The sequence below is a fragment of the Izhakiella capsodis genome, from assembly GCF_900115045.1.
GTDB lineage: Bacteria > Pseudomonadota > Gammaproteobacteria > Enterobacterales > Enterobacteriaceae > Izhakiella > Izhakiella capsodis.
This window is the reverse complement of sequence record NZ_FOVC01000002.1, coordinates 1-57,671: the sequence shown is the minus strand read 5'-3', so window position 1 is coordinate 57,671 and position 57,671 is coordinate 1. Positions and strand designations below refer to the sequence as shown.

The following is a 57,671-nucleotide window of genomic DNA, read 5'->3' as shown; positions in this document are numbered from 1 at the left end:
TAAACAGCGTGGATTTTCCTGCGTTGGTATAACCAACCAAAGAAACCGTCGCGATATCCGCTTTATTACGAGACTGGCGCCCCTGCTCACGCTGCTTCTCAACGCGTTCCAGACGCGACATAATCTGGCTGATGCGGTTACGCAGCAGACGACGGTCGGTTTCCAACTGTGTTTCCCCTGGCCCACGCAGGCCAATCCCCCCTTTCTGACGCTCAAGGTGAGTCCAGCCGCGCACCAGACGGGTGGCAAGGTGGCGTAGTTGCGCCAGCTCAACCTGCAATTTCCCCTCGTGGGTTCGGGCTCGTTGCGCAAAAATATCCAGTATCAAACCGGTACGATCAATAACCCGACATTCACACAACCGTTCCAGATTGCGCTCCTGGCCAGGCGTAAGTGCATGATTGAATAGCACGACGCTGGCGCCCGTTGCTTTCACCGCGTCAGCAATCTCTTCGGCTTTACCTTCGCCAACAAAATATTTGGGATGTGGTGCTTTGCGACTGCCTGTTACAACCTGCAGTGCTTCAACTCCCGCAGAAGAAGCCAGGGTTTCAAACTCCTGCAGATCTTCCATATCCTTATCTTGCGAGAAAAAGATGTGTACCAGTACGGCCTGCTCACCGGCATCATAACGGTCGAACAAACTAAAACCTCTCTAAAACATAACGTCGCGACCCATTGACCATACTGCATCAACTCAGATTTGGAACGCCTTATGAACAAAAGGTGTTTAATACAAACAGTCGCCACTGGCTTGCGCTAAATAAAAGCAAAGCCAAAAAACTTTGGCCAAATGGGGAACTCAACGTCTGATGTCCCCCGTCGCATCCTGAATATTTAATTACAGCACTGCACACCAGTGTGTATCTCAAGAGAGATGCAAGGTATTACTTCGCTGTAAATTGACGGATAGCTGAATAATTTACCCGCGATTATTCAGTGTCATCGCCATCCTGCTGTGGCTGTGCAGCCCCAGCCTGTTGATTATTACTACCATGATGATAGGTATTGCTACCACCACCTACATTATTGCTGTGGTGGGAAACCGGGCGGGACGGAACCACGGTAGATATAGCATGCTTATAAACCATCTGACTGACTGTGTTTTTTAACAAAATTACAAACTGATCAAATGACTCAATCTGACCTTGCAGTTTGATACCATTGACCAAATAAATAGAAACCGGAACACGTTCGCGACGCAATGCGTTCAAAAACGGGTCTTGTAATGATTGCCCCTTAGCCATTCTATATTTTCCTTATGTGCTTGTTGTTTATAACTTTGAAACTCGAAAGCTCTAAATACTACGTAAAAAATTTGCGCAAACTAGCCTACTAATTTTACACAATCATCAGTGCTTCGCACTAAGAACCTGAAGTACCTGCTCAAGTGCAGCCTCGGGTCGATCGCTATCCAACCAATGAACCCCATCCCAACCACGCAGCCAGGTCATCTGTCGCTTGGCAAGTTGGCGGGTTGCGCAAATTCCCCGATAAACCATATCATCATAGTCAGTCTCGCCTTGCAGATATGACCACATCTGACGATAACCAACACAACGAATGGAAGGCATGTCCTTATGTAAATCTCTTCTGGCAAAAAGAGCCCGGACCTCAGCCTCAAATCCTGACGCTAACATCTGCTGGAAGCGCTGTGCAATGCGTTGATGTAACAATTCACGATTTGCCGGCGCGATCGCAAACTGCGTCACATCATAGGGCAGCGCTTCTCCGGATGTTTTTATCAGTTCGGTTAGAGTTTTACCCGAAATAAAAAAAACTTCCAGTGCTCGCGAGAGTCTCTGAGGATCATTCGGATGAATACGATTGCCCGCCACAGGATCCACTGCCAGTAATTGACGATGCAGATAGTCCCACCCTTTTTCGTCTGCCGTATGTTCAATTTTTTGGCGTACTTCAGGATTGGCCGGGGGCAACGGCGATAATCCTTCCAGCAATGCTTTATAATAAAGCATTGTGCCGCCAACGAGCAGTGGTATACGTCCCTGCTGAGTAATTTCGCTCATCGCACTCAGCGCGTCACGGCGAAACTCTGCCGCTGAATAGGCCTGAGCCGGGTCACGAATATCCAACAAGCGATGGGGAGCCAGAGCTAACTCTTCCGCTGGGGGCTTGGCAGTGCCAATGTCCATATCCCGATAAATTAGCGCAGAGTCAACGCTAATTAATTCAACCGGAAGGTGTTGGCGCAGCCTGATGGCCAACGCCGTTTTACCAGAAGCCGTTGGCCCCATCAAAAATATAGCCTTTGGTCGGCCAGCCAGGGTTTTTTCAGTCATACTTCAGAGCGTTAATCGCCGTTTCAATATCGATCGGTTGTATTAATCCAGCGGGCGGTGACTTCACCAGCTGCGGACAGATCCTTTCAACTTCCGTCAGCAGCGTAATCACCTGCGAATGGTTCCATTCCTGTGATTCATTTGCCGTATGGCATGCAAGCCACCGCGCTGTCTGATCCGTCTTAACCTCTGGCCGATTGGCAAGATAGCCTAGCAGGTCGGGAATCAAGATTTGTAAGTTTTGGTTACGTAAAGGTAAAGGCACGCCGCGCAGAGTCACATGGTGCCCATCATTCATCAGGTCCAGACCGAAATTTTGTAACAGCGCCGAATTCTGCTCAACAATATTTCGCTCCGCTTTATCGAGCTTCAAACGCACCGGAATCAGCAGCGGTTGCGCTTTAAGCGCCCCATTCGCTGGATCGAGCTGCTTCTCCTTCAGCCAGCGACTGGCAGCGGCGAGGCTCATCAGACGCAGCCCATCGTTATGCTCCAGCAACGCCCATGAACCGGAGAGGACGGTGAGCAACCGACCAAAACTTTGGTTATGCCCCTGCAACGGAGCGTCTGCCTCAGGTTCGCGCTCGGCGCGCATCGTCGGTGAACGCAATGGCTCACGCACAGATGACGGCGCTGCCTGCAGTAGTTCTTGGTAAACCGCCCCTTCTCGCTTGTGATAGCCATCCTGCTGGAGCGTCCAGCATGACTGGCGGCCTGTCACCGCACCGGCATCAAGTGATGGTGCGACAGGTGTTGCAAAATGATTACCGCCAGCCGACGCCCGGTTAGTTGGCTGCCAACGGGTATTCAGCAACACGCCAACATCATCCTGCTCCTGTACCGGCAGCGTCGGGCTGGCACTTTCGTGAATAACGCTCACTACGCCCTGATAGATGAAATCATGCACCAGCCGCGACTGATGAAAACGCACCTCATGCTTGGCGGGATGAACATTGACGTCCACCTGGTGAGGATCTATCTCCAGATAAAGCACATAGGCAGGCTGATGATCAGCGCCGAGCTTATCCTGATAGGCCTGGCGGATGGCATGGTTAATCAAGCGATCGCGCATCATGCGGCCGTTTACGTAGCAATATTGCAATTCGGTTACCGCTCGCGCACCAGCAGGATCGGCAACCCAGCCGCGCAGATTGAGATCACAATGCTGCCACTCAACCGTTAGCGCACGGCTAAGGAAAGGCGAGCCGCATATAGCCCTCAATCGCCGCTCATGCTGATTGGGATCGGTGACAGCGCGATATTGACGTACAAGCTTGCCATTATGAGTCAGCGAGATTGCGACATCAAAGCGCGCAAGTGCGATACGTCGTACCACCTCATCGATATGAGCAAACTCAGTTTTTTCGGTACGCATAAACTTACGCCTTGCGGGCGTATTGAAGAACAAATCCAACACTTCTAAGGTCGTACCTGCCGGATGCGCTGCTGGCTTAACCGTAACCACCATTTCCCGACCTTCAGCATAGGCAGACCAGGCTTCGCGTTGATCCTGCGTGCGGGAAGTCAACGTCAGGCGGGAAACTGAACTGATACTGGCCAGCGCCTCTCCCCGAAAGCCCAGACTGACGATGGCTTCGAGATCATCAAGGGAGCTAATTTTACTGGTTGCATGGCGTGCCAGCGCCATAGTCAATTCTTCTTTGTCGATACCACTGCCATTATCCCGAATGCGAATGAGCTTAGCCCCTCCCTTTTCAATATCGATATCAATCCGGGTAGCGCCAGCATCCAGGCTGTTTTCGACCAGTTCTTTTACCACCGATGCGGGACGTTCTACCACTTCCCCGGCGGCAATCTGATTAGCGAGCTGCGGCGGTAAAACCTGAATTGGCATAGGTGTTCCTTGAAAGCCTGAAAAACAGAAAAACAGAAAAACAGTTGTAAACGTAATGCTGCCGCGTCATAAGTCTGGCGATATTATCGGGAGTAGTCTGCAGTCAGCACCGCTTGCCCGAACGCATTTTCATGAACCGACGGGGCGATCTTAGATCGCTATTGCGCTATCAGGAAGCGGGAATTTTTAGCGTCTGCCCAAGCATCACGTTTGACGACTTCATATTATTCGCCTGCATGATAGCTTTTGAACTCACCCCGTAATGAGCGGCGATCGCAGAAAGTGAGTCTCCGCTTACCACTCTATGACGCTGCACACGCTTAACGGCGGCACCGGGTGGCTCAATGCTGGCCGATGAACGCGGCGACGCGCTGGCTGGCACCTTAAGCCGTTGCCCAACCCATACACTCTGCTTTTTCAGTTTATTGAGATCGTACAGCGTCGACACACTGACGTTATAGCGTGCAGCAATACCCGACAATGTCTCGCCACGTTTAACGATGTGACGGCTGGTTTGCCCGATATATCGCAAAGATGTGTCGACGCTGCTGGCCGGAAGGTTAACCGTCGCTGCGCTTTGCAGCGGACGGTTTTCCTGCTTTGGGACAAATTGCACCGGATGAGTCAAAAAGTAATTGCGCAGGCCATGATAAATCGCATTAGCTATCTTTTGTTGATAAGCGCTGGAACCCAGCAGACGCTCACCGGCCGGATTACTGATAAAGCCGGTTTCCACCAACAGCGAAGGAATATCCGGGGAGCGAAGTACGCCAAGGCTGGCATGCTCAGGCCGACGCTTATGCAGCACACCAATACGCTGCAGCTGTGCCAGCACCTCAACCGCTACGTCATAACCGACGCGCTGAGAGTGGCCAAACTGTAGATCGAGTACCGCCTGGCTAAGATAAGGATCAGCCTGGCTGTTTGCCAATAGATCGCCCGCTCCACCCAGCAATTCAGACTGCTTCTCATGTTGCTCCAGCCAGCTTGCCATTTCACTATTGGCCCGGCGATTGGAAAGCACCCATACTGATGCGCCGGAAGCCATACGATTTGGCGCGGCATCAGCATGGATTGAAACCAGCAGGTTAGCATTTTGTTTGCGCGCCACATCAGAGCGACCCATCACCGAGATGAAATAATCGCCGTCACGAGTCATCACGCCTTTAAACATCGAATCGTTATTCAGTAAAACCCTGAGCTTACGCGCAATGGCAATCGTCACGTTTTTCTCTTTCAGGCCACCACCGCCAATCGCTCCAGGGTCCTGGCCGCCATGCCCGGCATCGATGGCGACCACGACACGTTCGTTAGCCCCCCCGGCACTGTTAGTTACCGAAGAGACGCGGATATTATCGCTGGCAGCAGCCGTGACAGGATTATGCCTGAAAATAGTTTTCTGTGGCGCTGTCGCCGTCAACTTCGGCGACGAAGATGGCGTGCTGCGCGCAATGGTCGTCGTCTGATTTTTCTGAATCGTAAACACGACCCGATACCCGCTGCCAGCTTTTTGCGTCACGGCACGTGCTCGACCCGCCTGCGTCAGCTCAAGGACCAAACGAATACTTTGGTTATCTTTCGCTGTGCTGGTGCGAATAACCTTCACCAGATTTTTACCACTGAAATTGAGCGGGAGACCTTCTATCACACCGCTTTTGCGGATGTCCAGCACGACACGTTCCGGATTGTGCAACGTAAAAAAAGCATACACCGGTTGCCCGGTAAAACTCAGCGTTACCGTAGCCTGGCTACTGCCATTAGAAACATTAATATCGGAAAGATTGGCCGCCGTGGCCTGAAAAGTAAATAATAAAATAAGTGCAATCAGACCCGTTTTTATATGATGCATTATCGGCAACCTTTCTCCCCGTCTAATTCCTTAAGGACTTCATATCCTGTTTCACTCAGCGCTTTTACTAATGCTTCACGTCCCTGATCCTGGTAAATCAAATTGAGTTCAAGATCCGGCTCAGGAAGTACACCTGCGCCCTGCTGAGGCCATTCAACAAGACAAAGTGTATTTGTTGTAAAATAGTCTCGTATTCCCATAAATTCTAACTCTTCAGGATCGGCGAGACGGTAAAGATCGAAATGATAAATCCTACGCTCACCCAGCGTATAAGGTTCAACCAGAGTATAGGTCGGGCTTTTAACATTGCCTTGATGTCCCAGAGCCTGCAGAAAACCGCGGCTAAAGGTGGTTTTACCGGCCCCCAGTTCACCGAGTAAATGGATCACTGCGCCACCATTGCAGGCACGAGCAAGTGATGCCCCTAAATTAAGGGTGGCCGCCTCATCTGGCAGCGAAAATAGAAAACTTTTCATTTTACTGGAGTCAACATCTCTGGATTTACGTACAGATACAGCTGTGAAAAAAGGTCAGAAGCCAGCATCCCGCGCATTCCTCTCAAACTTGCGATGCGATCGGCTGCGGCACCATGCGCAACGCAGCCCGCACAGGCTGCATCAAACAAAGATAGCTTCTGACCTGTGAGCGCCCCGATAATGCCGGAAAGTACATCCCCCATCCCCCCGCTTGCCATCCCAGCATTGCCGACGTCAGCGATAGCCAATTGCCCCTGCTGACTGGCGACGATAGTTCCAGCGCCTTTTAGCACGACCACACCACCGTAGAGTTTTACAAGACGTTGTACAGCGAGTAAGCGGTCACTCTCAATTTCAATGGTTTTTACGTTCAACAATCGTGCCGCCTCACCGGGATGGGGCGTAATGATTCGATTCTGACGTTTATCGGGCCTGATTGCCAGTAGGTTTAGCGCATCAGCATCCCAGAGCATTGGCTTATGGGACTTTTCTGCCTTTTTTAAGGCACTTTTTCCCCAACTATCCTGGCCAAGCCCTGGACCGATGACGATCACATCGCCCCATTCCAACGCGCTATCCATCGTCTTATCATTTAACTCATCAACCATCAGCTCCGGACGTGCGGTAAGCAGAGGGCCAATATTATCCATATGAGTAAGTACTCGCACCAAGCCAGCGCCGGAACGTAAGGCAGCTTCGGCGGCCAAACGTATAGCACCAGCGGTACCGCGATCGCCCCCGATCATGACCAGACGACCATTGTCCCCTTTATGGCTGCTGGCACGTCTCGGTACCAGCCAGTTATTAAGGGAACCCGCGTCAACGCGTGTCCAGGGTGCGTGCTGACTATTAAGCCATTGGTCAAGACTCAACGCATGGTAATGCAAAAATCCGACGTGATCGCGCGCTTTACCCGTCAATAAACCGGGTTTCAGGGCAATGAACGTCAGGGTCGCCTCTGCGATTATTGCCGGACCAGGGTTAGTACCATTAGCGGCCACTAACCCGGAGGGGATATCAATTGAAAATACGGGTGAAGGATGGTGATTCGCCAGTTCAATCAGCGTGGCATAAGGTTCACGCGCCGGACGATTAAGGCCGGTACCGAGTAGCGCATCCACAATCAGCTCAATCTGCTCAGGCCAAGGAGCATCCGGAGCGTGAATGATGCCACCAGCAGCCAGCCACGCGGCTTTTGCTTTCTCAGCCTCCTCCGGCAACGGCTTACTTCCCTCACAGGCAATCAGCGTGACCGTCAGCCCCGCCGATTGCGCCAGTCCGGCGACTACGTATCCATCACCTCCGTTATTACCATGACCACAAAGGATTAACAGATGTCTGGCATGCGGCCAGCGTTGACGAAGCAGATTAAATGCCGCCTCACCGGCCCGCAGCATTAACTCGTACAGTGTCAGCCCCAATGCGTCCGCGCCCTCTTTTTCCAGCCCGGCAATTGCCTCGGCAGGCCACAGGGAATGTGGTAAACTACGCGGCTTTTCTTCGTAATTCAGGTCAGTCATGTCGCATCCTCTCGATCTTGCTCAGCTTGCCCGGCAAATTAAATGCTGGGGACTGGAACTTGGCTTCCAGCAAGTAGGTATCTGTGACACCGACCTTACGCCAGAAGAGCCACGTTTGCAGGCATGGCTGGACAAACAATATCATGGCGAAATGAATTGGATGGCTCGCCACGGCATGATGCGCGCGCGTCCGCAGGAACTGCTGCCGGGCACACTCCGCGTGATAAGCTTACGCATGAACTATCTGCCTGCCAATGCCGCCTTTGCTCGCGTGCTGAAAAATCCCCAACTTGGCTATGTCAGCCGTTATGCTCTGGGGCGCGATTACCATAAAGTATTACGTAATCGGCTGAAAAAATTAGGCGAAATAATTCAACAATGGTGTGAACAAGAGTGTGTTTCCGGCCTTTTGTTGACTCAGCCCCCGTGCTGGAGCGCCCGCTGGCCGTAAAAGCGGGACTCGGTTGGACCGGGAAACACAGTCTGATACTCAATCGCGAAGCCGGTTCATGGTTTTTTCTTGGTGAGCTATTAATCAACTTACCGCTACCGGTTGATCAACCCGCCGGGGAAAACTGTGGGCGGTGCGTCGCCTGTATGACCATCTGCCCCACGGGCGCTATCGTTGAACCCTATACTGTCGACGCCCGTCGCTGTATCTCCTATCTGACGATTGAGCTGGAGGGCGCCATACCTGTCGAACTTCGCTCGCTTATTGGCAACCGCATATATGGCTGTGACGACTGCCAGCTTATCTGCCCATGGAATCGTTACGGCCAGCTGGGCGACGAAACGGGCTTTTCTCCTCGCCACAAACTGCACGCGCCCTCCCTGACAGCGCTTTTCCGCTGGGATGAGGCGACGTTTTTATCTGTGACTGAAGGTTCAGCTATCCGCCGCATTGGTCATTTACGCTGGCTGCGCAATGTCGCAGTCGCTTTAGAAAACGCGCCCTGGAATGAAAACAACCTGCTGGTACAGAAAAGTCGCCTGGGAGAAAACCCGCTACTTGATGAACATATTTTATGGGCCATTGAGCAGCAAATAACACGCCGCAGCGAGAATCGTATCGACGTTCAACACAGTCAGCAACAACGTCTGGTCAGAGCGATCGAAAAGGGGCTTATGCGGGATGTCTGAAGAGGCCCACCGCTTTTCCACAGGCTGTGGATAGATTAAAAAAAGCGTTGTGTTTCAATCTTAAAAAAAACACAAGTGTTCAGATTAACAATTTGAAATATTATAATCGTCATTAAAATCAAAAACTAAGACAAAGATAACACACCCTGTCATCTTAATGTCATTAAGAGAGCATGCGCGATGCTGTGGATAAGTCTGTTCACAAGACGTAAAAGCGCGCAGCTATTACTCTGGGCTGAGATAGCGCGTAACGCATAGATTAAGAGGAGATTCTGGAGCGGGAAACGAGACTCGAACTCGCGACCCCGACCTTGGCAAGGTCGTGCTCTACCAACTGAGCTATTCCCGCATTTGAGCAAGTGTTACTGCATACCTGATTTTGGAGCGGGAAACGAGACTCGAACTCGCGACCCCGACCTTGGCAAGGTCGTGCTCTACCAACTGAGCTATTCCCGCTTTACGTAGCGATGCCAGACAAAAATCAGTATCGGTACGGGGAGCGCATTATACGAGAAATCATTATTGCCGCAAGCTTCTTCTCGTAAAATTTTACGCTTTTAGCACGAGTGCCGATTTTATCGGCAACCCGCCGCTTTATTCAACAACCGCCGCAAGGCTTTACTCTGTAAGATTAAGAAAGTGCTCACGGTAGTAAACAAGCTCAGCAATTGATTCACGAATGTCATCCAGAGCCTGATGTGTGCCCTGCTTTTTAAAGCCAGGCAGAATCTCAGGCTTCCAGCGACGCGCCAGCTCTTTCAAGGTACTGACATCAATATAACGGTAATGGAAATAGGCTTCTAATTCCGGCATGTATTCAAAAAGAAAGCGACGATCCTGCCCGATACTATTGCCACAAATGGGCGATTTCCCTGCAGGTATCCACTGCTTAAGAAAGGCGATTGTTAACAGCTCCGCGTCACGTTCATCAAACGGACTTGCTTTAACCCTCTTAACCAGACCGCTTTTGGTATGCGTTCGCACGTTCCAGTCATCCATCAGCGACAATTGCGCATCGGACTGATGTACGGCCATCACCGGCCCTTCCGCCAGGATATTCAGGTTGGCATCGGTAACGATGGTTGCAATCTCAATAATGCGATCACGCTTAGGGTCAAGCCCCGTCATTTCCAGATCGATCCAGATAAGGTTATTTTCACTGAGTGTCATGCTGCTTCCCGGTATACCATTATTGCCATGAGTTTGGCTCGTCATCTCACGTTAAGGTGCCTGATAGCGCCCCTGACCAGTGGGACTGTATTTGATTAGCGTGTATCATAGACGTTTTGCCCCCCCGGGGTGAAACGCTCTGTAATCGCGTGAGGAAAAGTGAGTAAAAACAGACTGTCAAAAGGGCAGCAGCGTCGCGTCAATGCTAACCATCAGCGCCGCCTGCACGCAGGTGAGCAAAAAGCGGAAGCTGATGACAGCCAATTCGGCGAAGCCTGCGATGGCATTGTTATCAGCCGCTTTGGAATGCATGCCGACGTTGAAGACGCACTGGGCGAGCAGCATCGCTGCAACATCCGCCGGACTATCCGCTCCCTCGTTACCGGCGACCGTGTTGTCTGGAGGCCCGGACTGGGCAGCGGCGCGGTAGTAAAAGGCATCGTCGAGGCGGTACATGAACGGCAATCGGTGCTGACCAGGCCAGATTTTTACGATGGCGTCAAACCCGTTGCCGCCAACATCGATCAGATTCTGATTGTTTCTGCCATTCTGCCTGAACTGTCGCTGAATATAATCGACAGGTACCTGGTCGCCAGCGAAACGCTGGATATTGAGCCGCTGCTGGTACTCAATAAGACCGACCTGCTCGATAGGGAAGCGCGCGAATTTATTGAACAGCAAATGGCGATCTATCGCCATATTGGCTACCGGGTCATCATGGCTTCGAGTCATCAGAGTGAAGGATTACAGGCGCTGGAGCAGGCGCTAGCTGGACGCATTAGTATCTTTGCCGGCCAATCTGGCGTAGGAAAATCCAGTCTGCTCAATGCATTACTGGGGCTTGACATAGCAGAGGAAGCTATTCTGACCAACGATATTTCAGATGCCTCCGGGTTAGGCCAGCATACCACCACTGCTGCCCGACTCTACCACTTCCCACACGGCGGAGACGTTATCGATTCCCCCGGAGTACGTGAGTTTGGTTTATGGCATCTTGAGCCAGAACAAATTACCGACGGTTTTGTCGAATTCCGTCATTTTTTAGGTAGCTGTAAATTCCGCGATTGTAAACATGAAAACGATCCCGGCTGTGCTATTCGTGCCGCCGTTGAACGGGGCGAAATTAGCGAGTCCCGTTTCGAAAATTATCACCGTATTCTGGAGAGCATGTCGCAAGTTAAAGTCAGGAAAAACTTTTTTGATGGCAGCAGCTAAATACTGATGCATAAATGTAAAAGGATAACATCAGTCGCCTTATTTGCCGGGCGCTGATACAATCCTGCCCCCTTCGCCATACGGTAACTCAACAAGCCTGGAGGCTAACGTGTTTGATAAAATTAAACTTGGTTTGAACGCCGTGTTACCCAAAAAAGCGCTGACGGAGTTGGCTGGCTGGGCAGCAGGAAAACGCGGCGGTCGCCTGACTAAAGCCGCTATCGATCTATTTATCTGGTTTTACAAAGTGGATATGTCCGAGGCAGAGAAATCGGATACTGCACGCTATCGAACTTTTAACGACTTTTTTGTTCGCCCCCTGCGTAGCGATGCACGTCCCGTCGACGCCGACCCTAATTTACTGGCTCTGCCAGCCGATGGTTCAATCAGTCAGCTGGGCCACATTGAAGGCAATCAGATTTTTCAGGCGAAAGGTCACCACTATTCACTGGAAGCGTTGGTTGCCGGCAGCCCTCACATGAGCGAAATATTCCGGGACGGCGAGTTTGTGACCACTTACCTCTCTCCACGTGACTACCATCGTGTTCATATGCCCTGTAACGGCATACTGCGTGAGATGATTTACGTGCCGGGCGATCTGTACTCAGTCAACCCGCTCACCGCACGTAATATTCCTAATCTGTTTGCGCGCAACGAACGCGTTATTTGTCTGTTTGATACCGATTTTGGCCCGATGGCCCAAATACTGGTCGGCGCCACGATAGTCGGCAGCATCGAAACCGTCTGGTCGGGCACGGTTACCCCTCCCCGCGACGGCGCAATTAAACGCTGGACCTGGCCAGCAGCCGAAGAGCCAGATGCAGTTATCCTGCTGAAAGGACAGGAAATGGGGCGCTTCAAACTAGGTTCAACGGTTATCAATCTGTTTGCCCCAGCCCAGATTAAACTGGCAGAAAGCCTGTCGCCGCAAACGGCAACTCGCCTCGGACAGCCGCTGGCCGTTGGTCTGCAATCAGTGCCCGAGGAGTCCGGGCCAGTGCAAGGGTAATTTGCCGATGCAACGCCTGCTTATCATTCTGCTTTTGGGTTGGAGCCTTATCCAGCCCGCTACGGCAGCCAGCACGCCGGATGCAGCACAGATACAACAGCAGCTTGAAGAGGCAAAAGCGGCGAAAACTTCGCCGACTCAAACGGAAATTACTTCCGCTCTCAAAGCCACACTAAATTACCTTGACGAGCGCAGTGCTTCGCTGGAGCGCAGCAAGCAGTATCAGCAGGTGATTGAAAATTTCCCCCGATTGTCACGCGATTTGCGCCAGCAGATCAGCGCCATCGACGACACCAGTAAATCCATCCGTAGCAACCTATCCGCTGTCGATCTCGATCAGGAAATTTTACAGATCAGCAGCCAACAGCTGGAAGAGGGTCGACAGGCTCAGCAGGAGCAGGATCGCGCCCGGGAAATCAGTGACGCTCTCGGCCAGCTACCGCAGCAACAAACAGATGCCCGCCGCGAGCTCAGCGAATCCGAGCGCAGCCTGCAAAGTATTGACAAACCGACGACGCCCCTGACTCAGGCGCGTCGCTATAGCCGTCAGGCCGCCAATGCGGCAAAAAAAGCGCAGATTAACGAGCTGGAGCTGGCACAACTCTCCGCGAATAATCGCCAGGAGTTGGCACGTATGCGTGCCGAGCTGCATCAAAAAAAAGCTGAACAACTGGACAGATACCTGCAATTGCTGCGGGATCGGCTAAGCAGCCGCCGTCAGCAGGAGGCAGAGCTGGCGTTACAGCGCACCGAAATGATGGCGGAAAACAGCCCTAATCTACCAGAGGCTATCAGCGAGCAGTTCAAAGCTAACCGCGATCTTTCCACTGCGCTTAATCAGCAGGCAAAACGCATGGAGCAGCTAGCATCGCAGCAGCGTACCACGGTCAGAGACACGTTACAGGTACGCCAGACGCTGAACACCATCCGCGAACAATCGCAGTGGCTGAGCGCCTCTAACGCGTTAGCCGAAGCGCTGCGTGCTCAGGTCATACGCCTGCCGGAAATGCCGAAAATACAGCAAAGTGATAACGACATGGCGCAATACCGCGTACAACGGTTGCACTACGAAGATTTGCTGGCCCGCCTGCCGCAGCTGCGCCTGATACATCAGGAAAATGGCGATCCACTGACTGTCGAACAAAAGCGAATTCTGGATGCCCAGGTAAAAACGCAGGGTGCATTGCTCAACTCGCTTATCGCCGGTAGCGATAATCTGATACTGGAGGTGACAAAACTACGCGTTGCTGATGGTCAGTTGATCGATGCCCTTAACGAGGTGCAGGAAGCAACGCATCGCTATCTTTTCTGGACAGCGGACGTACGTGCAATCAGCTTTAGCACGCCTCTGGATATCATTCACGATCTCTACCGTTTGTTATCGCTCGATACCCTCGGTCAGCTTAGCGGCGCAGTGCTGATGATGTTGACCAGCCGGGAAACGCTTCTACCGATTATCGGCGCACTACTGCTGTTCGGCTTTAGCATTAGCACTCGCCGCCACTACCGGCAGTTTCTCGACCGGGCGTCGAGTCGGGTCGGCAAAGTCACTCAGGATCATTTCAGCCTGACACTGCGCACGGTATTCTGGTCAATTCTGGTGGCACTGCCATTGCCAATTCTTTGGGCTGCTCTCGGCTACGGGTTGCAGGAGGCATGGCGTTATCCTATCGCAATCGCTATCGGAGACGGCGTAACCGCTACGCTGCCGTTGCTATGGTGTTTTATGATAAGCGCGGCCTTCGCCCGACCAAACGGGCTGTTCATCGTACATTTTCGCTGGTCACAAAACCGGGTAGCACGCGCAATGCGCTATTACCTTTTGACCATTGGCTTCATCGTGCCTCTGATCATGCTGGTCATCGCGTTCGATAACCTTGACGATCGCGAGTTCACCGCGACCTTAGGACGCCTGTGTTTTATTCTAATTTGCGGCGCGTTGAGCCTTGTTACGGTTAGCCTCAAACGAGCCGGCATTCCGCTTTATCTCAATAAAGATGGCAGCGGAGATAATCTGGCCAATACCATCCTCTGGAATCTATTGATCGCTTCACCACTGATTGCCATCCTGGCCTCCTGCATTGGCTACCTGGCCACGGCACAGGCGCTGCTGGCACGTCTTGAAACCTCGGTAGCCATCTGGTTTGTGTTATTGGTGATTTATCACATCATAAGGCGCTGGATGCTGATCCAACGTCGCCGCATCGCCTTCGATCGTGCTCGCCATCGTCGGTCAGAAATGCTTTCGGCGCGAAACCGCAGCGACGATATCACTGCCCCCCCTGCTGAACATGAAATTGATGAGCCGGTCATCGACCTGGATGCCATCAGCGCCCAGTCACTGCGGCTGGTACGCTCTTTATTAACGCTGATTGCGTTAGTTTCTGTCATCGTATTGTGGTCAGAAATCCACTCTGCTTTCAGCTTTCTGGAAAACATTCAGCTATGGGATACCAGCACAACCATTCAAGGCGTGGAAAGTATGCAGCCAATAACCCTTGGCTCGTTGCTGATTGCCATCCTGGTTTTAATTATTACTACCTTACTGGTACGTAATATGCCGGCATTGTTAGAGCTGGCACTGCTTCAGCATCTTGAGTTAACGCCCGGTACAGGCTATGCCATTACAACCCTTAGCAAATATGTACTGATCCTGGTGGGTGGCCTGATAGGTTTTTCACTCATTGGCGTTGAATGGGCCAAACTGCAGTGGCTGGTTGCTGCAATGGGCCTGGGGCTGGGATTCGGTTTGCAGCAAATTTTTGCCAACTTCGTATCCGGTCTGATAATTCTCTTTGAAAAACCTATACGCATCGGCGATACGGTGACACTGCGCGATTTAACAGGCAGTATCACCCGTATTAATACTCGCGCTACTACCATTACCGACTGGGACAAAAAAGAGATTATCGTGCCTAATCAGGCGTTTATTACCGAGCAATTTATAAACTGGTCGCTCTCTGATTCGGTCACGCGCGTCGTGCTAACTATTCCAGCTGCCGCTGAAGCCAGTACCGAGCAAGTAACCAATCTATTACTGACGGCAGCCGGACGCTGTAGCTACGTTTTAGAGATGCCCAAGCCGGAGGCTTTTCTGGTGGATCTTCATCAGGGTATTCAGCTGTTCGAACTGCGCATACACGCCGCCGAGATGGGACATCGAATGCCACTACGTCATGAGCTGCACCGTTTGATACTCGAAGGTTATCGTGAACATGGCCTTGAAATGCCTTTCCCACCTTTCCAGGTTAGAGTAGAAACCATTGGCTCACTTCAGCCCGGCAGCAGCAAATCCGGCACCAGTCAAAAAACCTTCCGCTCCGGTGGGCTGTGAAACTTTCCTGAATGATATGCTCGTTCGCCATGGTACGTTGCTGCGCGGTCATTCAAGTTGCCGAAGATTTCAGACACGTTGCTGTGCTGCTGCATCAGACAGCCCTGCAATGCCCCTCATCTGAAACGCGTTTTTTCTCCTGGTAATGACATCGGTTGGCCAGTGTACAAAAGGCTATAAAATCTTAGCCTCGCCGATGAGATATCACACTTTTTGGCATGAACGCCGTAACCAGTACGCCTGATCAGTCAGACTTCAGAGTATTTTACAGTAATGAGAAAAACCATTGCGTTTAGCGTTGATAATCGTTGATTACCACTGTTGCAGCGTTACATTTAGCACCGACACTATCGCGCATTAGATGCAAATATGGAGGCGCGGCCGCTGACGGTATTACGGTGATGTGATGCAGCCTAAAGATAGTTTTGGATGCTACGCTCAGGGCGCTACTGTTAGCAATGAATAAGCACCACACGGCTACCGGCGTTGTTGGAATTATTATCACATCCGCCAGCTGCCTGGATCATGGAATGATTGACTCAGATGTCTCGTCTCCCATCTGCTGGAGGAGAGTACGGCAGGCTTAACCTACGCGTAATGGCAAGGTCGGCTGGATACCCCGTGTGCAGTGTAGGGCTGAAAACAGGATCTGGAGTCAGGCAAGACAGCATGCTAGTTCTGCCAACCATATAGAAATTGGCTGGGTTAGATGTCGGAATTAATCACATATTCCCAACGCGTAAATGATACATCGATCAATAATTTGCGCAAAAGGTTATAATGATTAGTAATTAAGTTATTTGAGCAACAATAAAAATCCTGTATGATTACATCATACAGGATTTGCATTACTCTGCTAATTGGTTCTGAATGGCATTCAGACGTCCATTTATAATATTTCTACAATTTCCCTGGTGTTGACCAAATTGGTACCCTGACTTTTATAGTCAGGTTTTTTTTATCTTTTTTATTCGGAAAAAATTATAACGCGGAAGCGGTTATAATATAACTTGTACTTAGGTACTGAACCGACCTGTACTTAAGATCAGTTTTCATGACGCAAAAAATAACTTATTGTACCAAATAATGTTTTATTCATTTTCTGATAAGAAGATAATCAGTACACTTCGTGACTACATTGAAGATAGACTGCATCCATTCTGTATGCCCTCCTACTCCTATTTGGTAATTGATAAGAAAGATACAGAATGCATCCAGATAATTTCCAATTATCCAATGAAATGGCAGAAACAGTACCTTGAAAAAAATGGCATAATATTGATCCAGTAATACTTACTGCTTATAAAAGAATATCACCTTTTTTCTGGGATGAAGATCTTGCCGCACGCACTTCCGACGTTTTTCTACTTGCCAGAAAATATAACGTTATCAATGGAATGACTTTTATTTTACACGATCATCTCAACAATATGGCATTACTTTCATTACTATTTGACATAAGCAGTAGCCAGATTAATGAAGATATGCTGATTGATAATAAAGCTCGACTACAACTGCTGCTGATTAATATCCACGAAAAAATGCATCAGTTGACCACCACTTTTCATCCTGTAAAAAGAGCCGATAATACAAAAAAAATATATTTTCCCAGCGCGAAAGCGAGGTGATTTACTGGGCTAGTATAGGGAAAACCTACGCGGAAATTTCATTGATACTAAATATCAGCCAGCGCACTGTGAAATTTCATATGGCTAACGTGGTGAGCAAAATGGGCGTCAGCAACGCCCGGCATGCCATCCGCCAAGGCATAGAAAGAGGGCTAATAACGCTTCCACCATAATTTAAATATATTGGCCAGAGAGAAACGCTTCTCCATTAACCTTAAAAGGCTAGCTACAATCCACCGTAAAAGCGATAACATCAGCAATCTGTTCAGCTTTCAGCGCCAACATCACCAGGCGATCCACGCCTAGCGCCACGCCCGAACATTCTGGCATTCCCTGCTCGAGCGCAGCCAGTAATTTTTCATCAATGGCATTTACCGGTAGCCCACGCGCTGCGCGTTTACGATTGTCCTGCACAAAGCGCTGACGCTGTTCGCGCGCATCGGTAAGCTCGCGGAAACCGTTAGCCAGCTCAATACCTTTGAAATAGACTTCAAACCGTTCGGCGACCCGATGATCCTCGGTGCTGATCTCCGCCAGCGCCGCTTGTGAAGCCGGAAAATGATAAATAACCACCGGCTTATCTTTGCCGATTTCCGGCTCTACGCCGAGCATAAACAGCAGCTGCAGCAGCGTATCGCGATCGTCTTCGCGATGAGCCAGATCGCCGGCACCCAGTTTCTCAGCAATGCCGCGCAGCTCGTCTTTTTCTGCCGACAACGGGTCAATGTCCAGATAGCGAATAAAGGCCTGTTGATAAGAGAGCTTTTCTGCCGCTGCACATTCAAGAATTTGCTGGAGCAGATCGTCAACTTCGTTGATCAGGCGATACATATCATAATGCGGGCGATACCACTCCAGCATAGAAAATTCCGGATTATGATGACGCCCCGCTTCTTCGTTACGAAAGCTTTTGCCCAGTTGATAAATGGGGCCGCTACCGGCTGCCAGTAGGCGCTTCATATGAAACTCAGGGCTGGTTATCAGCCAAAGATCCATACCCTGTGCAGCACCTGGCCCAACAAAATGTGTGCGGAAAGGCACCAGATGGAGGTCGGTGATCGTCGCCTGGCTCATTGCCGGCGTCTCTACTTCGAGTACGCCCCGGTCGGCAAAGAAACGCCTAATCTCCGCCACGATAGCGGCACGTTTCAATAAATTGTCGATCGAAGCGCTGGGCTGCCAGCTGACCATCACTGCCATCGTCATTACTCCACATTCTGTATGGGGCATGAAGTTTACCTATACTCGGGCTGACAGACAAACCCGGATGCATAATTATTTTTGCCGGAATGTGAGTAAAAATAGAATCAAAAGACAATATTGCGTTTAATCCGGTGCCAGGGCGACATCGGCAATAATGCTACTGGGCGCTTCTTTGAATCGCTTTACCGCCCGCTTCAACGTCTTCTCCCACAGCCCGAGTGGTATTACAGGCAGAGAGTACAGAAGAAAGCACCAACACCGATAAAAGTCTATTACGCTTTTCTTTATCATAAAATGTCCTTTTTTGTTAATGGTAGAAAGCGCCTTTTAAGCATGCCTTCCTCAAACCATCGAAAACTGGTAGAGCTTATTTACGGGCTTCCACGTCAGAACAGGATGCTACCCGCGCACTCGAAACGATTAACGCATTCGCGAGTGAGCAGGAACTGAGCATATGTAACTATTACGTTGAGAATGAATCCGGCTCCTGGCTTGATCATCCTGAGTCGTTCCGGCTCCTAAAAGACTGCCAGCAGAATGATATTCTGCTTATAGAGGATGTGGGTCGACTATCTTGCCTGGCGGGCGAGGACTGGAACAGTCTTAAAAAGATGATCAGGCAGAAAGATATCAGGGTTATGGCCGTCAATGTGCCTACAACTTGGGTTGCTTCAGGAATTAATGACTTTGATAGCCGTATGTTTGCGGCCATTAATGATATGTTGCTCGATATGCTGGCCGCTGTTGCCCGGCGCAACTATGAACAGCGAAGGGAACGCCAGAGGCAGGGGATAGCCAGAGCCAGAAGGGAAGGAGAATATAAGGGCCGTCAGCCCGATCAGTCCCGATACGATGCAATCAATAAATTACTCTCAACTGGGAGTTCATGGAGCCAGGTTCAAAAGGTGCTCGGTTGTAGCCGTGGAACCATCAGCTGTGCAGTCAAAAAAAGGAATAAAGCAGAATCAGACCGGAAGTTACAACATTAAACAGTGTTTTATAAAGTCACGTCGGCCGGAACCCCTGTCTGATGCGCGTTTTTAGCAGCCAAGTTATATCAGACTGCCTTACCGCCTTTCCAGAGTACGCCCGCGTTGACAACTTTCCTTGTCCACCAAAAGTTTTTTGTCATACTACCCTGTGTAACCTGCAAGAATGCGGGTTCAGCCCATACATGCGGAAAATTTTCTCTTGAACCCGAACGCTCAACAGGTTGCTCAAGAAATGCGTAGCCTGTGTGATTTAAAATAGTCAGCAATGAATAACGCTATCTTTATTAAAGAATAAGTAAAATCACCCTAATTACTGATTCATTTTTTTAAAAAGAATAAACAAAAGAAAATGATTTTGTAACCAATTGATATGTAAATTTAAAGATAGGGACATTCCGACCGACAGATACCACAGTCATAATATACTCCTGATAATCGTCGTTTTAGGCTGAGTTACCAGGTGACGTTATTGCCTTCCGATGAATATAATTATCGCTCTTTTTGCCCTTAAATACATTAATTACAAATATTTCATTAGGTACTACAAACAATAAGCGCCCCGTAAGGCGCGTTGAATGGTGGTCAGATTATACCGCTCGGACGGCGGAAATCGCTGGCGCTCCGGTAAGCAGAGCCGCCAGAATAAGCAGGGGGCGCGCGTTCTCTGCGCGTATCATGTGATGTATCCCAGTGAACGCTTCAGGGCTTAAAACGCCATTCTAAGAGCGTGGTCTGCGTTATGTTCTGTCAGCCAGATAACATCCTACGCTTTATACTTCTCTGCATGCTTCTCATGGCTTGCCGGGGTGCGGGAGATACTGCGTGCAATGTAGGCGCGAGTTACACGCTTCTCTGCGTATGGCTTGCCTTTTTACGCTTCAATAGGTTCATGCAAGGTGTACACGGTGTAGTTGTCAGGCTTGCAGCCGGGGTGTGTTGTGCCGCTGGCTCTGCGTTAGCTTCACACACTGCTGCTGCCTTCTCCGCCTCAACTGTCATATAACCTTTCAGGCCTATTTTCGTTTCTTTGAAACTGCAAGTTTTATATCGGACCTCACTCTTTATTTTTAAATTCAGCGGCGAAGAGATTTTCCCAGTTAATAAAAGAGCCAAGCGGAATGCACTCGAAGCTTAATAAGCCTGCTTTTGCCAGCGGTCATTCGGCCATTACGTTCATCGCTTCATCGGCAGAGTCGCATTCAAGAAAATAGCGACGCCAAGTCTGTCCTGAAAGAAGTAGATGTCGCGGATAAAGCCTGATTATACCATCCCCAGGCGTGCAGCGCTCAAGCGTTAAGGTGTGGCGCATATTTTTCCAGCGATGCTCCAGGTGCGGGGATATCCAGACATAAAATTCGCATCACAGTATCCGGGACTCAGGTCGTTGTAAAAAGAGATTAAAGTATAAGAGGCGCATTTCATGAAGATTATTAGTAAATAAATTTATTATGTATTTCATTAGGCTATAGTAGAAAAAAATGCGCAAAGCGCCGGAAGCAGTGCAGTGCACTGCACAAGGAATCAAAAAGCATTACGGCTTTAGCCGTAATAATTCCCCTTCCTCCAAAGCCATCCCCTTCGTTATTAGTGGCATCAAACTTAGTCCGTATTACTCTGGTTGATGCTGTACTTCCCAGCCTCTTTCAATACATCCAGGGCCATTTTTTCAGGTAGCCATACATCAACTTTGCGCAGCATCTCACCCTCAAAATTTACCGCTACAGACAGATACAGATCCCAAATGCGTTTAATCGTGGAACCTACGTTTTGCTTCGTCCGTCCGACACGCTCAGCTACGTCTTTATTGCCTTCCCCTCTAACCAGTACTGAGTGGCCGATCTCGGTAGAAAGATGACTGAACGATTTCATCACTGGTATGAGCCGATCCCATTCGGCTTGAGTCATGCTGCGGATCTGTTTGCGGGCCATAGTTATACCTGATTAATAACGATTAAATCCATGATATAGCGGGTATATCTAATTTTCAATATTAGTTAACAATTACAATACTATATTGAATTAATATGAAAGAAGTGGGAGATCGTCGCAGCAGCAACAGGCCATGAACGCATTCGTTTTTAATTATGATGTGTAGGCGCATATATTTAGACAGAATATTCATAAATTCAACAGGTTTTTGTTGAACTATAATAACGTTACTTAAGATTTCCTTATGGCAGACTGGATTAAAGATATACGAAAGAAGTTTCGTAAAATTCTCTAACTGAAGGATGAGGTAAGGCGGATACAGAACCTAAACAACGTCACTTTTAGTAATAGATGATGTAATTAAAATCTTAGCTGCTGTAAGTAGTGTCGCTGAAGATATTGCGTAACACGCCCGTAAGCGGCCCTTACGGCGCGCTTACGCGGAGATACGCCCCGATCGCAGCTATGCCTTGTAGTAACCACTCCGACAGCGCAAAGAAGCTTTTGTATCGCTTTTAGTAAATTTGAGCCTGGCAGGGCGAAGAGATTGATTGGCAGAAACTATCAGAACGGTAACCGGCTGCGCACTGCTCGCCAGTTTGTGAAGCATCAAAGGACAAACAACTGAAATGGACTTCAATAATGCAGCGGGCGTGATACTGCCAGTATACTGAAGATTAACATTGACACTGTCATTCGGACTTGAAAAAAACGCGCGCCAATGCGAATAACGCAAATTGCATGAGTGAGTTTAACTTCCTTTATTATGTCGCCTGCTGCACGCGTTTGGCCGTGTATATCCTGTAGAATAGCGTACGCCGTCAATATACCTTTTCAAAATCTGTTAACTTTTTCATATTGTTATCGCTCCCATTAACGCTATTTTAAATCGGTTTTATTAATCAAAAATTGCTTTACGCGAGTTTTCGCTCTGTTGTGCATCAAATTCTTTGACCGCTTAATTCAACTTCTTAAGCGTCTTTTGACACATTGCTCCCGAAACCCCGAAGATCCTCGCAAAGACTAATCGGGGTCCGCTTGGAAAACGGAAAATATCCTACGCTAAGCCTGTTTTTAAGCAGGCATGACGGGCTGTATTGAGCGAGAAACAGACATTAACCAAACTTTCGTATCCAGAACCGCCCCTGACCCGAAACGGTTTCGATGCAGCCGCTTCGGTCACACAACTCAATGCGCGACGTCCGACGTTCGAGCCTTTCTGGGCGGCACACTTCACCCCGAGCTGCAAGAAAACTGCGCCCGGCAGCGCGTTCCGATTTAACCATGCTGTTGATGACATTTAATGTGAGCAGGCGGCTGATATTTGTAAGCATATTGGCAAAGAGTGTGAGCACGACCGCCACTTCATAGTCAGATAATGCGAGCAGAAATTTCCGATGTTTGCGAGCAGAGGCTATTATGTTGGCAAGCCGCTACAGGTATTTACATAAAACGGCATCCTTCAGGATGCCGTTAAAGTCCTGCAACTCTCCCCATTCGGCCACGGCGTTGCCATTACCGTGATAGTGTCCACCGGCTTTACCTCTGTTGCGGTATGTAGCGGCGTCACCGGTACTGGCTTCGTGTTTCCGGTTTCAGGCGGTACTGACGGCACCGCTACCGGATTAATCAGGATAGTGCGTGACGGCGCGCCCGTCACGGCTGACACCGTCATGAAGTCCAGACCGGTCGCCTCGTCACACACCGCTTTCAGCACCTGCACCGCCGCCGGCAGCGCACCATTTCCGGTTTTAAGCAGCTCCACGTTGCGGTTTACCAGCTGTCCGCGCACCGGCAGATTCACGCTGCCTGTTCCCGACTCAATCTTCACATCCGGACCCGCCAGCAGCTGCGCGTTAAGTGCAAACATGGCATCCAGGTCGCGGCCCGGCACTTTGTCACTGCCGCCTCCCGCGATAGGTGATAACAGTATCGCTGACGCAGTGGCTACCATCGGACCCAACGTGCTCGCGGTCAGCGCGGCAATTCCCCGACCGATAGCCGCACCCAGGCTGCCGGCGGTTTCACCGGCGGCCGTCCACACGCCGCTCCCGGCAACCGACAGCTGCATTCCGTTCGGTACCTGACTCAGGGCCATCGCCCCGGCGGCCCCCAGCGCCGCATCTGCAGCGTTAGCCATTTCCGAAGTATTTACCGGGGCTGGCTTCACGCCCGCCTTAGCAAACAGCTCATCTCTCGCTTTTGCCTTTGCTTTGGCCCCAGCTTCTGCCTTCGCTCTGGCTTCGGCTTCTGCTCTCGCCCGGGATTCAGCTGCCGCTTTAGCCCGGGCCTCGGCGGCCTTTTCATTTTCCTGACGATACTTATCCAGAACCTCGCCGTTTTGGATACGTGCAATATCCTTTTTCGTGTTTTCTGTCGCCGACGTCATCGTTGACAGGTCATTCCTGTCGCTGGCTATCAGTTGGTTCGTGTTGTCCCTGTCCGCCTCACGTTGCTTAATGTACTCCGTGGCCCTGTTCGCATCCTCTGCGCTTGCGGGCCACCAGATGCGGCCTTAACTCAATATGATGTCGGCTTCGATAGCGTATCCGCCAAAACTGGCTGTCAGCGTGATGTTTAATAACTTAAAATCGATATCGTCCCGGCTTCTCCGTCAGCAAAATACCCACTTACGGATGCAGAGCAAAACAGGGTTGCTGTGGTCTCATTCTTACTTTGCCTGTAGCGCAGGTGGTGCCACCGTAGAAACGCTCAAAGCATACGTGCTCAGCCAGAATACGCCGGAGTAACCCGCCCTGAAGCCCTTCGGGGTTTTCGCCCTTATATTCCCGTCTGCATTGGGCGAAGGTTTACGGCGCAACTTGCTAAAAAAGCTTTCAATATCAGCCATTCAATTACTATTCTTACATGAATACGATCTGACCAGGGCAGTCAGATGAAGCACCTGCCGGATCTATATCTCCACCAGAACAGGTGGAGATATAGAAAATGAAGTGAAAGGTACAACCTGGTTAAAGAGCACGAAATTTTGTAAAGGCTTCAACGCTGTTTATGCCGGAATACCTCAACGGTCAAAGTCGTTGACAGACCAGGAGCACGATATTCGACCGCAGCATTGTATATTTTTGGCGTACAGCGCCGTAGATAAAGACATCGGCAGGATATTGACCATGGCTCTATCCCGCAGAAGTGAGCTCCTTTTTATTTCACATCATCGGTCAGGTAGTTAGTGATAGCATTGAACATCAGCGAAGCTTCTAAGGGTTCAGCATCCTCTTTAGGTTCAGCTTCCGGCCAGCTTGACCACTGGACAATCACCATCTTCTTTTCGGGGCTAACTGCAATCAGCTGACCAAAGATCCCTTCGGCCCACAGGGTATTCGACGGTAGCCCTCTCTTTGGCCAGACATCTTTAGCAGTCGCGGGTACACTGTTGTTCCACCACTGAAAACCGTAGATACCTGCGGATAATTTGAACTGACGGAATATTTCGCTTTTGTCCAGTCACGTGATTGTTCAATCCAATTATTAGGTAAACATTTAGTACCATCAGGCAATTCACCGCCAGTCATGACAAAGAGTCCAAATTTACCCCAATCTTGCAATGTGGCATTAACTCCATGGGCTCCTACATCATGTTTATTTTTAGCGTAACTTTGCCAGACACCATCCTGTACCATGCCTGCGGGTTGCCATATTTTTTCCTGCAAGTATTGGGCGAGAGATTTGCCTGTGGCTTTTTCCAGTGTATCACCCAATAACCATGCACCTGCGGAGGAGTATGACCAAATTTCACCGGGTTGCGCGTAAGCCGTCCGGTTAGGATCCAGCACTAATTTACTGACACAGTCATAGGTGTTATTACCAGCTTCACATTGCGTTAGTTTAGCAAAGTCAGAATGTGGATTAGTATAATCCTCATTCCATGTAACTCCTGAAACATGCTGCAGCAGCTGCCCTAATGTTACTTTCTGCCATACAGTCCCTTTCACGTCAGGATTATATTTACTCAATGGATCTGCCAGGGAAGATATTTTTCCCTCTTTTAGGGCAATACCGAGCAGTGTTGATACGACCGATTTACCCACTGAACGAGATGTCCATAGAGTGGTCTTCGTATTCCCATTGCCGTAGTAGTCCCAAACTATATGTCCGTCTTTAATCACCATCATGGCAGTTACGTTATTACGTCTAAGATATTCCTGTAATCCATAATGTTTCCCTTGATAAATATAGCCCACGTCATCAAGATTGCGATAAGACACCGGAAGAGGCTCGGCATTCCCCGCTTTGAATACATCACCAGAATAGGAGCGATAGGTATTACGAAAACCGACAATCCTTTCGGATTGACTCCAGGTTAGCATATTTTTTACATCTGGGATTGGATTATCCATTGGGGCAGGACAGACTGCCAACTCAGCTATAGGACAACGTGTTTCTGCCGCGTTGCCCTGAAAAACACCACTCATAAATAATAAAAAAACCCGTATCTATGACTCAATATATTCATAGCTCATTACACCCTTTAATTTTATATAGCAAGATCATTTCGTCAGCATGCTAAAATACGAAGAAATTATCAGCTCTGACACTTTTTTATCGGCTATACACTTTCGGTTTTTTTATTCCAGCCATAATAATCCTAGCTGAAATTTTTCGGGATACTGTTGACCAGCTCCCATTATTAACGCAATGTAATTACCCGAACAAAAAAATTGGCTTCAGTTCACAATGCAATCATCACATGCAAGTGATGTCACCTTCAATTATGGATAAATGAAGGATGATGAAAATATTATGCCTTTCAATTTCAATATTACCCATTACTACAGGATACTGTAGTAATGGGTAAACGCCTGAGCTTTTCAATATTTATAGTCAGGAGTCTGAATCGCTTCTTTTCGGATCACCTGACCATGGAATGCAACACGCCCCATATCAGTTACAGCGCGGATCGATATGAGTTTTATAATAAAAATGCCATCTTCGACGAATTTTTAACCTGAAACCTGTTTTAAAGGTGTATTGATTCAGGGCAGGCATCCGCAGCCAATCGTTTTTTCACCATCTGGTGCAGCCTGTCTGAGAGCATTTTTGTGGCGTGATCCCCCGCCACTGCACCGGCAAAACGCAGTCTGCACTTGCACAGGATGCACTGGCACGGGTCGGTTTCCAGGAAGGCTTTCATCAGCACCGCCGCGCGGTGTCTTCTCCAGCGCTTCGTAGACCTTTGGCAGTAGCGTGCCGCGTTTACGTTTGGCCAGAAAACTGTAGTAAGCACCATTTTAAGTGTCGGGACAAAATGTGGCTAATGTAACGCCACTGCATTTCCTCCTGGCTTAGTTTCTGACGTTTGTGCTGCTGCGTGTTGTGGTCGTAGTACTGATGCACCACCGAGCCGCCGCGGTAATGCCGCGAACGGCGGCCGTTTCAGGTATCTGCCCAGGTAGTTTACGCTGCGCCAGGCCCAGCGGATCTTTTTGGCGAAGTGGACCTTCCAGTGGCCCTGATATTGCGCCTGCAGGTAGCGTTTCCACTGCTTCTCATCGCGGATATGTCCGAGGTTGGACAGCTTGCCGGGATTGACTCGATCGTAGCTGGCACGCAGCAGGCGGATTAACGGCACCGCGCCAGATAACTTCAACCTGCTGTTTTGTGAAGAACAGATCGCGCCAGACGCCATGTTTGACATCGAGGCCGCCGCGGGTAATGGAGACGTCGACGTGCGGATGCTGATTGAGCTGGCATCCGTAGGTGTGCAGAGCACAGAATATATCGACTTCAATACCCAGCTTGCGCGCGTGCCTGGGCATGGCGCGGGTGGCACCGTGAGAAAGGCCGTTGAGCAGCGGCCAGCTGTTATTGAAGAACGGCCACTGCAAGTGGGGCATGGTGAACGTGATATGTTGCCAGTTGCAGTCGGGCAGGATGTGCTGCTGCGCGACGATCCATTGCTCGGTGCCCTTGAGGCCGCAGCTGCTGCAGGCTTTGGATTTACAGCTCTGGCAGAGAAAGCGTGAGTGAGCACCACTGATTGCAAATCCTTTTCATTCAACAGAGAGTTAGTAAATGAAAGGCACATAACCGATAGATTATGTGCCGCTTGTTATTATATATTTAGTTATTTCCCTGATGTTAACCATCAGGTGTATTTATATTATTTTAACTTCATCACCAAAAGGTAAAAAACAGGTAAGGGAAATTTTATTTAGGGTATGTTTTATGTAGGGTTAATTAAATTGAGGATAAGCTTATGGAACAAATAAAACTACCAGCCAATTTAATATCGATGTTTGAAAAAGATCCTGTCGTAGGCTGGGCAGTGAAAGACAAAAACTCCTGTTTTCATTACGTCAACAACACTTTTAAAACCTGGCAAACGATCTCTCATAATTTTGATTACGAAGGATTAAACATCAGGGATGTCCCGGTTCCTGTAGCTGAGTTTTGCGACATTTTTAATCAACAAGAGAGAAAGATTGAGCTTACAGGTAAACCAGTGAGGGCTATTACAACGCATATACAGGGATCAGAGAAGATAATGCAACCAGCCTACAATATTCAGGAGGCACTCTATGATGAACATAAAAAATGTATAGGTACGATTATCAGTGTCAGACCTGTCAGAATCATTACGCCAACCTCACTGATGAACGGAAAGATAATGCAGCATGCCACTTTCGAATCACCTTCTGAAATATTTACCGAAAAGGAGTGGGAGGTGGTTTACCTGCTGGTCTGTGGAATGGGACTTAAAGAAATCAGTAGCATCCTGTCGATCACCGTTGATGCTGTTAACGGAAGGCTCCGTAGTTGTTATAAAAAAACGGATCTCAATTCACTTTCAGATTTGAAAGTATATTGCCGGGATAACAAGTTTGATAACTACATCCCTCTGTTCTTTCTGAAAAAAGGGCATATAGTAATTAGAGATTAACCTAGGGCTGACAGAGATGAATTCGCCTGCATATTATTACTTTGATAACTCTTTATTTGGATGGGGAATAAAGGACAGCGACTCCAGGTATGTTTATGGAAACAGAATACTCTGCCAGTACTTCAGCATAACTGCTAATCAACTCGTCGGTTCCCTTGACACTGAACTGATACCCGACATCCGTCAGTACTATGACCATATACTGGCTGATGACAAAAAAATACTGACTACAAGCGAAATGAGTATCGTTCTTAAGACGTTTGATTATGGGCGACAAGACAAGCTCAGATCCTTTCTGGTTGAGAAGCGCCCGTGGCGGCTTGATAATGATACTAACGGCATAGCCTGCACCTACATTGAAATTATCAATGTTTACTTTTCATCCTTTCTTATGGCAAATGAAGGTAAGCCGCTGATTTTCAACAGACCCAAGAATATTTTTACTGATAAAGAGTGGGAGGTGGTGTTGTTATTAAAATGCGGGGTCAGGAAAAATATTATGCCAGACATACTCGGTATCAGCTTTTCCGCGCTTCGTAACAGGCTGACACGTTGCTATGATAAAACGGGTGTTACCAACAGCAGCGCTCTGCTCCGTCACTGCATCCAGAGAGGTTGGGATAATTACATTCCCCCCTATTTCCTGACAAAAGGTTATGTCTCTTTTTTTTAAACCTGCCATCTCCTCTTCAAGCTGAATTTATGGGGCACTGGATGCTCTCAGATTAAAGCCTTCACTCATTGAAAAGCCACGCTAAGTGCGGCTTCCTTTATGGTCAATTCTGTCTAAACACAGGATCATCGCATGACAATTTTAATGGATGCTCCGCACGCAGCCGCGTATCGTTCCAGTGTTGATACGCTGGCTTTACTGGCGTTCCTCTCTAACTTACTAACTGCTGGCTGAGTAATACCCAGGCGCTCCGCAACCTGTGTACTGTTGATGCCAGCATTGCGACGAAGATCGAACAAAAGCGCCTGAAGCTCTTCTTCTTTTTTTTTCAGCAAAATAAGCAGCCATCACATCTGGGTTCTGTAAGGCTTTTGCTTTTACTTCTGAGTAAGGAATGCCTTTAACTTTCATTTGTCATTTCCTCAAGCCTGCTAAGTGCTAATTTAATTTCTGTAGATGGTGTCTTTGGGCTTTTCTTTACAAATGTAGGGAGAATGAATATTCTTTTATCTTTATCGAAAGCAAAAAAAGTTCGAATAAGGTCTTTTTTTGCCCGCCCTTAATTCAAAAAGACCATCCTGTATAATATCGGTATGCGTGAAGCGTAATTGATTACCTTGAGTCTACAGTTTATCAAGCACCGCAAATACCTTACCCTGCATAGCACTATCAAGATCAAGTAATTCCTGCTCACCTTCAAGATAAAAAATTAGTTTAAACAAAAAATAGCCCCTTTCCTTTCAGGTTTAGCTCCGCAGACTAACAATTTCCTATAGCCATATAGTTCATTACATTGTTTCCCTGATACCGAAGCCACATAAAAAATATAACTAAAGAATAAAATAACTCAAAGGTTATGTATAAGCTTCAGGTTATTTTTGTCCCCACTTCCTGATGATAGTTGAATTTGTGCAAAATGATTTCTGTGTTGGCACGGATTCCTGGAAAGATTTTAGTTCGATATAAGTATACCCATACAGTAGCATCTTCATTTAGTTCAGGCGAGGTACAGTAAGCTGGTACTTTCTGGGGGTAGCCAGAATCACACCAGGCGTTTTAAAAACATGACTAAAAGGCGCATTATACTAATAAGAAATTACGTATCCGCTGCGTGCGAAAGAGCATCCCCCTGCTGCTGAACGTCTTCGCCGAAACCGTGGAAAGTATTAAGGGCGCTGAGTGAACGGGTCATTATCAGATTATAAAGCCAGCACGTTCAACCGTCTCATCATCAATGCAAACTCTCAGCATGAGGCGAAAGGATCTGCCGGTGCCGGCTCCATCAGTATATTTATTTTACGCGCGAAACGTATTCGCCGGAGCGGGTATCCACACGGATCACCTCACCAATCTGCACAAACAACGGCACTTTAACCACTGCGCCGGTGCTCAGCGTTGCTGGTTTACCACCGGTGCCTGCCGTATCACCTTTCAGACCCGGATCGGTTTCGGTGATCTCTGCTTCAATAAAATTCGGTGGCTGGACGGCAATAGCGCGGCCATTCCACAGCGTAACGATACATTCTGCATTGTCCTGAAGCCACTTGGTGATATCTTCAAGCGCCTTTGCTTCAACCTGATATTGCTCAAAGGTTTCCGGATGCATGAAGTAGTAAAAATCACCATCGGTATAGGAGTAGTTCAGGGTGAGATCCATGACATCTGCCCCCTCGGCAGAGTCGGTGGATTTGAAGGTTTTCTCAACACGTGAGCCGGTCAGCAGACGACGCATCTTAACGCGCGCAAACGCCTGTCCCTTACCCGGTTTTACGAATTCACTGGACTCGATGGTATAAGGTTCACCTTCGAACATGATTTTAAGACCGCTACGAAAATCGTTGCTAGAATAAGTCGCCATAAAGGCCCTCACTAATTTATTACTGGTACTTAGCCAAAAAATGGCACACATTGTAACCCTAAATACCCCGTTGCGAGAAGGCTGGCTAGCTCAACTTGCAGACGTCATCACCGATCCTGATGAATTACTTCAGCTTATGGCGCTGGATAACCACCCAAAACTGGCTGCTGGCCGCGATGCGCGTAGGCTATTCGCCCTGCGCGTTCCCCGGACATTCGCAGCCAGAATGCAGCCAGGGGACGCACAGGACCCGCTTCTACTACAGGTGCTGACCTCACAGCAGGAATTCATTCAGACGCCCGGTTACAGTAATGATCCGCTCGACGAGCAGAGTAACGTGATACCTGGCTTACTGCATAAGTATCGCAATCGGGCGCTGCTGCTAGTGAAAAGCGGTTGCGCGGTGAACTGCCGTTACTGCTTCCGTCGCCATTTTCCCTATCAGGACAACCAGGGCAACAAGCACAACTGGCGAACAGCGCTGGATTATATCCGCTCACAGTCCAATCTGGATGAGATTATTTTCTCAGGCGGCGACCCGTTAATGGCGAAGGACAGCGAACTGGACTGGCTGATTAGTGAACTGGAGCATATATCCCACATTAAACGTCTGCGTATTCACAGTCGCCTGCCGGTGGTTATTCCCGCGCGTATCACGCCGGCACTGTGCGAGCGACTGTATCGCTCCTCACTGCAGGTCATTTTAGTCACGCATATCAATCACGCCCGGGAGATTGACGGCGAGTTGCGTGCGGGTCTGAATGCACTGCGCAAGGCTGGGGTGACGCTGTTAAATCAGAGCGTACTGTTGAAGGATATTAACGATGATGCACAGACGCTGGCGACGCTGAGCAATAGCCTGTTTGACGCGGGCGTTTTACCCTACTATCTGCACGTGCTTGATAAGGTTCAGGGCGCGGCACATTTTTACGTAGATGACGACCGCGCGCGCGCCATCATGCGCGATCTGCTGACGTTAATTTCAGGTTATCTGGTGCCGAAACTGGCCAGGGAGATTGGTGGCGAGCCAAGCAAAACGCCGTTGGATTTGCAGCTACGCCAACATTGAGTGGGAATGCCAACCCCTCAGTTTATTCTGAGGGGATAGCGATTACGGGCATTTATAGACCTGTCCGCTCATTTTGCTATCGAGTGGAACAAAGCCGGTCCAGATATTCTGCGTCGGGCTGGTCGCACCGAAAATAACGTTGCCGCCCATTTCCGCTGCCCTATTGCGCAAATCATTAGCCGCACCGCGCAAGCCACTGGTTTCATTACCACCAGCGCCGCTGAATAAATTGCTCTGAGTGCCCGTTACGGACCCAAGTAGCTGACACTGGCTATCCGGCTGCTGATCAACGAAAGTGACGAGCTTTCCTGCAGCCGTCAGATTGCCTTTGCTGCTACAGCCCGCCAACACCAGGGTAGCAAAAGTAATGCCAGTCAAAGTCTTAATACACATTTTAATCCCCATTTTATTATCATCAGAATCAGGCTGCAGCTTAGCAGAAACGTTTCGCATTTCTTATACATTCAGCGTGTTCTGTATCGATATAACCGCTCTGAACTGCGTCATTACTTATACTATTTTCCCCAACGAAAGAAAAACCCCCTGCCCAGAGGACAGGAGGTTTTCACTGACGAGCACCCTATGGATGATGTCGGCAGGCAGGAGCACATTACTGTGCCCCGTCCCTCAAGCCGTACGTGCAAGTTTCCCCGCGTAGGGCTCAAGTCTTTAAAAACCCACACTACCGTTTGCGCCGACAACATTTTGTTTGCTGTTGAACAAGGTATAGATCAGCACAATGTGGCGGTTATACCTTAATTACCGGTATAACCGTTACGTTGTGCATTTGCCAGGCAATCAACGCGGTTAGCATAACCCTGGGTCGATGCCCCAACGATGTTGCCATTTGGAGCCGTACGGCGCCAGCGCCATTCACCCGCGTTGTCTTTGTAAACTTCCCATTTATCATTCATGTTATTTCTCCATAGTAATTACTGATGTAATTAGCGAAAGATCCCTAAAAATCATCACAAATTAGCATACCAGGTTATCTCCTATTGACTGGGAGACTTCAATAACATGGAGGCATAGGGTTATATTACAACCATACACATAAATATTTTTTATCGAATTTGTTCGCGGTATTGTGATCAGCTAAAACTGGCTATGGGTTTAGCGTTTTCCTCTAAGAAATAGTCGGCCTTGTACCTGTTGGTCACAGCATATCAGTAGCTTTTGCGGCTTGCGACTAATGGTGCTTATGGACGTTCACTCAACGTTACCCTATGGCCCAGCCTTGCCTCATCCCCCAGCTACTGGCGAAATCCATTGTTCACCTCATGGTGAAAGAATACCCGAAAACCAAGGAGTACATTTTCAGAGCGCTTTCGCATCCCACCATGGCTGGTGACGCGCTGCTCATGAGCTACTTTCAGTTGCATAACAGATCTGGCTTCACACCAGGACAATACAATCAGACAGCCATCAGTGCAGCGTCATAGCGGTAGTGGCCAGTACGCATGAAATTAGATAAAAGATGAAGTTAACTCAATTTGTCACAAACTTAATGCAGCGGTTTGCCGGGGCGTGTATGTTTTCTGACATTATAAAGTTATTAATATTATAGATACTCGTTTTTTATCAAGCATCTATAAAAATTAAAAACGTTCACACATTTTGAATGAGCTAAGGACTATAAAACTCAACCTGAAAATTAGCCGTTCATTAAGCAAAAGGCCGATGTTCCGGACTTTAAAGTCCGGAACATCGGCCTTTTTATCACATTGATGCTAATTACTGCGGATTATGGCAAGTATCGCTCATTCAGAACAATACTTGCCGGATTTAGCCCGCCAGACTAGCTACTCATGCGACAACGTCGCACTACATCATGCCGCCCATACCGCCCATGCCACCCATACCGCCAGCAGCACCTAAGTCAGCTTTGTCATCTTTCGGCAGATCGGTCACCATGCACTCAGTAGTAACCATCAGACCAGCAACGGACGCAGCGAATTGCAACGCTGAGCGGGTTACTTTAGTTGGATCGAGGATACCGAAATCGATCATGTTGCCGTACTCTTCCGTCGCCGCGTTATAACCATAGTTACCTTCGCCATGCTTAACGTTATTCGCGATAACTGATGGTTCTTCGCCCGCGTTAGCCACGATCTGGCGCAGCGGTGCTTCCATTGCGCGCAGCGCAACTTTAATACCAACGTTCTGATCTTCGTTCTGACCGGTCAGATTGGCTATTTTCGCCGCTACGCGTACCAGCGCAACGCCGCCGCCGGCAACCACGCCTTCTTCAACCGCTGCTCGGGTTGCGTGCAAAGCATCTTCAACGCGGGCTTTTTTCTCTTTCATTTCAACTTCAGTGGCCGCACCGACTTTCAGAACGGCAACGCCGCCTGCCAGTTTAGCTACGCGCTCCTGCAGTTTTTCTTTATCGTAATCAGAGGTAGCTTCTTCAACCTGCTGGCGAATCTGAGTTACGCGACCAGAAATTGCAGCTTCCTCACCAACGCCATCAATGATGGTGGTGGTATCTTTGTTGATCACTACGCGTTTCGCCTGACCCAGATCTTCCAGAGATGCTTTTTCCAGCTCCATACCGATCTCTTCAGAAATAACGGTACCACCGGTCAGTACAGCAATATCCTGAAGCATTGCTTTACGACGATCGCCGAAGCCAGGTGCTTTCACTGCAGCCACTTTAACAATACCGCGCATGGTGTTGACTACCAGCGTAGCCAAGGCTTCACCTTCAACGTCTTCAGCAATGATCAGCAGCGGTTTACTGGCTTTAGCAACGGCTTCCAGAACCGGCAGCAGCTCGCGGATGTTGGAGATTTTTTTATCAGCCAGCAGAATAAACGGGCTGTCCAGTTCTACAGCACCCGTTTCTTGTTTGTTGATGAAGTAAGGAGACAGATAGCCACGGTCGAACTGCATACCTTCAACCACGTCCAGCTCATCCTGCAGGCCGGTACCTTCTTCAACGGTAATAACGCCTTCTTTGCCCACTTTTTCCATCGCTTGAGCGATCAGCGTACCTACGCTTTCATCTGAGTTGGCAGAGATTGTACCTACCTGAGCGATAGCTTTGGAGTCGGAGCAAGGAACAGACAGCGTTTTCAGCTCTTCAACTGCCGCAGCAACGGCTTTATCGATACCGCGCTTCAGGTCCATCGGGTTCATCCCCGCAGCGACAGCCTTGAGGCCTTCATTGACGATGGACTGCGCCAGCACGGTTGCCGTCGTGGTGCCATCACCCGCAGCATCGTTAGCTTTGGAAGCGACTTCTTTCACCATCTGAGCGCCCATATTTTCAAACTTGTCTTCCAGTTCGATTTCACGCGCTACAGATACACCATCTTTGGTAATTGCAGGTGCACCAAAAGATTTATCCAGAACCACGTTACGACCTTTCGGGCCCAGGGTCACTTTTACTGCATCTGCCAGTACGTTAACGCCGCGCAGCATTTTTACACGGGCGTCGTTACCGAATTTTACGTCTTTAGCTGCCATTTTATAGATCCCTTGAATTCTATTGTTCAGTGAATTACGTGAAATTACGCTTCAACAATCGCCAGAATGTCGCTCTCGGACATAATCAGAACTTCTTCATTGTCGATTTTTTCGACTTTAACGCCGTAACCGTCGTTGAAAATGACAATGTCGCCAACTTTCACATCCAGCGGCTTCACTTCACCGTTTTCCAGGATGCGGCCTTTACCCACTGCCACAATTTTACCGCGCGTGGATTTACCTGCTGCAGAACCCGTCAGAACGATACCGCCAGCTGATTTGGATTCAACTTCTTGGCGTTTGACGATAACGCGATCGTGCAATGGACGAATGTTGTTCATCTGATAAATCTCCTTCTGAGAAGTCCAATCTATAGTTTCGGGGTTGAATGCCGTGCCTGTCCGGCGTCCGGCTTCGTGCCCTGAGAGATAAGGACAGCTTGCCTGGCTTTCAAGGGCTACGCGTAAATTTTTTTGACCAAAAAGATTAATTGCAGAATTTTTGCACAAATCGCCATCGAAAGGCCTGTCTGAGGGATAAAAAACGGGATACATAATTGGCCAAGTGAGCCCAAGGATAAAATGTGCACAGAGTAAATCTGGAAGAAGATGTTAAGCACACCCTGTGCCATTTCTAGAGAAGAACATATGTCATCAACAGCCAAATCCCCATCATTAATCCCGGATGAAGACCCGCGAGAGAGAAGACTTCACCGATTTACCATTGAGCGTGGAACGTTAACCTTTTCTTAGTCAGGATGATCAAAGCAGACCGACGCGCAAAATCATCACCTTGAAACGTAAACATTAACGCCGATTTTGGTGGTCGTCATGATCCAAACGCTCGATATCTTTACGTTCATATTCCCCATCAACGGTATAGCCACTACCTGAATTATCCGCACCGCCACGCCAGACGCGCAAATGCGGCATCAACCTGAGCGTCAGATGTTTTTGCACGGGTGGCAGCAGCAGCAGCAGGCCGAGAAAATCGGTGAAGAATCCGGGCAGCACTAACAGGAAGCCTGCGATAATCAGCGAAACGCTTTTAACCATTTCTGCTGCCGGACTTTCTCCCAGCGCCAGCTTTTCCTGCATCAACATGAAGTTTTTCATGCCCTGATTGCGAACCAGTGAAATACCGATACTGGACGTAGCAATGACCAGGATCAAGGTTAATAACACCCCGAGCACGTGCGCTACCTGAATGAATAAGCTTATTTCGATCCAGGCAAGCATAAATAACACTAAAAACGGTAACCAACGCACCGTAAGCTCCTTTTGTAAGGGCCAGGAGGCTTAAGCATCCCAGCGACGTCGTGATGATGCTCAGACAATGGCCATAGAGATGGTCATAATGTTCAACTATTTCAGGCTGCAGGCAAGATGATTTCATCAAAGACCGAACTCAGCGACTATCTTAAGTTTGTGACTCAGATCTTATTTCTCCAGTTTAGAGTGACAGGGAATTCTATTTTAAGCGATTGCCTTGGCGATTTTTTTAATTCAAAACAATATGATCATCTGCGCCTGCCGATAAGGACTACTATGTCGGTACAAGTACTCTACGACAAGACAATCACCGATTGAGTGATTGAAATAACTGTAAGAAATAATAAGAAGGTTTCCATGGCTAATAATATTCGTATCGAAGAAGACCTGCTAGGCATGCGTGAAGTCCCCTCTGACGCCTATTATGGCATTCATACTTTGCGTGCGATTGAAAACTTCCATATCAGTAATAATAAGATCAGCGACATACCTGAATTTGTTCGCGGTATGGTGATGGTCAAAAAAGCCGCCGCGCTGGCAAACAAAGAGCTACAAACCATTCCGCGTAACGTCGCTAACGCAATCATACGGGCCTGTGATGAAGTTCTTAATAACGGAAAGTGCATAGACCAATTCCCTGTGGACGTCTATCAGGGTGGTGCGGGAACCTCGGTTAATATGAATACCAATGAGGTACTGGCTAATATCGGTCTCGAACTGATGGGGCATCAAAAAGGTGACTACCAGTATCTGAACCCCAACGACCACGTTAACAGATGCCAGTCCACTAATGATGCCTATCCAACCGGCTTTCGCATAGCGGTTTACTCATCAATCCTGAAGCTGCTCGATGCCATCGGCCAACTGGGCGAAGGATTTGAGCGTAAGGCGGTGGAGTTTGACACTGTCCTCAAAATGGGCCGTACCCAGCTACAGGATGCGGTACCCATGACGCTCGGCCAAGAGTTCCACGCTTTCTACGTGCTGCTGAATGAAGAGATCAAAAACATCTTACGCACGGCAGAACTGCTACTCGAAGTGAATCTGGGCGCGACAGCAATTGGTACCCGTCTGAATACGCCGGACGGCTATCAGCAGCTGGCTGTGCAGAAGCTGGCAGAAGTCAGTAACTTACCCTGCATACCCGCAGAAGATCTGATTGAAGCGACTTCCGACTGCGGTGCCTATGTCATGGTGCACAGCTCACTGAAGCGCCTGGCGGTAAAACTGTCGAAAATATGTAACGACCTGCGCCTGTTGTCATCCGGTCCACGCGCCGGCCTCAATGAAATAAACCTGCCTGAACTACAGGCCGGTTCATCCATTATGCCCGCAAAAGTTAACCCAGTGGTGCCAGAAGTGGTCAATCAGGTGTGCTTTAAAGTCATTGGTAATGATATTACGGTTACGATGGCGTCTGAGGCAGGCCAACTACAGCTGAACGTAATGGAGCCGGTTATTGGCCAGGCACTGTTTGAATCGATCCAGATCCTGACCAACGGCTGTTACAACCTGCTGGAGAAATGCGTTAACGGTATCACTGCTAACAAGGCAGTGTGCGAATTTTATGTCTTTAACTCAATCGGCATCGTCACTTATCTGAACCCTTATATCGGCCACCACAACGGCGATATCGTTGGCAAAATTTGTGCAGAAACCGGAAAAAGCGTGCGTGAGGTAGTGCTGGATCGAGGTCTGTTGACCGAAGCCGAACTGGACGATATTTTTTCAGTACAAAATCTGATGCACCCGGCTTATAAAGCCAAACGTTACACCGACGAAAGTGAACAATAAGCAACAAGCTTGCGACAAATTCAGAGCACGCTGCGACGTGCTCTTTTCTCATCGAACCACAATTACACCAATTTTTCTGACTTGAGATAATTGATACGCTGCGTGCGCCCGGTATCCTGCGCGAGTGGCGGCAAGCGTAATGGGCAAACCGGCTAAATGACCCTGCCTTTCACCACGCAACTCTCATTTCAGGCGGGATGATTAACGCGCTCTCCGCCGCTTTTAGCTCTCTGTCCGGACCTCTGATACAGCTGGCTGAGGTTTTCATCACCTGGCATGCTATAGTCAGCGAGTTTCAACCAGGAGAAAAATGATGGCTTGCTCACAGGCTGTGATAGTGCTTTGCACCACACCGGATGACGCCAGCGCTCGCACGTTAGCTGATAGCGTGCTGTCCGCTAAGCTGGCAGCCTGCGTGACTGTGCTGCCGGGTGCAACCTCGCTATACATCTGGCAGGGTAAGCTTGCAGAAGCGAGCGAAGTGCAGCTGCTGCTGAAAAGTGACAGCGATCACCTGCAGGCGCTGTTTGCGTTGATCAAAAAGCAGCACCCCTATGACACGCCGGAGCTACTGGCTATACCCGTTTTACATGGAGAGAGCGATTATCTGTCATGGCTTACCGCATCATTACGTTGATCCTGCTGCTGGCAAATAGCCTCAGCGCCCAGGCTTCGCTGTTTAATAGCTTGCCACAGTCGCAGTTCGTAACCGCTAATCAGGCTTTTGCCTTCGACTTCAGCCAACAACATGACCAGCTGACATTAAGCTGGAAAATAAAGCCGGGTTATTATCTGTATCGCCAGAAAATTGAAATTACGCCTCATAACGCGAGGCTGACCGCCTGGTCGCTGCCCCCGGGCCAGAACCATGAAGACGAATTTTATGGCAAGACGGAGATTTTTCCTCAGGATCTGACATTACCGCTCACTGTTGAACAAGCCAGTCCGGGTGCGGCACTGGAAGTGACCTATCAGGGCTGCGCCGCCGCTGGCTTCTGTTATCCACCAGAGACCCACAGCGTTCCCCTTGAGCCTCTGAGCGCCAGCTCAGACCGGCAAACGGCCGCGTCGCAAACAGCGGCACCCGGCGACGCAGCGCTACGAACATTGCCGTCAACCTCACTTCCCTTCTCCTCGCTCTGGGCCTTACTGATTGGCATTGGCGTAGCCTTTACCCCCTGCGTATTACCGATGTATCCGCTGATATCCGGTATTATTCTGGGTGGTAATCGTCATTACTCTATGACGCGCCTGTTCACGCTGGCTCTGGCCTACGTGCAGGGCATGGCGATAACCTATACTCTGCTGGGAGTAGCCGTCGCCGCCGCTGGCCTGCGTTTACAGGCAGCATTACAGCAGCCCTGGGTGTTAATTACCCTGTCAGTGATGTTCATCCTGCTGGCGGTATCGATGTTTGGCCTGTTTACACTCCAGTTTCCCGCCAGTCTGCAAACGCGCATCGCGCTGTGGAGCAATCGCCAGCGCGGCGGCTCACTGCCCGGCGTTTTTTTTATGGGCGCGTTGGCGGGACTGATTTGCTCTCCCTGCACCACCGCCCCACTGAGCGCTATTCTGCTTTATATCGCTCAAAGCGGTAATATGCTGGCCGGTGCGGGTACGCTCTATCTTTACGCGCTTGGCATGGGACTGCCACTGATACTGGTGACCCTGTTCGGCAACCGGTTACTGCCCAAAAGCGGCCCTTGGATGCACACCGTCAAAGAAGGCTTTGGCTTTGTTATTCTGGCCCTGCCGGTGTTTCTGCTGGAGCGTGTTGTTGGCGATAGCTGGGGGATGCGTATGTGGAGCGCGCTGGCGATGGCCTTCTGCGTCTGGGCTTTCAGTGTGGCGCTGAAATCACCGCGTGGCTGGGCAAGAGTCATGCAGGTGCTGTTTATGGCCCTGGCGCTGGTGACGGCTCGCCCGTTACAGGATTGGGCCTTCGGCATCACGGTCCTGCCACAGGCAAACCAAACGCACTTGCCATTTACCCACATCAGCAATCTTCAAGAGCTACACGCAGCGCTGGCGCAGAACAGCGGAAAGATCACGATGTTAGACCTCTATGCAGACTGGTGTGTGGCTTGTAAAGAGTTCGCTAAATATACCTTTCCCGATGCCAGCGTAGTCAAAAATCTAGAACATTTTCAGCTACTTCAGGTTAACGTAACCCGCAATAACGCCCAGGATACGGCATTATTAACACAACTGCGGGTACTTGGTTTACCAACCATTTTATTTTTTGATACTGAAGGTCATGAAATCCCCGGCTCGCGCGTCACCGGTTTTCTCAACGCCCGTGCTTTCAACGACCATTTGCAGAAACTGACCCAATAAACAATTTTTTCAGGTTATTGATAAGACAGGAGCATCCCTTGCAACGTGAACAGGTTCTAGAGCATGCCCTTAGCATGCTGGAACAGGAGGGCATGGCGGTTATCCGCTCCCTCCAGCAACTGGCCGGTGACGTCGACGTTCAAACGCTGGTCAGCTTCTGGCCCGACCGCGAAGCGCTGTTGTATGACGCCTTGCGTTATCACGGTGAGCAGATAGATAACTGGCGCAGGCAGCTGCTGCTGGATGAAACCATCAGCACACAACATAAGCTGCTGGCGCGCTATGTCCGACTGGAAGAAGCAGTCAAAAAACGACGCTACCCAGGCTGTCTTTTCATTGCTGCCTGTAGTTTTTATCCACAGACGGATCACCGCATCCATCAGCTGGCGGAGCGGCAAAAGCGGGCATCATGGGAGTACACTCATCAGCTGCTGATTCAGTTAGATACCGAAAACCCGACGCTGGTCGCCGAGCAAATGGAGCTGATTCTTGAAGGCTGCCTCAGCCGGCTGCTGGTTAAGCGTCAACTGCAAGACATTGAAACAGCGAAAATCCTGTCCGAAGATGTATTACGCGTAGCGCTGTGCCGTAAAAATGGCGCACTGGCCTGAGTATCCCAGGCATTTTTGCCTGAAAAGCAAACAGTCAGGTGCAATTAGCGTGATTTTGGTAAAAAACGCGTTGACGCCCTGCGGGCTTTAAGGTTTAATGCGCCCCGTTGCCCGGATAGCTCAGTCGGTAGAGCAGGGGATTGAAAATCCCCGTGTCCGTGGTTCGATTCCGCGTCCGGGCACCATGCATCAAAGCACGTTGGTTAAGGAATAAGATCCTTAACGGGCGGTTAATTCGGAACCGATAGATAGATGTCAACGTGGTTTTCCCGGTACTTACACTCCGGCGTTGATATCAGGTTCCTCCGTAAAGGATGCCTGTGTGAAAACACAGGCATCCTTTACTCGATCGCTGTGGATTTTTACAGCTTGTTAAAGCTATGTCAGTACGTGTCTGGCCTCTTCTTCACGTGTAGGAGTCAAATCCATATACAGTGACGGTTCGTTTTCCAACACTCGCCCGTTATCTTCAAAGCCAGTTCGACCTATTCCAGGGTTGTGCTGACACTTCGATGCCCCAGCAATCTTTTTACCACTGCCAAATTACGGTCGGGTGATTTCATCAACTCATTCGCCAGAGTATGTCTGAACCGATGGGGGCCTACCTTAAAACCATACTCTTTCGTTAGTCGAGTAAAGAACGAACGGGTTGTATCGCAGGTTCATAACCAACCTCCCCCAGCAGGTTCAGGGAAAGTTTCACATCAAAAAGATAATCCTCCGGTTCGGCTCCTTGCGCGACGGCGCGATCAACAAGTATTCGTATAAGGTCGCTCAGGAAGTTGGGCCAGGCCAGTTGATGCGACATCTTGCATCCAACGTTAAAAGGGAATTTTTGCTCGGCCTCATCCCTGACTGCACGGTTATAGGCAAGGTAAAGCATCTTGCGGTCAGGATTTGCCTGAGCAAACCGAACCAGCGTAGACGTTTTATCCGTGCCGGCAAAGACTCTGACCACCGGGCGATGGCCGGATCATCCAATGATGGCGGCTTGTTCGGACGTATCAGAATAAAATATCAGAAACACTCTATTTAATCTTGACCGACGTTATACTGCGCAGATCAATACCGCATACACCACAGAAAAATCTTTCCCCGAAAGAAAAAATTTAATTGGGTGAATGCAAATGAGTTGATATAGCGTTATTAATCAATGCTGTTGGAGTCTAATAATGAAAATCCGTAAAGTAGTGCTTCAAATCAGTAATTAATGGTGGGATTATCATTAACTATCTTAATGGTGTTTTTATGTAGGCGATATAATTATTATTTACCGCCTTATTTATTAACGTGCATAATTTGGTGAATTAATACCTTTTAATAGCCTTAAATTCCTCAGCGGTATTTTTTATAGCTTTTTCAGTTGGCAAACGCTCCATCGAGCTGGCACCGTAGAAACCATGGCAATCAGGGCAACGAGACAGGATATAGGCAGCATCTTCTGGCTCAGCAATGGGTCCGCCATGACAAAGTACTATCACATCGTTACGCACCGCCTTGGCCGCCCTGGCACAAGCGTTGATAGCCGGGATGCAAGACTCCAGGTCCTGGGCGGTTTCAGCGCCAATATCCCCACCCGTAGTTAACCCCATATGCACGACTATCACATCAGCACCGGCCAGAGTCATTGCTACAGCATCATCAGGATTGAATACATAAGGAGTAGTCAACATCTCTTTCTCATGAGCCAGGCGAATCATATCTACCTCTAACCCATAGCCCATTCCCGTTTCCTCCAGATTTTTACGAAAGTTACCGTCAATAAGGCCCACGGTAGGGAAGTTCTGCACGCCTGCAAACCCCTGGACCTTGAGTTCATCCAGGAACGTTGAGAAATTGCAGAAAGGGTCAGTGCCGCACACACCAGCAATAACAGGGGTATTTTTAACGACAGGCAGAATTTCGTTACCCATATCACGAACTGTATGGTTAGCGTTGCCATAGGGCATTAACCCCGCCAGTGACCCACGTCCCGCCATTCGAAAACGACCTGAATTATAAATAACGATAAGGTCCACACCGCCAGCTTCTTCACTACGCGCTGATAAACCCGTCCCGGCGCCAGCACCTAAAATGAGCTCGTTTCGGGAGACCTTATTCCTAAGTGTTTGGATCAGTGAATTATAGTTCTTCATTGAAGTTCCCCTGGTGCTGATTGTTTTAGTCTTCCTGGTATTAAAGAATTTTTTTAAATTCATTTAATACCAATGAAGTAAATTCAGGTGAGTTAATGTGGTGAGGCGTTTTGATTATCCGTCGGTGTGCCGTTTGTACCATCGTCGACTCCAATCCTTGCGCAAAAGCTTGCCTTGCATGGGGGGAGAAGAACGGTTGGCCTGGAGCATCTAACGCAGAAAATCCGCCTTCTGGAATAATGAAGCTTACCGGTCCGTTGCAGTGATTGAGCTTGTTCCCAATCCATACGCCGAGCTGGTAATTTTCCTCTGGTGTTGTGCGCATCAGCGTCACCTGAGCGTTATGCTCAACAAACAGTCGTTGAGCATAACGCTCAGGGATACTGTCAGGCCCGCCAAAATTAACCATATCCAGTGCACCGGCACTGCCAAGCCAGGGTTTCCGTGTCCGCGCTATACAATCCAGCCGGGTTTCCTTACACGCCAGTACACCCCCGAAGAGTAAGTCGGCAATTTCAGTTAAGGTGATATCCAGAACGGCCATGATTTCACCGCTGTCAATCAACGATTCCATACTGGTTCCACCATTACCGGTGGCATGAAAAACCAAGGGATCAAACTGCTTTTTCAGCAAATTGACCAATTGATTGATACAAGGTGTCGTCACACCGAACATTGTCAGACCCAGCAGGGGTTTGCGGGTGCTATCCGGGACCATTCCATGATTTACCGCCCCCGCAATCATATTGGCAGCATTGGCGAGAATGGTACGAGAAAGATAATTAAGACCGTTGAGATCAGTCACGCTATATAGCATGGCAATATCTGCCCCCCCCACGTAATCAGCCACGTTTCCTGAAGCCATTGTGGAAACCATTAGCTTGGGCATGCCTATCGGCATCGACTGCATTGCCGCTGTGATCAACGCCGTTCCCCCTGAACCGCCTATCCCGATCAAAGCAGAGATGTCTTCTGCAGTACCACTAAGAAAATGGGTCAAGGCCACAGACATTGCCGTAATCGCCCGACCACGTTCATGACAGAAAACCGTGCTGGCGCCTTCAGGGTGATATTCAGCAACTTGCGCCGATGGAATATCTATGTTTTTGTTTTCAATTAACTCTGCTGCGTTTCCGGTAGACACATCGATGATATATGAATCCACACCGGCCGCATGCAGGCAGGATTTCAGCCAAATGAGTTCTTCTAGCTTAGTGTCCGCCGTCCCTATGACATACACAAACTGGGTCATACTACTCACTCCGTGAGAAGGGGAGAAAGATTAATTGATATCGTGCAATATAAAGCTAGACTGATATTTTATATCATTCAAGATAATTTTTAACATAGGTGATATTTTTTATTAGGGCAGAATGAAAAATGAAGTTTTTTGATGAAGATAATCTCTCTCCAATACGTCGCAGAACGCTCGAAAGACTCACTCATGCGGCCCTGAAGCTTTATCAGGAAAACAAATTCCCTTCACCGGAAGAGATCACTCGCGAGGCAGAATATGCCAAAGTCACGCTGAGGAGTTACTTCTCCACGCACTGCGAATTCGTTGAATACGTAGTAAAAAAGATTATCGGTTCCTTCGAAAAACCGAAAATGGGAGATGACCCTGAAGAGAACATTGCCAGATTACTGAACTGGGGATACAGGGAGCTGAATTCTCACGAAGCGTTGATGCGTGATGCCATGCGTATCGCTCAACAACGTTGGCAAAACCAACCTCCGGATAAGGACGTTGACGAAAACAGCAGACTGCTCAAAAAGAGTAACCGCCGCGAAGCCCTCACAGAAGCATTAGCGCCACTTAAGTCACAGCTCCCCCCTGAAAAAGTGCAAAAGCTGGTTATGCTGATGTCGGTCTTATACGGTACCGAAGCGATGACCATACTCAAAGACACTTTTGGCCTGGATCAGGAAGAAATCATCGAACTGACAACCTGGGGTGCCAGACTCATGATTCATCAGGCTCTGCTGGACTGAATTGGTGATAAAGCTAAAATTGACTGACACTTTAATATTAAATGACATTCTTACGTCATTTATCCTATGGCAAATAAAAAGTGTTTCGAAAATCGGACTATCAGGGATCCGCTTGGAAAACGGAAAATATCCTACGCCAAGTCTGTTTAGCAAGCTGGTCCAGACGCTATCGAATATTACGGCAGGACCGCGAGATCATCAGGCTTGCCGCTTTCCAGCCTATCAGTATGTGAATAAATTTTACTCTGGCAAACAGGCCACTGTGTAATCGGCTTTGACACCCCCTCTGAAAGGAAGTGGGCCTTTCACCTCAAAAGTTAATAGTCTCTTCGGCACTAAACTTCATGAAGAGTCAGGTCCAGCGCCGCCTGGATAAAGGAATTATCAAAATCAGATTTTCTTATAGCATCATCGCGTCTCATCGCGGGTGTGTCCTCATTCCGCCAGATGCGTTCACCTTGTGTATGGTAGTGGCTTAACACGTTAATCATAAAGGCATTATGTTCCGCCATGCTCAACAGCGTATCGGCTTTAACCACCCTGCTGTACGCTAACAGGGATTTTGCTATATTCTCCTGCAGCTCAGTGGTGGCGGCATCCTCCTTTAAACCTAACGCATAATTCGTGCTGAGTTTACTGATCCGTTCGTCGGCAAAAAGGTAGCTATCGTCACGGGTTGAAAACTCGAATGCGTTCAGAAATGAACCATTTTTGTCGCGCACGCCATCCCTGTGGTCAGAGACGTTATGCGCCACGTCAGGGGCCGGGGCATTAGCCTGTCCGTCAGGCTGGTGTACTTCAGGACCCACCGGTAGAAAGATCCGCGGCTGACCGTTATAGAGCAAACCAAATGCATTCGGCCGGGATGCATTGGGCCGGGATGAGCCAGGCAGGTTATACTGAACCAGAGCAATAGCAGAGTAGTTATCGGTTTTCTGTTTGCTAAGGAAGTTAAACAGCCGGGTTACATTTTCCTTAAATCGTCTATACACCATCTCAGAAATATCGGAGATGGGTCTTTGACTCATACCCAAATCTATGACCATTTCATCATTCAGACCGGTCGCCTCATTGAGCATGTTTTTCAGCTCAGCCTTGATTTGAGGTTGCAACGCCGCTGCGTCAAACAGCTGTTTCACCTGGGAGACTTTTATAAAAGCTCTATTAATCGATTTGACAGCGTCCCGGCAATAGGCAGGCATCTTAGTATTCAAATCAGATCTCATCAGCAAATCCAGTTTTTCTTCGCGGATAGTTGTGTCATAGCCGTGCATCATTCTCGCTATTTTCTCCTGCGTGGCCTCACTGGATATCTCTTCTAATGGTTTCACCGGGCTGAAATCCACTCTGTTGTGTTGTTTCAGTCGATCTATCGCCTCCTGAAGCGGGTCTTGCTGCGTATGTTGTACCTCTCCGTCAAGACTGACGTCGTCGAAATACTCTCCCTCACGGTATCGTTTGAATGTTAACAACTTCGTTATTTTTTCAAGCTGGTATCCCATCCGCTGTGTAATCGGATTAGATGCGTTAAAGGAAATTGACTCAACTTTTCCACCGGGGATGGTGTCATAATGCCCAATTTCACTGCTTACGGCTTCAGTCCCGAGAAACCGCGCAACGTTTCGGATGTTGTAATCGTTAAGCGTCGCGGCAGAGACCAGACCCTGACTAATAAGGTAGTCCTTGAATTTAGGGTATTTATTCACTATCACATAAGGGTGCGCTGTCAGGTATAAAATTGAAATATCGGAATTCCCAATATTATATTGAGCGTTTACCAGGCCGTAAGATTTATTAATAGCATCAGGGGATGTCCCTTTTTTTATTAGCGAGTAGGTGCTGACATTTGGCTTAAAGTCACTGCTGACATCAGAGACGCTATCCTGATGATTACTACTCCTGCTGGTATCAGAAACGCTATCCTCAGGGCGATCGTTCCTACGGATATTATTTAGCGCCTGCTCAGTTATCTTAAAATTAGCGATAATATTTTTTTTATCTGATTCCGGGTAGCGTTCGAGCGCGTTATTCAACCTGTTTAACACCGCATTCATGTCTTGAATTGACGTGGACAGGGCGTCAGCAGAAAGCACATTGCTGACTCTGCTGGTTGAATGCCCGGTACGTGCCAGCGTAAAGTCGCTACTGTTTTTAAATTTTCCCGCAGTCAAATCAAAACTCTGTATTTTTTGTTTGCCCAGTTTGTAATTGAGTACAAACCTGCTGGCTGTATTAAGCATCACATGGTGTTCGGTCTTAAGGCCAAAACTTGTTTCAGGTGTGCGGCATAATCCCGGGCAAAGATGTGCAGGCCTTCCTCCAGCATTTTGCAGGCGATAGGCTAATTTATGAAGATCGCTTCCCTGCTCCCAGGTTGCCCCGTTGTCCTTGGAGATTTTTATTACGCCCGCGTCGATTTTTCCCAGTAACTCGCTATTGCCGATTTTAAAGACTCGTGCCGAAACCGTATACTCTTCCTCCAGCTTTTCAAGCGCCTCAAGATCCTCAAGTGATACGGTATGTTCCAGCGGCTTGTTGACTTTGGTGTGTAATGAGATCCTCTTGGCTATAGCATAGGAATCTCTAATACTCAGGCCGCTGGCCACTAGCGCCTGATAAATGGCCAGTGGCTCTCCTGTATCGTAAGCCTCTTTGATGCTCTGCCCTACTATGGCTAGATCAATTGATTTATTGCCAATCAAAAGTGTATATTCCAGAGTCTTTGCGGCAGGGCGGCTAACCCGCGCTATAGAACTTAGAAGCGCCTCGTTCGGAATGGCTGCTGTAATAATGCTTGCTACAGCCAGAGGATGTGGCGTTTTTCCGTCTATCAGATCAGCATCCACTTCGGCTGATGCCTGTATAACAGTTATGCCTTTTCCCATCCTGGTAAAAGTTCCGGCTGCGGACACAGTAATATCAATCCAGGTGCCGATCGTCTCGGCCCTGTCCGCATCCCTCTCGGCAATGATCAACGGCTCATCCAGCGTCCGATCTATAATCAATTCGACCATTCGAGACAGTTTCGCGAAAGGATGGGCAATTCCTCGCAGAAAATCCGTGCCCTCCAGATGATTCCATGAATACGAAAACGTATATTTTTTGGATGTTAATTTAAAATCTGGCTCAGGAACTAAGGTGCCAACCATTGCCCTGGATAGCAGTTGTTTATTGGATGGAAATTTTTCTGAAGTATGCGAAAAATCGTTTTCCGCAGTATCTCTTAGTGATTTAGCAAGATCCGCAATAGTCATCGGAGCAGAATTGTTAGAATTGAAATAAGTGTTAAAATCTTCAGAGCCCTTTTTAAGGGATTCTAATCGCTGTTCAACGGATGGGCTAGGAATCCACCCGCCATCTTGATGAAATGTCCGCCGTGATTCCTTGCGATTATAAGGAAGGGAATATTTAGTAACAGGTAAAATATCCTCACCTTTTGACACATAATAATAAGGAGTAGGTACATTGAGGTGAATCACTACGCCACGTTTACTATCAAGTGTATCAGGTAAAAATAATGTGTTAATGATTGGATAGCCGTCTATATCCAAGGGGGTAACATTGAGAGCGCCTGCCCTGGCCATGCGGGCATTGCTTCTGCATTGTTCTGATAATTTCTTATCGTTTTCTATTTGATACAACAGATAATTAATGGCGTGGAAATACGCCGAGGTTTTGTGATTACTGGACAACTGATAGTATTTTTTATCCGCACAAAACGAATAGTAATCGAATACCAGAACATCGTCGCGTTCCGCGCCCGCCGGGGCATTCTGCGCCTCCGTGCTGCGCTTACCTCTGCTTCGCGGATGTGCCTCTTCTTCCCGGTCACCGCTCCCGGCGAATGCCTCAGCTGACGCCGACAACGCCTGCTTCGCGGCACCGGCTGGCGCTCCACCCGTCATCGACTGCCGTTCAGCGTCTGAAGGCACTGACGTGTTGCCGATGCCAGGCGCGTTCATACCGGCCTCCAGTGCGCGGTTGGCCCCTTTAAATCCAGCCGTAGTGGCACCACTGAGCACAGCGTCAGCCAGCATCTGCCCCGCTGAGGCCATTTTTATCTTTCCACTTTGTTTCCCTTCCGTCACGCGTTCATAAATCGCTTCAAAACTGTTTTCGCTACCCTCCAGCTGACAGTTACGCATCCGGGCCAGCGCCGTTATCGCACCGCCGGTGGCAAACTTCAGCGCGCCCGGCAGGGGCGTCGTTGCTAATTTGAAGCCGAGCTGCTTCAGTTTCTTTTCCAGCAGGCTGTTAATCGCCCTGAAAGGGATGTCCTCACCCGGCATGGTGAATTTTTTCAGCTGATGAGCGGCGTACGGTATTCTTATCACGTCCTTTACCGTCCTCAGCGCGATGCTCGTCAGGGCTGACAGGCCCACGACCAGGCCCAGCGCATCGAACGACAGCGTGACAACCAGGCGGGCTGCACCTGACGAGGCTCTCTGCTGCCCCCACTTCACCATGTATTCAGTCAGCCCTTTTTCCAGCCCGGCATACTGCGCCGGACTCACCGGGGGCTTCAGCTCCCCACGACGAGCGTTTTCAAACTCCGCAGCCAGCCGGGTGGCAAACAGATAGCCCTGCGGATCGCCGGCTGAAAGCACACCGTCAGTCAGCCCGTAGCGTTTCAGTAAAGCAAGCGTCTGGCCCGCGTCCGCCGCAACCCAGTCTTGCGGCATTTTTTCCCGGGCGATCTGCGCCCAGTGCCGGGCAAGGCGCGCGCCACGGGCATACTCGTCCAGCGGGCGGCCGGTCATGTTCGCGGCGGTGCAGGAGAGTTCTTTTTCGGCCTGTGTGACCAGCAGCAGGGCTTCTCCTGCTCTCTCCTTCGCCTCGCGATAATTGGGCGCGCGATCTCCGGCAGCGGTAATGGCTTTATCCAGCGCGCTGCCCGCGCCGGCGAGCCTGGCGGCAAATTCTGGCAGTAATGTATCCAGCGTCTGCAGGTAGGGTGCGGCGCCGCTCAAGTGTTGATGCGTCATTTTCAGCACCGCAAAACGCTGCTGCCTGAGCGTACGGGCAACCTCCTCAGTCGTTTTACCCTGACGCGCCAGCAGGGTGCGCGCGCCCGCAATATCGGTGTCCAGCCACTGAGTCAGCACCGCCATCTTTTCACCCAGCGGACCCGCGGATTTTTTCTGCACAGCGCCATCAGTGGTGGGTGGCTGAGCCGCCGCCCTGCCGGCAGCCGTACCGGGACCGGCGAGATTTACTCTGTCGGACAAGGTGGGGGCGGGCAGTACGCGGTCCTGAAGGGGCTGCAGAGCCACTGCTTTTACATACAGCGACCGGCTGGAGTCGCGGAACTTTATCGCCGTCTGCTGCCACGACCACAGAATGCCTCTGACAATAGATTCGGCCGTCAGCCGCTCTGATGTCATTGCCGGGTTGAGTGCCGGTACTAAGTTCAGCAGCGCTCCGTGTAATCTGGCCCTTAGCGTGCCGGCCCTCGCAAGCAGAATAGCAGCCTGTGCCCCTTTTTTATCAAACCAGTCCATACAGCGGGACGGCTGGCTGACCGACACGCTCTTCATCTCCTGGTGAAGCGTTTCAAGAAACTGCGAGACGTCCCTGAAGAAATCCGACGACGACCCCTGGCGATGCGCGACGATAGATGCGGTCGCTTTGGCTTGATCTCCGGCGGTCTTTAACAACGCGCTGAAAGTGGAAAATTCCGCCGCGCTGTCCGGGGACAGGAGCGCTTCGGTGATGTCGGTCAGCGTCTGCACCACAGAATTTAGCGGCATGAGCAGCGACGGGTAAATCTCTGTGTTTTTGATAGCCTGTTCATGGCTGACCCAGCGGCGGACGTTTTCCTCTGACAGCCGGGCGGCTAATCCCCCTATCGCGTTGAGTTTTTTCCGCGTCCATGGGATACCAAACGGGCTTTCAGTGCTCACTGTGATATTTAACAGGGCGCGGTCGTCGGTAACGGCGTCATGCAACCGGCGCACTGACGCCGGATCAGGCGCGTACAACCGAGAGTCGTTCGGGCTGAAGGCTGAACTCAGCTCAGCGCCAAGCGTCGTGAAATATTCAGCGAGCTCGCGGAAGAAAGAAGGCGCGTTCCCCGAAGGTGCGGAGGCTGCCTCTTTAGCGCTCTTTGCCTCACTGAACAGAGACTGAATAAATCGCCTCATGGCGTCGTGCGGTTCAGCGTGAAGCCCCGCGGCATCATCAGACATATCAGCAGCAGTGCCACCGGCCGGGAAAAGCACATCAACAATATTTTTCAGCATTCGTAGTGCAGAATTCAGCCGCTCTGCCAGCTGCTGCCCCGCGGCACGGTTAGCCGGGGCATATTTTTTGTCTCCGTGTATCACACCCAGCTGATGGTTAACCCAGCGCTGCGCGTTGTCAGACAGACGACGGGTAAAGTCGTCGAGGGTTTCAAGCTGCGCCCGGCTCCTGTCGGCATCAGACAGACATGCCAGCGTAGCCGGTGAGACTCCGCTCTCACGGGCATTGGCGATGGCCTCCCGCAGCTGCACGGCTAACGCCATATTCACCGAGGGTATCTGCGCATTATGCCCTTTGCGTCTGAACACCTGGGCCTCTGTCAGATGATTGACGCTGAGATAAGAAAACAGTCCGTCAGTGATGCTGTTCACTCCCTGTGCCCCCGAGGAAAACGACGCTGCGCCGACAAACGGGTTTGTCGCTGGATGCCGGCTTTGCTCCTGCGCGGGGTTGAGGTCTGTATTCCGGGCGTTATCTTTCCTGTTTGTTGGGATTCCGTGGTCATTTCTGCAATAACTCCCGCTAAGGAAAATAAAGTTATTTTAATTCAATAGCTTATGGCGAACTGGCCGGTGCCGTTCAAGGGGTAGGTCAATGTTGTTCCACAGGGGTTCTAGGCCGGAACCGCCGAAATTTCCGTTAGCCCAGTTAAGTTCGGCAACCAGTGTATTCCGGGGTCAGTTTGGATATCAAAAATTATTGTACGTCAGGATTGTTTTTTTGTACTTCCAGGCTGTGGTAGGGGTCTGACGCGCAGTGAACGAAAACTCACGGCAAGGGATTTTTAAAATGCGATCCAAAAAATGGATTTGCTGTGATGAAAAGCCAGCACGCTTTTTCTGTCAATAGTGCGCCTGCGACCAAACCGGATGCCTTTCAGTTTCGCTTCCTAAACTGCTAAAATACCGATTCATTGTGATAACCATCACAAAACCAAAGCGAATTTATATGGGGGCTATCATGGGGGCGCAGCTTGATCGTTTTTTCCAACAAAAACAATAATAAACAGCAAGTTAATCGTGAGCATGATTCAGTGTCCGCCACCACTCTTCAGAGCCTGTTCGTTACGAATTGAGATCCTTAACGAGCATGAAAGTGGTCAACAGCATGATTGAGTAGTTACAACCTAGCCTTCCCGAATCGTAAAATTAAACAATGCTCTCATGTGAGTGAGCTTGTTATTCCATGTTGTTTTGGTAAATCCTTCCACATTTATCACATGCCTTCTCCAATTCAAAACCATCAAATCGTCAACACCTGCAGGCTCAATTGACTCACCCGCAAAGTTAAGAAAGGTTTTTAAAACTTTTTATAACTCCATTCAGTTGCCGCCCTCAAAGTTTTACTGAAGAACGCCCCTTTTATCAGTTTTTTAAACGAACATATTATTTTCATTATCTCCTCATTAGTAAAATAGTTTGAAGCTTGTTAATTTTTGGCTGGAAGCCAGACGCTGCCCCCAAGGCAGCTACCTTTTTGTAGATAATGTCGGCATGTATCATGTAGCCCGGCGCTTTCGTAAAACGACCGCTCTTTTCCAGCGAATCCTAACGCTGGTAATGGAACAGTCCTTGACCATTTCGTGAATAATGTATGCTCAAGTGACTCGACACTTTTTTGAAAGTGGTCCTTATCTGCTGCTTCTTGATCTAAAGCTGACAATTTAACGGTAAAAACAGCCGGGAATAATCAGAAATACAAAATGTGCCAGAAAATGCAAAACACTGTCTTTTTTATTTTCCCGTAGCGTGCAATCCTCCATGCTATCCCTGATCCATTCCTGATAGCTTTCTCCAGGATGAGCTCCCCACAGGAATTCTGTCCGGCAGGCTTTTCATCTGATAATGGTGCCACCATGGGAGCTTGGTTTATCTTCAAATTTTGTATCCCTACAGCTTCCAGAGACTGGCCAGCTGCTAACAGATCCAGCACGGACATGGGATTTGCTACAGTTGCATTTCGATCTGCTCCATCTGACAACATCTCTGCTTCGGACTAAACCTTTGTTTACTGCCATCCAGTGAAGCCGCCCGGCGCTGTAATAGCCCGTAATGTAGCGGATTATCTCTCTCTAATTGTCGCTGAAGCTATTGCAGCGTTTTATTGGCATCCATTCTGTCTTCAGGCTCAGGAAGAAGCGTTTCATTGGCGCCAATCGATTAAACGCGAGACAGAGCCGCTGGAGAAGAAGAGTAAAGATAAAAGTATGAAATTGCCCCCCTGGGGATGCCTGTAACGCATTTAAGAATGCCCCAGTCAGACTGTGCAACGCGACAACTATTCTCGCTTATCAGAAATTCGGGCAGGGAGTGGATGGCTGACGACGGAGGTTTCCCGCACTTCCAAGGGTGCTGTCGCATCCAGAAATAATCCCTGGAGCCATTAGCGCTCATCCGATACGAAGCAGGCCACAAATGTGCCACCGGAAAGAGTCTCCTGAGGCAGACTCACGCAGCCGCTTACTGTGATCAACAAATACTTTAAGGTCATAGTCGTTCAAAAGTCTTTCAACCGAGCAATACAAATTTTGCGTGATGCCAGAGCATGCCTTCAGATAACGCTTATATTATGACGGCGAAGGCAAAGTCCTGTTTGTTTGATTTGATACAAACTCAGCCTAAAGCTTATAATTTTTGACAAATAAAATTGTGAAATAAGATTACTCAATCAAGAGTATCTGCTATCATGCCGCCCGCCAAAAAGTTAAATTTTATTTATGGTTTATTTGAAGTTAATTTCCATATGATTCCTTTTATTTCTATAAAAACTAAGTTTGCTGAGAGTATTGTATAAAAACACACCTACCAAACAAGTTATTTTCATAATGTGCCGAAGCAATACTGCGCAAAAATTATCCCAAAAAAGGGAGGCTACATTCCAATAATTTCATTGGTATACTTAGAAATCTTAAAATCAACCATACAAAATGAACATCCCACGGGATGATATTAGGCAATTAAATCAGTTAGTTACAGCACCTGATGATAAGTAATTTTATCTGATGTATTTTAGGGTGACTGTTGTAAGCAATCATAATCAATTAGTTTGTTAGTTATCAGATCCTAAGATAGGATTCATAAGTAAGGAGAGGGATTCTCTATGCAACATCATGGTCTACATGTCAGTTCAAAGAAAAACAAAAATGAAGGAGATAAAACAGAGCCTAAAAATTACTCAGTATTTCCACTTAGTTCTGTTCAACAGGCAATATGGCTCGACCAACAACTTAATCCCGAATTGATTAACCATAATATTGGTTCCGTAGCGACCATTGAAGGTGAGGTTGATCCGGTAGCGATGTCACAGGCTTTCAGAACTGTTGTAGCCCGCCATGATGTATTTCATTTGCGTATGGATAGTCATGGCAAACCATTACAGTATTTCTCCGACAGCTTGCTCCCCGCCCTGGAATTCCAGGATGTCTCTCTGAATAGTAATTATAATGATTTAAATCTAGAAAAAGATATTGATGACAGATTTAATCGACCCTTCTCATTAAATGATGTGCTGTGGCGCGCTACTTTATTTAAATTTTCAACGAAACGCTTTTATCTGCAGTTTTGCTGCCACCATCTTGTCTCTGACGGAATGAGTTTAAGTTTACTCAATGTTGAAATTGCCGACATTTATAGTAAATTGATTAAAGGGAATAAATATTTACCGGAACCCGCCCTCTCATATCGCGATTTTATCACTGATGATATTGCTTACAGAGAATCCGAACGATTTTTTAAGGATGAATGTTTTTGGTTAAAACGTTTTGAAACACTTCCCCCTCCCTTTTTTTATCCATTAAAAAATAAGGCGTTAAATTCTGCCCCCTCTCTCAGGCCCGTTATATGGTCATTATCTAATCAAAAATTTATCCAGATAGAAAACCTGGCGCAAAATTACGGACTTTCAGTATTGCACTTCATGTACGCAATTTTTTCGTGTTATTTTATTCGAATCAATTGCATCGATGAGATTTCGATTGGGATACCGTTGCATAATCGCAGGAGTGCCTCACACAAGAAAGCAATGGGTATGTTCGCAACTGTTATTCCTGTACGAATAAAAGTAAGCGCTGAGGATTCATTCACTGATATTATGCGCAAAGCATCTGTGGAATTGCGCAATTGCTATAAACATCAACGTATGCCCGTCGCTGAAATTCAACGAAAATTAAAAATCCAGAAAAGAACCGGGCGTTCACACTTATTCGATATGAGTTTATCGTATGAACCTTATGACGTAGATCTTCATCTGGAGGAGGCGGTGATTCACTCGATCAGGCCACATCATAAGGCGCAATATCCTCTTGCCGTGACAATTAATCGATATAAATTCATCAATAACGAACATTGCGATAACCCAATAACAATCGACTTCGATTTTTCAAGTAATTATATGACATTCGATGACGTGGTTACCATGAAAAATCGATTAACCGCTTTACTTGAAGGGGTTTTAAAAGATGAGAATGTACCTGTCTTTCAATTACCCTTACTATCACATAATGAGCGTCAATTCTTTATGAAGCAAAATAACCTCCAACAGATAAAGATGGCGCATAATGGATTGATTCACGAACTTTTTGAGAGGCAAGTTAAAAAAACACCACTGACTATTGCCGCTGTTTTCGAGGAAAAACAGTTATCATATACGGAATTAAACCAACGGGCTAATCACCTTGCTCACCACCTTATTGAGCGGGGTGTTAAACCAAACGATCGCGTGGCTATTTGTCTGGATCGCGGTCTTGATATGTTGGTGGGAATATTGGCCATCCTCAAAGCAGGTGGAGCTTATATACCGCTAGATCCGGTTTATCCATCAGATAGACTGGAATATATTCTTGAAGATTCTGCTCCAGCTATTTTAGTCACACGCCGCGACCTTACAAATCAATTTGATTGCGTGATACCTACCTGTTTCATCGATGCATTATCAGCTGTGACATCAGGTTCGGATTTCAAACACAATCCAGTAATATCCTCTCAGGAACTTCATTCTGGTAGCCTGGCATATGTGATCTACACGTCCGGTTCCACCGGACAACCTAAAGGCGTGATGGTTGAACACGGGAGTGTCGTTCGATTACTACTCGCAACTGAGGCTCATTTCAATTTTGACAACAACGATGTATGGACGTTGTGCCACTCTTTCTCATTCGATTTTTCAGTGTGGGAACTGTTTGGCGCGTTATGTCATGGCGGAAAACTTGTCATTGTTTCCTCTGAATGCACTCGCTCTCCACAAGCTCTGTTTGAGCTGATTTGCCGGGAAAAGGTCACTGTTCTCAACCAGACACCGGGCGCCTTTCGACAACTGATTGAGGCACAAGGTAACGCACATCATTCACTGCGTTGTGTCATTTTCGGCGGTGAAGCACTTGAGACAAGGATGCTCATCCCTTGGGTGAATAAAAAATCTAATATCAACACGCGCTTGATTAACATGTACGGAATTACAGAAATAACCGTACATGCAACCTTCTATGAGATCATACCGTCTGATATCGATCCTCACGCCGGAAGTATCATTGGATCTCCTCTTGCTGATCTTTGCATATATATTCTTGATGAGCACGGACAGTTAGCGCCGCTCGGCGTGCCGGGCGAGCTTTATATCGCCGGGGACGGCGTGGCGCGCGGATACCTCAACCTGCCCGACCTGACCGCTTCACGCTTCCTTGACGACCCCTTTTCCTCTCA

Annotated in this window: 37 protein-coding genes, 3 tRNA genes and 9 pseudogenes (1 of these 49 running past the window's edge); 18 read left to right on the top strand and 31 right to left on the bottom strand. The window is 48.7% G+C overall.

Features of this window, described 5'->3' with window-relative positions:
- From hflX to nnr, 7 genes are all read right to left on the bottom strand, one after another.
- Nucleotides 1–643, bottom strand: partial view of a ribosome rescue GTPase HflX gene (gene hflX / locus BM191_RS03685; protein WP_092875289.1) — the 5' portion only. It extends 641 nt beyond the left edge of the window; 643 of the gene's 1,284 nt are visible here — the first part of the coding sequence; the start codon lies at nucleotides 641–643; its stop codon lies beyond the left edge, outside the window.
- Between the two features lie 289 nt (nucleotides 644–932).
- Nucleotides 933–1,247 carry an RNA chaperone Hfq gene (gene hfq / locus BM191_RS03680; RefSeq protein ID WP_092875287.1) on the bottom strand — a complete coding sequence of 105 codons (315 nt, stop codon included), beginning with the start codon at nucleotides 1,245–1,247 and terminating at the stop codon, nucleotides 933–935.
- Nucleotides 1,248–1,352: 105 nt separating this feature from the next.
- On the bottom strand, nucleotides 1,353–2,300 hold the full coding sequence (gene miaA / locus BM191_RS03675; RefSeq protein WP_092875285.1) for a tRNA (adenosine(37)-N6)-dimethylallyltransferase MiaA: 948 nt from the start codon (nucleotides 2,298–2,300) through the stop codon (nucleotides 1,353–1,355).
- Nucleotides 2,293–4,155 carry a DNA mismatch repair endonuclease MutL gene (gene mutL, locus BM191_RS03670; RefSeq protein WP_092875283.1) on the bottom strand — a complete coding sequence of 621 codons (1,863 nt, stop codon included), beginning with the start codon at nucleotides 4,153–4,155 and terminating at the stop codon, nucleotides 2,293–2,295. The genes miaA and mutL overlap by 8 nt, the downstream gene beginning before the upstream one ends.
- A 169-nt stretch (nucleotides 4,156–4,324) precedes the next feature.
- Nucleotides 4,325–6,004: an N-acetylmuramoyl-L-alanine amidase AmiB gene (amiB, locus tag BM191_RS03665; protein ID WP_092875281.1), complete on the bottom strand. Its 1,680-nt coding sequence runs from the start codon at nucleotides 6,002–6,004 to the stop codon at nucleotides 4,325–4,327.
- Entirely contained in the window at nucleotides 6,004–6,480 is a 477-nt protein-coding gene (tsaE, locus tag BM191_RS03660; protein ID WP_092875279.1) for a tRNA (adenosine(37)-N6)-threonylcarbamoyltransferase complex ATPase subunit type 1 TsaE, read from the bottom strand. Before tsaE ends, amiB begins: the two co-directional genes overlap by 1 nt.
- Nucleotides 6,477–8,000, bottom strand: coding sequence for a bifunctional ADP-dependent NAD(P)H-hydrate dehydratase/NAD(P)H-hydrate epimerase (gene nnr, locus BM191_RS03655; protein ID WP_092875277.1), 1,524 nt, complete (start codon nucleotides 7,998–8,000; stop codon nucleotides 6,477–6,479). The genes tsaE and nnr overlap by 4 nt, the downstream gene beginning before the upstream one ends.
- On the opposite strand from nnr, the pseudogene queG reads away from it, so the two are divergent.
- Nucleotides 7,999–9,140: pseudogene (queG, locus tag BM191_RS03650) on the top strand (tRNA epoxyqueuosine(34) reductase QueG). The gene nnr and the pseudogene queG sit on opposite strands and share 2 nt — an antisense overlap.
- A gap of 273 nt (nucleotides 9,141–9,413) precedes the next feature.
- Here the strand turns inward: queG and BM191_RS03645 are convergent.
- From BM191_RS03645 to orn, 3 genes are all read right to left on the bottom strand, one after another.
- A tRNA-Gly gene (locus BM191_RS03645) sits at nucleotides 9,414–9,489 on the bottom strand.
- A gap of 31 nt (nucleotides 9,490–9,520) precedes the next feature.
- A tRNA-Gly gene (locus tag BM191_RS03640) sits at nucleotides 9,521–9,596 on the bottom strand.
- 162 nt (nucleotides 9,597–9,758) lie between these two features.
- The gene (gene orn, locus BM191_RS03635) at nucleotides 9,759–10,310 is read right to left on the bottom strand and encodes an oligoribonuclease (RefSeq protein ID WP_092876144.1); all 552 of its coding nucleotides are present in this window, start codon (nucleotides 10,308–10,310) and stop codon (nucleotides 9,759–9,761) included.
- 159 nt (nucleotides 10,311–10,469) lie between these two features.
- Between orn and rsgA the strand changes: the two genes are divergently transcribed.
- The 5 genes from rsgA to BM191_RS17035 all read left to right on the top strand — a co-directional run bounded on the left by rsgA (nucleotide 10,470) and on the right by BM191_RS17035 (nucleotide 17,669).
- Nucleotides 10,470–11,525, top strand: a complete 1,056-nt coding sequence (gene rsgA, locus BM191_RS03630) for a small ribosomal subunit biogenesis GTPase RsgA (protein WP_092875275.1) — start codon at nucleotides 10,470–10,472, stop codon at nucleotides 11,523–11,525.
- Between the two features lie 109 nt (nucleotides 11,526–11,634).
- Complete coding sequence (asd, locus tag BM191_RS03625; RefSeq protein WP_092875273.1) at nucleotides 11,635–12,534, top strand: archaetidylserine decarboxylase; 900 nt, start codon at nucleotides 11,635–11,637, stop codon at nucleotides 12,532–12,534.
- A 7-nt stretch (nucleotides 12,535–12,541) separates the two neighbouring features.
- Entirely contained in the window at nucleotides 12,542–15,868 is a 3,327-nt protein-coding gene (gene mscM, locus BM191_RS03620) for a miniconductance mechanosensitive channel MscM (RefSeq protein ID WP_092875271.1), read from the top strand.
- Between the two features lie 1,277 nt (nucleotides 15,869–17,145).
- Nucleotides 17,146–17,496 (top strand): autoinducer binding domain-containing protein, encoded by a 351-nt coding sequence (locus BM191_RS17040; RefSeq protein ID WP_329957242.1) that lies wholly within the window; start codon nucleotides 17,146–17,148, stop codon nucleotides 17,494–17,496.
- Nucleotides 17,493–17,669, top strand: a complete 177-nt coding sequence (locus tag BM191_RS17035) for a helix-turn-helix domain-containing protein (RefSeq protein ID WP_230479509.1) — start codon at nucleotides 17,493–17,495, stop codon at nucleotides 17,667–17,669. Before BM191_RS17040 ends, BM191_RS17035 begins: the two co-directional genes overlap by 4 nt.
- A 49-nt stretch (nucleotides 17,670–17,718) precedes the next feature.
- Here the strand turns inward: BM191_RS17035 and epmA are convergent, their stop codons facing one another.
- Nucleotides 17,719–18,696 carry an elongation factor P--(R)-beta-lysine ligase gene (gene epmA / locus BM191_RS03610; protein ID WP_092875269.1) on the bottom strand — a complete coding sequence of 326 codons (978 nt, stop codon included), beginning with the start codon at nucleotides 18,694–18,696 and terminating at the stop codon, nucleotides 17,719–17,721.
- Nucleotides 18,697–18,856: 160 nt separating this feature from the next.
- A pseudogene (locus BM191_RS17430) lies at nucleotides 18,857–18,990 on the bottom strand (entericidin A/B family lipoprotein).
- A gap of 56 nt (nucleotides 18,991–19,046) precedes the next feature.
- Here BM191_RS17430 and BM191_RS03600 point away from each other — a divergent pair.
- A pseudogene (locus BM191_RS03600) lies at nucleotides 19,047–19,688 on the top strand (recombinase family protein); the annotation flags it as partial.
- Nucleotides 19,689–20,745: 1,057 nt separating this feature from the next.
- On the opposite strand, the pseudogene BM191_RS03595 reads toward BM191_RS03600, so the two are convergent.
- The 3 genes and pseudogenes from BM191_RS03595 to BM191_RS03580 form a co-directional block, all read right to left on the bottom strand.
- Nucleotides 20,746–21,052, bottom strand: a pseudogene (locus BM191_RS03595) (superoxide dismutase).
- A gap of 238 nt (nucleotides 21,053–21,290) precedes the next feature.
- Nucleotides 21,291–21,620, bottom strand: a complete 330-nt coding sequence (locus tag BM191_RS03590; RefSeq protein ID WP_092875265.1) for a TrfB-related DNA-binding protein — start codon at nucleotides 21,618–21,620, stop codon at nucleotides 21,291–21,293.
- Between the two features lie 1,462 nt (nucleotides 21,621–23,082).
- Complete coding sequence (locus BM191_RS03580) at nucleotides 23,083–24,009, bottom strand: S-type pyocin domain-containing protein (RefSeq protein ID WP_092875261.1); 927 nt, start codon at nucleotides 24,007–24,009, stop codon at nucleotides 23,083–23,085.
- 151 nt (nucleotides 24,010–24,160) lie between these two features.
- Here BM191_RS03580 and tnpA point away from each other — a divergent pair.
- Nucleotides 24,161–24,370 (top strand): annotated as a pseudogene (tnpA, locus tag BM191_RS03575) (IS200/IS605 family transposase); the annotation flags it as partial.
- Nucleotides 24,371–24,925: 555 nt separating this feature from the next.
- Here tnpA and BM191_RS03570 read toward each other — a convergent pair.
- Both BM191_RS03570 and BM191_RS17630 read right to left on the bottom strand, forming a co-directional pair.
- Complete coding sequence (locus tag BM191_RS03570; RefSeq protein ID WP_407927853.1) at nucleotides 24,926–26,053, bottom strand: serine hydrolase domain-containing protein; 1,128 nt, start codon at nucleotides 26,051–26,053, stop codon at nucleotides 24,926–24,928.
- A 556-nt stretch (nucleotides 26,054–26,609) separates the two neighbouring features.
- Nucleotides 26,610–27,607: pseudogene (locus BM191_RS17630) on the bottom strand (IS91 family transposase); the annotation flags it as partial.
- 230 nt (nucleotides 27,608–27,837) lie between these two features.
- On the opposite strand from BM191_RS17630, the gene BM191_RS03560 reads away from it, so the two are divergent.
- Entirely contained in the window at nucleotides 27,838–28,521 is a 684-nt protein-coding gene (locus BM191_RS03560; protein WP_092875259.1) for a helix-turn-helix transcriptional regulator, read from the top strand.
- Between the two features lie 16 nt (nucleotides 28,522–28,537).
- Nucleotides 28,538–29,194: a PAS domain-containing protein gene (locus BM191_RS03555; RefSeq protein WP_092875257.1), complete on the top strand. Its 657-nt coding sequence runs from the start codon at nucleotides 28,538–28,540 to the stop codon at nucleotides 29,192–29,194.
- Nucleotides 29,195–29,319: 125 nt separating this feature from the next.
- Here BM191_RS03555 and BM191_RS03550 read toward each other — a convergent pair.
- From BM191_RS03550 to efp, 4 genes and pseudogenes are all read right to left on the bottom strand, one after another.
- Nucleotides 29,320–29,605, bottom strand: a pseudogene (locus tag BM191_RS03550) (helix-turn-helix domain-containing protein).
- On the bottom strand, nucleotides 29,595–29,690 hold the full coding sequence (locus tag BM191_RS17425) for a hypothetical protein (RefSeq protein ID WP_329957241.1): 96 nt from the start codon (nucleotides 29,688–29,690) through the stop codon (nucleotides 29,595–29,597). Before BM191_RS17425 ends, BM191_RS03550 begins: the two are co-directional and overlap by 11 nt.
- A 600-nt stretch (nucleotides 29,691–30,290) precedes the next feature.
- Nucleotides 30,291–30,386 (bottom strand): entericidin A/B family lipoprotein, encoded by a 96-nt coding sequence (locus tag BM191_RS03540; RefSeq protein ID WP_092875255.1) that lies wholly within the window; start codon nucleotides 30,384–30,386, stop codon nucleotides 30,291–30,293.
- 99 nt (nucleotides 30,387–30,485) lie between these two features.
- Complete coding sequence (gene efp / locus BM191_RS03535) at nucleotides 30,486–31,052, bottom strand: elongation factor P (RefSeq protein ID WP_092876143.1); 567 nt, start codon at nucleotides 31,050–31,052, stop codon at nucleotides 30,486–30,488.
- A gap of 40 nt (nucleotides 31,053–31,092) precedes the next feature.
- Between efp and epmB the strand changes: the two genes are divergently transcribed.
- Complete coding sequence (gene epmB, locus BM191_RS03530) at nucleotides 31,093–32,121, top strand: EF-P beta-lysylation protein EpmB (protein ID WP_092875253.1); 1,029 nt, start codon at nucleotides 31,093–31,095, stop codon at nucleotides 32,119–32,121.
- A 42-nt stretch (nucleotides 32,122–32,163) separates the two neighbouring features.
- Here the strand turns inward: epmB and BM191_RS03525 are convergent, their stop codons facing one another.
- The 5 genes from BM191_RS03525 to BM191_RS03500 form a co-directional block, all read right to left on the bottom strand.
- Complete coding sequence (locus BM191_RS03525; RefSeq protein WP_092876142.1) at nucleotides 32,164–32,514, bottom strand: DUF4156 domain-containing protein; 351 nt, start codon at nucleotides 32,512–32,514, stop codon at nucleotides 32,164–32,166.
- Nucleotides 32,515–32,876: 362 nt separating this feature from the next.
- Entirely contained in the window at nucleotides 32,877–33,035 is a 159-nt protein-coding gene (locus BM191_RS03520) for a YegP family protein (protein ID WP_092875251.1), read from the bottom strand.
- Nucleotides 33,036–33,945: 910 nt separating this feature from the next.
- Nucleotides 33,946–35,592 (bottom strand): chaperonin GroEL, encoded by a 1,647-nt coding sequence (groL, locus tag BM191_RS03510; protein WP_092875247.1) that lies wholly within the window; start codon nucleotides 35,590–35,592, stop codon nucleotides 33,946–33,948.
- Nucleotides 35,593–35,636: 44 nt separating this feature from the next.
- Nucleotides 35,637–35,933 (bottom strand): co-chaperone GroES, encoded by a 297-nt coding sequence (locus tag BM191_RS03505; protein ID WP_078000794.1) that lies wholly within the window; start codon nucleotides 35,931–35,933, stop codon nucleotides 35,637–35,639.
- A gap of 465 nt (nucleotides 35,934–36,398) precedes the next feature.
- Nucleotides 36,399–36,860: an FxsA family protein gene (locus BM191_RS03500; protein ID WP_230479508.1), complete on the bottom strand. Its 462-nt coding sequence runs from the start codon at nucleotides 36,858–36,860 to the stop codon at nucleotides 36,399–36,401.
- Between the two features lie 360 nt (nucleotides 36,861–37,220).
- Here BM191_RS03500 and aspA point away from each other — a divergent pair, with 360 nt between their 5' ends.
- The 5 genes from aspA to BM191_RS03470 all read left to right on the top strand — a co-directional run bounded on the left by aspA (nucleotide 37,221) and on the right by BM191_RS03470 (nucleotide 41,790).
- A complete protein-coding gene (gene aspA / locus BM191_RS03490; protein ID WP_092875243.1) occupies nucleotides 37,221–38,657 on the top strand; it encodes an aspartate ammonia-lyase in 1,437 nt (478 codons plus the stop codon).
- A gap of 313 nt (nucleotides 38,658–38,970) precedes the next feature.
- A complete protein-coding gene (gene cutA, locus BM191_RS03485; protein WP_092875241.1) occupies nucleotides 38,971–39,294 on the top strand; it encodes a divalent cation tolerance protein CutA in 324 nt (107 codons plus the stop codon).
- Nucleotides 39,270–40,994: a protein-disulfide reductase DsbD gene (locus tag BM191_RS03480; protein ID WP_092875239.1), complete on the top strand. Its 1,725-nt coding sequence runs from the start codon at nucleotides 39,270–39,272 to the stop codon at nucleotides 40,992–40,994. Before cutA ends, BM191_RS03480 begins: the two co-directional genes overlap by 25 nt.
- 38 nt (nucleotides 40,995–41,032) lie before the next feature.
- Nucleotides 41,033–41,605, top strand: coding sequence for a division control transcriptional repressor DicD (gene dicD, locus BM191_RS03475; protein ID WP_092875237.1), 573 nt, complete (start codon nucleotides 41,033–41,035; stop codon nucleotides 41,603–41,605).
- Between the two features lie 109 nt (nucleotides 41,606–41,714).
- Nucleotides 41,715–41,790: transfer RNA gene (locus BM191_RS03470), tRNA-Phe, on the top strand.
- Between the two features lie 300 nt (nucleotides 41,791–42,090).
- Here the strand turns inward: BM191_RS03470 and BM191_RS17025 are convergent.
- From BM191_RS17025 to BM191_RS03455, 4 genes and pseudogenes are all read right to left on the bottom strand, one after another.
- Nucleotides 42,091–42,198 (bottom strand): annotated as a pseudogene (locus tag BM191_RS17025) (site-specific integrase); the annotation flags it as partial.
- A gap of 185 nt (nucleotides 42,199–42,383) precedes the next feature.
- A pseudogene (locus BM191_RS16905) lies at nucleotides 42,384–42,563 on the bottom strand (DNA helicase); the annotation flags it as partial.
- 349 nt (nucleotides 42,564–42,912) lie between these two features.
- The gene (locus BM191_RS03460) at nucleotides 42,913–43,740 is read right to left on the bottom strand and encodes a phosphoenolpyruvate hydrolase family protein (protein ID WP_092875235.1); all 828 of its coding nucleotides are present in this window, start codon (nucleotides 43,738–43,740) and stop codon (nucleotides 42,913–42,915) included.
- A gap of 40 nt (nucleotides 43,741–43,780) precedes the next feature.
- Nucleotides 43,781–45,001, bottom strand: coding sequence for a Tm-1-like ATP-binding domain-containing protein (locus BM191_RS03455; RefSeq protein ID WP_230479507.1), 1,221 nt, complete (start codon nucleotides 44,999–45,001; stop codon nucleotides 43,781–43,783).
- Nucleotides 45,002–45,120: 119 nt separating this feature from the next.
- Between BM191_RS03455 and BM191_RS03450 the strand changes: the two genes are divergently transcribed.
- A complete protein-coding gene (locus tag BM191_RS03450) occupies nucleotides 45,121–45,732 on the top strand; it encodes a TetR/AcrR family transcriptional regulator (protein ID WP_092875231.1) in 612 nt (203 codons plus the stop codon).
- Nucleotides 45,733–46,067: 335 nt separating this feature from the next.
- On the opposite strand, the gene BM191_RS03445 is transcribed toward BM191_RS03450, so the two are convergent.
- Nucleotides 46,068–52,346, bottom strand: a complete 6,279-nt coding sequence (locus BM191_RS03445) for a hypothetical protein (RefSeq protein ID WP_092875228.1) — start codon at nucleotides 52,344–52,346, stop codon at nucleotides 46,068–46,070.
- A 2,728-nt stretch (nucleotides 52,347–55,074) separates the two neighbouring features.
- Here BM191_RS03445 and BM191_RS03430 point away from each other — a divergent pair.
- A partial coding sequence (locus BM191_RS03430) for a non-ribosomal peptide synthetase (protein ID WP_143088786.1) occupies nucleotides 55,075–57,671 on the top strand: 2,597 nt, incomplete at its 3' end.

What these genes read in the sequence shown, in the direction of transcription:
- hfq (WP_092875287.1), bottom strand. Translation starts at nt 1,247, where the DNA reads ATGGCTAAGGGGCAATCATTACAAGACCCGTTTTTGAACGCATTGCGT.
- miaA (WP_092875285.1), bottom strand. Translation starts at nt 2,300, where the DNA reads ATGACTGAAAAAACCCTGGCTGGCCGACCAAAGGCTATATTTTTGATG.
- mutL (WP_092875283.1), bottom strand. Translation starts at nt 4,155, where the DNA reads ATGCCAATTCAGGTTTTACCGCCGCAGCTCGCTAATCAGATTGCCGCC.
- amiB (WP_092875281.1), bottom strand. Translation starts at nt 6,004, where the DNA reads ATGCATCATATAAAAACGGGTCTGATTGCACTTATTTTATTATTTACT.
- tsaE (WP_092875279.1), bottom strand. Translation starts at nt 6,480, where the DNA reads ATGAAAAGTTTTCTATTTTCGCTGCCAGATGAGGCGGCCACCCTTAAT.
- nnr (WP_092875277.1), bottom strand. Translation starts at nt 8,000, where the DNA reads ATGACTGACCTGAATTACGAAGAAAAGCCGCGTAGTTTACCACATTCC.
- orn (WP_092876144.1), bottom strand. Translation starts at nt 10,310, where the DNA reads ATGACACTCAGTGAAAATAACCTTATCTGGATCGATCTGGAAATGACG.
- mscM (WP_092875271.1), top strand. Translation starts at nt 12,542, where the DNA reads ATGCAACGCCTGCTTATCATTCTGCTTTTGGGTTGGAGCCTTATCCAG.
- epmA (WP_092875269.1), bottom strand. Translation starts at nt 18,696, where the DNA reads ATGGCAGTGATGGTCAGCTGGCAGCCCAGCGCTTCGATCGACAATTTA.
- BM191_RS03590 (WP_092875265.1), bottom strand. Translation starts at nt 21,620, where the DNA reads ATGGCCCGCAAACAGATCCGCAGCATGACTCAAGCCGAATGGGATCGG.
- BM191_RS03580 (WP_092875261.1), bottom strand. Translation starts at nt 24,009, where the DNA reads ATGACGTCGGCGACAGAAAACACGAAAAAGGATATTGCACGTATCCAA.
- BM191_RS03570 (WP_407927853.1), bottom strand. Translation starts at nt 26,053, where the DNA reads ATGAGTGGTGTTTTTCAGGGCAACGCGGCAGAAACACGTTGTCCTATA.
- BM191_RS03560 (WP_092875259.1), top strand. Translation starts at nt 27,838, where the DNA reads ATGGAACAAATAAAACTACCAGCCAATTTAATATCGATGTTTGAAAAA.
- BM191_RS03555 (WP_092875257.1), top strand. Translation starts at nt 28,538, where the DNA reads ATGAATTCGCCTGCATATTATTACTTTGATAACTCTTTATTTGGATGG.
- BM191_RS03540 (WP_092875255.1), bottom strand. Translation starts at nt 30,386, where the DNA reads ATGACCCGTTCACTCAGCGCCCTTAATACTTTCCACGGTTTCGGCGAA.
- efp (WP_092876143.1), bottom strand. Translation starts at nt 31,052, where the DNA reads ATGGCGACTTATTCTAGCAACGATTTTCGTAGCGGTCTTAAAATCATG.
- epmB (WP_092875253.1), top strand. Translation starts at nt 31,093, where the DNA reads ATGGCACACATTGTAACCCTAAATACCCCGTTGCGAGAAGGCTGGCTA.
- BM191_RS03525 (WP_092876142.1), bottom strand. Translation starts at nt 32,514, where the DNA reads ATGTGTATTAAGACTTTGACTGGCATTACTTTTGCTACCCTGGTGTTG.
- BM191_RS03520 (WP_092875251.1), bottom strand. Translation starts at nt 33,035, where the DNA reads ATGAATGATAAATGGGAAGTTTACAAAGACAACGCGGGTGAATGGCGC.
- groL (WP_092875247.1), bottom strand. Translation starts at nt 35,592, where the DNA reads ATGGCAGCTAAAGACGTAAAATTCGGTAACGACGCCCGTGTAAAAATG.
- BM191_RS03505 (WP_078000794.1), bottom strand. Translation starts at nt 35,933, where the DNA reads ATGAACAACATTCGTCCATTGCACGATCGCGTTATCGTCAAACGCCAA.
- aspA (WP_092875243.1), top strand. Translation starts at nt 37,221, where the DNA reads ATGGCTAATAATATTCGTATCGAAGAAGACCTGCTAGGCATGCGTGAA.
- cutA (WP_092875241.1), top strand. Translation starts at nt 38,971, where the DNA reads ATGGCTTGCTCACAGGCTGTGATAGTGCTTTGCACCACACCGGATGAC.
- BM191_RS03480 (WP_092875239.1), top strand. Translation starts at nt 39,270, where the DNA reads ATGGCTTACCGCATCATTACGTTGATCCTGCTGCTGGCAAATAGCCTC.
- BM191_RS03460 (WP_092875235.1), bottom strand. Translation starts at nt 43,740, where the DNA reads ATGAAGAACTATAATTCACTGATCCAAACACTTAGGAATAAGGTCTCC.
- BM191_RS03450 (WP_092875231.1), top strand. Translation starts at nt 45,121, where the DNA reads ATGAAGTTTTTTGATGAAGATAATCTCTCTCCAATACGTCGCAGAACG.